51 protein-coding genes, 3 tRNA genes and 1 pseudogene (1 of these 55 running past the window's edge) are annotated in these 57,671 nt (G+C 70.4%); 34 read left to right on the plus strand and 21 right to left on the minus strand.

Annotation, left to right across the window (positions count from 1 at the left end; all coding sequences use genetic code 11):
- The first annotated feature begins 426 nt into the window (after window positions 1-426).
- From AB4039_RS09610 to AB4039_RS09620, 3 genes are all read left to right on the plus strand, one after another.
- Window positions 427-1,029, plus strand: a complete 603-nt coding sequence (locus AB4039_RS09610) for a PadR family transcriptional regulator (RefSeq protein ID WP_266840339.1) — start codon at window positions 427-429, stop codon at window positions 1,027-1,029.
- 50 nt (window positions 1,030-1,079) lie between these two features.
- Window positions 1,080-2,162 (plus strand): inositol-3-phosphate synthase, encoded by a 1,083-nt coding sequence (locus tag AB4039_RS09615; protein WP_266840337.1) that lies wholly within the window; start codon window positions 1,080-1,082, stop codon window positions 2,160-2,162.
- 106 nt (window positions 2,163-2,268) lie between these two features.
- Window positions 2,269-3,543 (plus strand): MFS transporter, encoded by a 1,275-nt coding sequence (locus tag AB4039_RS09620; protein WP_266840335.1) that lies wholly within the window; start codon window positions 2,269-2,271, stop codon window positions 3,541-3,543.
- Between the two features lie 96 nt (window positions 3,544-3,639).
- On the opposite strand, the gene AB4039_RS09625 is transcribed toward AB4039_RS09620, so the two are convergent.
- Entirely contained in the window at window positions 3,640-5,091 is a 1,452-nt protein-coding gene (locus AB4039_RS09625; protein ID WP_442270506.1) for a CCA tRNA nucleotidyltransferase, read from the minus strand.
- Between the two features lie 184 nt (window positions 5,092-5,275).
- Here AB4039_RS09625 and AB4039_RS09630 point away from each other — a divergent pair, with 184 nt between their 5' ends.
- The 7 genes from AB4039_RS09630 to trxA all read left to right on the plus strand — a co-directional run bounded on the left by AB4039_RS09630 (window position 5,276) and on the right by trxA (window position 14,814).
- Window positions 5,276-7,543 carry a DUF6049 family protein gene (locus AB4039_RS09630; protein ID WP_442270507.1) on the plus strand — a complete coding sequence of 756 codons (2,268 nt, stop codon included), beginning with the start codon at window positions 5,276-5,278 and terminating at the stop codon, window positions 7,541-7,543.
- Window positions 7,544-7,589: 46 nt separating this feature from the next.
- Window positions 7,590-9,764, plus strand: a complete 2,175-nt coding sequence (gene murJ / locus AB4039_RS09635) for a murein biosynthesis integral membrane protein MurJ (RefSeq protein WP_266840329.1) — start codon at window positions 7,590-7,592, stop codon at window positions 9,762-9,764.
- A gap of 126 nt (window positions 9,765-9,890) precedes the next feature.
- Window positions 9,891-11,609 carry a protein kinase family protein gene (locus tag AB4039_RS09640; RefSeq protein WP_266840327.1) on the plus strand — a complete coding sequence of 573 codons (1,719 nt, stop codon included), beginning with the start codon at window positions 9,891-9,893 and terminating at the stop codon, window positions 11,607-11,609.
- Between the two features lie 26 nt (window positions 11,610-11,635).
- On the plus strand, window positions 11,636-12,346 hold the full coding sequence (sigM, locus tag AB4039_RS09645; RefSeq protein ID WP_266840325.1) for an RNA polymerase sigma factor SigM: 711 nt from the start codon (window positions 11,636-11,638) through the stop codon (window positions 12,344-12,346).
- Window positions 12,343-13,323, plus strand: a complete 981-nt coding sequence (locus AB4039_RS09650) for a hypothetical protein (RefSeq protein ID WP_266840323.1) — start codon at window positions 12,343-12,345, stop codon at window positions 13,321-13,323. The genes sigM and AB4039_RS09650 overlap by 4 nt, the downstream gene beginning before the upstream one ends.
- A 146-nt stretch (window positions 13,324-13,469) precedes the next feature.
- The gene (gene trxB, locus AB4039_RS09655) at window positions 13,470-14,429 is read left to right on the plus strand and encodes a thioredoxin-disulfide reductase (RefSeq protein ID WP_371677633.1); all 960 of its coding nucleotides are present in this window, start codon (window positions 13,470-13,472) and stop codon (window positions 14,427-14,429) included.
- Window positions 14,430-14,478: 49 nt separating this feature from the next.
- Window positions 14,479-14,814: a thioredoxin gene (gene trxA, locus AB4039_RS09660; RefSeq protein ID WP_266840319.1), complete on the plus strand. Its 336-nt coding sequence runs from the start codon at window positions 14,479-14,481 to the stop codon at window positions 14,812-14,814.
- Between the two features lie 90 nt (window positions 14,815-14,904).
- Here the strand turns inward: trxA and AB4039_RS09665 are convergent, their stop codons facing one another.
- From AB4039_RS09665 to rpmH, 9 genes are all read right to left on the minus strand, one after another.
- Window positions 14,905-15,528, minus strand: coding sequence for a GNAT family N-acetyltransferase (locus AB4039_RS09665; protein WP_266840317.1), 624 nt, complete (start codon window positions 15,526-15,528; stop codon window positions 14,905-14,907).
- 78 nt (window positions 15,529-15,606) lie between these two features.
- Window positions 15,607-16,713, minus strand: coding sequence for a ParB/RepB/Spo0J family partition protein (locus AB4039_RS09670; protein ID WP_266840316.1), 1,107 nt, complete (start codon window positions 16,711-16,713; stop codon window positions 15,607-15,609).
- Window positions 16,710-17,837, minus strand: a complete 1,128-nt coding sequence (locus AB4039_RS09675; RefSeq protein ID WP_266840314.1) for a ParA family protein — start codon at window positions 17,835-17,837, stop codon at window positions 16,710-16,712. The genes AB4039_RS09670 and AB4039_RS09675 overlap by 4 nt, the downstream gene beginning before the upstream one ends.
- A gap of 243 nt (window positions 17,838-18,080) precedes the next feature.
- The gene (gene rsmG / locus AB4039_RS09680; protein ID WP_266840313.1) at window positions 18,081-18,797 is read right to left on the minus strand and encodes a 16S rRNA (guanine(527)-N(7))-methyltransferase RsmG; all 717 of its coding nucleotides are present in this window, start codon (window positions 18,795-18,797) and stop codon (window positions 18,081-18,083) included.
- Between the two features lie 115 nt (window positions 18,798-18,912).
- Window positions 18,913-19,425: a Jag family protein gene (locus AB4039_RS09685; protein ID WP_030225194.1), complete on the minus strand. Its 513-nt coding sequence runs from the start codon at window positions 19,423-19,425 to the stop codon at window positions 18,913-18,915.
- A gap of 15 nt (window positions 19,426-19,440) precedes the next feature.
- Window positions 19,441-20,547 carry a membrane protein insertase YidC gene (gene yidC, locus AB4039_RS09690; RefSeq protein WP_266840311.1) on the minus strand — a complete coding sequence of 369 codons (1,107 nt, stop codon included), beginning with the start codon at window positions 20,545-20,547 and terminating at the stop codon, window positions 19,441-19,443.
- 3 nt (window positions 20,548-20,550) lie between these two features.
- Window positions 20,551-20,832, minus strand: coding sequence for a membrane protein insertion efficiency factor YidD (gene yidD / locus AB4039_RS09695; protein ID WP_442270508.1), 282 nt, complete (start codon window positions 20,830-20,832; stop codon window positions 20,551-20,553).
- A complete protein-coding gene (gene rnpA, locus AB4039_RS09700) occupies window positions 20,829-21,203 on the minus strand; it encodes a ribonuclease P protein component (RefSeq protein WP_266840310.1) in 375 nt (124 codons plus the stop codon). The genes yidD and rnpA overlap by 4 nt, the downstream gene beginning before the upstream one ends.
- Window positions 21,204-21,224: 21 nt before the next feature.
- Window positions 21,225-21,362, minus strand: a complete 138-nt coding sequence (rpmH, locus tag AB4039_RS09705) for a 50S ribosomal protein L34 (RefSeq protein WP_018547628.1) — start codon at window positions 21,360-21,362, stop codon at window positions 21,225-21,227.
- A gap of 400 nt (window positions 21,363-21,762) precedes the next feature.
- Here rpmH and dnaA point away from each other — a divergent pair, with 400 nt between their 5' ends.
- The 11 genes from dnaA to AB4039_RS09760 all read left to right on the plus strand — a co-directional run bounded on the left by dnaA (window position 21,763) and on the right by AB4039_RS09760 (window position 36,115).
- Entirely contained in the window at window positions 21,763-23,511 is a 1,749-nt protein-coding gene (dnaA, locus tag AB4039_RS09710; protein ID WP_442270509.1) for a chromosomal replication initiator protein DnaA, read from the plus strand.
- An 876-nt stretch (window positions 23,512-24,387) separates the two neighbouring features.
- Window positions 24,388-25,518, plus strand: coding sequence for a DNA polymerase III subunit beta (dnaN, locus tag AB4039_RS09715; RefSeq protein WP_030225190.1), 1,131 nt, complete (start codon window positions 24,388-24,390; stop codon window positions 25,516-25,518).
- Window positions 25,519-25,694: 176 nt separating this feature from the next.
- Window positions 25,695-26,570, plus strand: a complete 876-nt coding sequence (gnd, locus tag AB4039_RS09720) for a phosphogluconate dehydrogenase (NAD(+)-dependent, decarboxylating) (RefSeq protein WP_266840306.1) — start codon at window positions 25,695-25,697, stop codon at window positions 26,568-26,570.
- Window positions 26,571-26,664: 94 nt separating this feature from the next.
- Window positions 26,665-27,801 carry a DNA replication/repair protein RecF gene (gene recF, locus AB4039_RS09725; RefSeq protein ID WP_266840304.1) on the plus strand — a complete coding sequence of 379 codons (1,137 nt, stop codon included), beginning with the start codon at window positions 26,665-26,667 and terminating at the stop codon, window positions 27,799-27,801.
- Window positions 27,798-28,331 (plus strand): DUF721 domain-containing protein, encoded by a 534-nt coding sequence (locus AB4039_RS09730; RefSeq protein WP_442270510.1) that lies wholly within the window; start codon window positions 27,798-27,800, stop codon window positions 28,329-28,331. Before recF ends, AB4039_RS09730 begins: the two co-directional genes overlap by 4 nt.
- Before the next feature lie 526 nt (window positions 28,332-28,857).
- Window positions 28,858-30,879 (plus strand): DNA topoisomerase (ATP-hydrolyzing) subunit B, encoded by a 2,022-nt coding sequence (gyrB, locus tag AB4039_RS09735; protein ID WP_266841758.1) that lies wholly within the window; start codon window positions 28,858-28,860, stop codon window positions 30,877-30,879.
- Between the two features lie 40 nt (window positions 30,880-30,919).
- Window positions 30,920-33,532, plus strand: coding sequence for a DNA gyrase subunit A (gene gyrA / locus AB4039_RS09740; protein ID WP_442270511.1), 2,613 nt, complete (start codon window positions 30,920-30,922; stop codon window positions 33,530-33,532).
- A gap of 2 nt (window positions 33,533-33,534) precedes the next feature.
- Window positions 33,535-34,203 carry a DUF3566 domain-containing protein gene (locus AB4039_RS09745; protein WP_266840300.1) on the plus strand — a complete coding sequence of 223 codons (669 nt, stop codon included), beginning with the start codon at window positions 33,535-33,537 and terminating at the stop codon, window positions 34,201-34,203.
- An 83-nt stretch (window positions 34,204-34,286) separates the two neighbouring features.
- Window positions 34,287-34,360: transfer RNA gene (locus tag AB4039_RS09750), tRNA-Ile, on the plus strand.
- A gap of 145 nt (window positions 34,361-34,505) precedes the next feature.
- Window positions 34,506-34,640 (plus strand): DLW-39 family protein, encoded by a 135-nt coding sequence (locus AB4039_RS09755; RefSeq protein WP_208809277.1) that lies wholly within the window; start codon window positions 34,506-34,508, stop codon window positions 34,638-34,640.
- A 122-nt stretch (window positions 34,641-34,762) separates the two neighbouring features.
- Window positions 34,763-36,115, plus strand: coding sequence for a hypothetical protein (locus AB4039_RS09760; protein WP_266840299.1), 1,353 nt, complete (start codon window positions 34,763-34,765; stop codon window positions 36,113-36,115).
- On the opposite strand, the gene AB4039_RS09765 is transcribed toward AB4039_RS09760, so the two are convergent.
- Window positions 36,112-37,356, minus strand: coding sequence for a serine/threonine-protein kinase (locus AB4039_RS09765; RefSeq protein ID WP_442270512.1), 1,245 nt, complete (start codon window positions 37,354-37,356; stop codon window positions 36,112-36,114). The genes AB4039_RS09760 and AB4039_RS09765 overlap by 4 nt on opposite strands.
- Before the next feature lie 38 nt (window positions 37,357-37,394).
- Window positions 37,395-37,943 (minus strand): helix-turn-helix domain-containing protein, encoded by a 549-nt coding sequence (locus tag AB4039_RS09770; RefSeq protein WP_266840297.1) that lies wholly within the window; start codon window positions 37,941-37,943, stop codon window positions 37,395-37,397.
- 161 nt (window positions 37,944-38,104) lie between these two features.
- Here AB4039_RS09770 and AB4039_RS09775 point away from each other — a divergent pair.
- Window positions 38,105-38,177, plus strand: a tRNA-Ala gene (locus AB4039_RS09775).
- Window positions 38,178-38,237: 60 nt separating this feature from the next.
- On the opposite strand, the gene AB4039_RS09780 is transcribed toward AB4039_RS09775, so the two are convergent.
- Window positions 38,238-39,689 (minus strand): MFS transporter, encoded by a 1,452-nt coding sequence (locus tag AB4039_RS09780; protein ID WP_442270513.1) that lies wholly within the window; start codon window positions 39,687-39,689, stop codon window positions 38,238-38,240.
- A gap of 115 nt (window positions 39,690-39,804) precedes the next feature.
- Between AB4039_RS09780 and AB4039_RS09785 the strand changes: the two genes are divergently transcribed.
- Both AB4039_RS09785 and AB4039_RS09790 read left to right on the plus strand, forming a co-directional pair.
- Window positions 39,805-40,287: a MarR family winged helix-turn-helix transcriptional regulator gene (locus tag AB4039_RS09785; protein ID WP_442270514.1), complete on the plus strand. Its 483-nt coding sequence runs from the start codon at window positions 39,805-39,807 to the stop codon at window positions 40,285-40,287.
- 160 nt (window positions 40,288-40,447) lie between these two features.
- Window positions 40,448-41,035 (plus strand): LysM peptidoglycan-binding domain-containing protein, encoded by a 588-nt coding sequence (locus AB4039_RS09790; RefSeq protein ID WP_266840295.1) that lies wholly within the window; start codon window positions 40,448-40,450, stop codon window positions 41,033-41,035.
- Window positions 41,036-41,121: 86 nt separating this feature from the next.
- Here the strand turns inward: AB4039_RS09790 and AB4039_RS09795 are convergent, their stop codons facing one another.
- On the minus strand, window positions 41,122-41,832 hold the full coding sequence (locus AB4039_RS09795) for a DUF5324 family protein (RefSeq protein ID WP_266841753.1): 711 nt from the start codon (window positions 41,830-41,832) through the stop codon (window positions 41,122-41,124).
- 171 nt (window positions 41,833-42,003) lie between these two features.
- Between AB4039_RS09795 and AB4039_RS09800 the strand changes: the two genes are divergently transcribed.
- Together AB4039_RS09800 and AB4039_RS09805 are read left to right on the plus strand one after the other, a co-directional pair.
- The gene (locus AB4039_RS09800; protein ID WP_442270527.1) at window positions 42,004-42,531 is read left to right on the plus strand and encodes a peptidylprolyl isomerase; all 528 of its coding nucleotides are present in this window, start codon (window positions 42,004-42,006) and stop codon (window positions 42,529-42,531) included.
- A 182-nt stretch (window positions 42,532-42,713) separates the two neighbouring features.
- Complete coding sequence (locus AB4039_RS09805) at window positions 42,714-43,589, plus strand: rhomboid family intramembrane serine protease (protein ID WP_266840292.1); 876 nt, start codon at window positions 42,714-42,716, stop codon at window positions 43,587-43,589.
- A 117-nt stretch (window positions 43,590-43,706) separates the two neighbouring features.
- Here the strand turns inward: AB4039_RS09805 and crgA are convergent, their stop codons facing one another.
- Window positions 43,707-43,961, minus strand: coding sequence for a cell division protein CrgA (crgA, locus tag AB4039_RS09810; RefSeq protein WP_030225155.1), 255 nt, complete (start codon window positions 43,959-43,961; stop codon window positions 43,707-43,709).
- Between the two features lie 91 nt (window positions 43,962-44,052).
- Here crgA and AB4039_RS09815 point away from each other — a divergent pair, with 91 nt between their 5' ends.
- The 6 genes and pseudogenes from AB4039_RS09815 to AB4039_RS09840 all read left to right on the plus strand — a co-directional run bounded on the left by AB4039_RS09815 (window position 44,053) and on the right by AB4039_RS09840 (window position 48,028).
- Complete coding sequence (locus AB4039_RS09815) at window positions 44,053-44,829, plus strand: DUF881 domain-containing protein (protein ID WP_266840291.1); 777 nt, start codon at window positions 44,053-44,055, stop codon at window positions 44,827-44,829.
- Window positions 44,798-45,547: a class E sortase gene (locus AB4039_RS09820; RefSeq protein WP_266840290.1), complete on the plus strand. Its 750-nt coding sequence runs from the start codon at window positions 44,798-44,800 to the stop codon at window positions 45,545-45,547. The genes AB4039_RS09815 and AB4039_RS09820 overlap by 32 nt, the downstream gene beginning before the upstream one ends.
- A 91-nt stretch (window positions 45,548-45,638) precedes the next feature.
- A complete protein-coding gene (locus tag AB4039_RS09825; protein WP_030225149.1) occupies window positions 45,639-45,815 on the plus strand; it encodes a hypothetical protein in 177 nt (58 codons plus the stop codon).
- The gene (locus tag AB4039_RS09830) at window positions 45,812-46,450 is read left to right on the plus strand and encodes an aminodeoxychorismate/anthranilate synthase component II (protein ID WP_030225147.1); all 639 of its coding nucleotides are present in this window, start codon (window positions 45,812-45,814) and stop codon (window positions 46,448-46,450) included. Before AB4039_RS09825 ends, AB4039_RS09830 begins: the two co-directional genes overlap by 4 nt.
- 29 nt (window positions 46,451-46,479) lie before the next feature.
- Window positions 46,480-47,280: pseudogene (locus AB4039_RS09835) on the plus strand (class E sortase); the annotation flags it as partial.
- A 13-nt stretch (window positions 47,281-47,293) separates the two neighbouring features.
- Window positions 47,294-48,028 carry a class E sortase gene (locus AB4039_RS09840; RefSeq protein WP_266840287.1) on the plus strand — a complete coding sequence of 245 codons (735 nt, stop codon included), beginning with the start codon at window positions 47,294-47,296 and terminating at the stop codon, window positions 48,026-48,028.
- An 81-nt stretch (window positions 48,029-48,109) separates the two neighbouring features.
- Here the strand turns inward: AB4039_RS09840 and pknB are convergent, their stop codons facing one another.
- From pknB to AB4039_RS09870, 6 genes are all read right to left on the minus strand, one after another.
- On the minus strand, window positions 48,110-50,146 hold the full coding sequence (pknB, locus tag AB4039_RS09845) for a Stk1 family PASTA domain-containing Ser/Thr kinase (protein ID WP_266840285.1): 2,037 nt from the start codon (window positions 50,144-50,146) through the stop codon (window positions 48,110-48,112).
- 157 nt (window positions 50,147-50,303) lie between these two features.
- A complete protein-coding gene (locus AB4039_RS09850; RefSeq protein WP_266840284.1) occupies window positions 50,304-51,767 on the minus strand; it encodes a peptidoglycan D,D-transpeptidase FtsI family protein in 1,464 nt (487 codons plus the stop codon).
- Window positions 51,764-53,188: an FtsW/RodA/SpoVE family cell cycle protein gene (locus tag AB4039_RS09855; protein ID WP_266840283.1), complete on the minus strand. Its 1,425-nt coding sequence runs from the start codon at window positions 53,186-53,188 to the stop codon at window positions 51,764-51,766. Before AB4039_RS09855 ends, AB4039_RS09850 begins: the two co-directional genes overlap by 4 nt.
- Before the next feature lie 31 nt (window positions 53,189-53,219).
- Entirely contained in the window at window positions 53,220-54,686 is a 1,467-nt protein-coding gene (locus tag AB4039_RS09860) for a PP2C family serine/threonine-protein phosphatase (RefSeq protein ID WP_266840281.1), read from the minus strand.
- 147 nt (window positions 54,687-54,833) lie between these two features.
- On the minus strand, window positions 54,834-55,331 hold the full coding sequence (locus AB4039_RS09865; protein ID WP_266840279.1) for an FHA domain-containing protein FhaB/FipA: 498 nt from the start codon (window positions 55,329-55,331) through the stop codon (window positions 54,834-54,836).
- A 10-nt stretch (window positions 55,332-55,341) separates the two neighbouring features.
- Window positions 55,342-56,151, minus strand: a complete 810-nt coding sequence (locus tag AB4039_RS09870) for a DUF3662 and FHA domain-containing protein (protein ID WP_266840278.1) — start codon at window positions 56,149-56,151, stop codon at window positions 55,342-55,344.
- A 294-nt stretch (window positions 56,152-56,445) separates the two neighbouring features.
- Here AB4039_RS09870 and AB4039_RS09875 point away from each other — a divergent pair.
- Together AB4039_RS09875 and AB4039_RS09880 are read left to right on the plus strand one after the other, a co-directional pair.
- Window positions 56,446-56,528, plus strand: a tRNA-Leu gene (locus AB4039_RS09875).
- 185 nt (window positions 56,529-56,713) lie between these two features.
- On the plus strand, window positions 56,714-57,671 hold the 5' portion of the coding sequence (locus AB4039_RS09880; protein WP_442270515.1) for a sensor histidine kinase. It continues 734 nt past the right edge of the window; the window shows 958 of its 1,692 coding nt (coding positions 1-958); it begins with the start codon at window positions 56,714-56,716; the stop codon falls past the right edge of the window.

A 57,671-nucleotide genomic window follows, 5' to 3' on the forward strand; every position in this document is an offset into this window, starting at 1 on the left:
GGGCGGGGTGTGTCCCGCGGCCGGGCCGGCGGACGAGGCGGTGGGCGCGTCCCGCCCGGGGCCGTAGCCCCGTCCGGGGTGCGGCTGGGCAGCCCGGCGGGGGGCGGCGCGGCCGCCACCTTGGGACTGCGGCGGTTTGCGGCGGTGCTCGCTCATCGAACGACTACTCCTCGGGCAGGCGAGTGGCCTGGAAGCGGCAAGTGATTCCGGTTCCCCCGGTGTCTTGCCGCACAGACTACGCACGGTCAAAACCCAACCAGTGCCGAAGTTCACCCCAAATCAGGCAACCTGCGTCGTACGAATTAGTGATGTGACGCCGGTCACCACGCCACCACTTGTCGCTGACGGCCGCCCGTTCTATCGTCTGGATGTATCGAGCCGATACATCAGCTCGGCATAAACTCAGAGGCAGAGAGGAACAGGCGGATGAGCAGGCGCTCAGGCATCCTCGAATTCGCCGTCCTCGGCCTGCTTCGCGAATCCCCCATGCACGGGTACGAGCTGCGCAAGCGGCTCAACACCTCGCTGGGGGTCTTCAGGGCGTTCAGCTATGGGACTCTCTATCCCTGCCTCAAGACGCTGGTCGCCAACGGCTGGTTGATCGAGGAGCCGGGCAGCGCCCCGGAAGACGCCGTCGCCGCTTCACTCGCAGGGCGCCGCGCCAAGATCGTCTACCGGTTGACGGCCGCGGGTAAGCAGCACTTCGAAGAGCTCCTCTCCCACACCGGCCCGGACACCTGGGAGGACGAGTCCTTCGCCGCCCGCTTCGCCTTCTTCGGCCAGACCGAACGAGAAGTGCGGATGCGCGTGCTGGAGGGCCGCCGCAGCCGGCTGGAGGAGCGCCTGGAGAAGATGCGCGCCTCCCTCGCCCGGACACGGGAGCGCCTCGACGACTACACGCTTGAGCTGCAGCGCCACGGAATGGAATCCGTGGAGCGTGAAGTGCGCTGGCTGAACGAGCTCATCGAGAGCGAGCGGGCGGGACGGGATCAGAGACGGCCCGGTCCGCCCGACGAAACTGCAAAGTGAGGCCTGCATCTCGCAGGCCTCGTTCCGAGAACAAACAGGGAGCAACCGGAATGGGTTCGGTTCGCGTAGCCATCGTCGGCGTGGGCAACTGCGCCGCCTCGCTGGTGCAGGGCGTCGAGTACTACAAGGACGCCGACCCGGCGGCCAAGGTCCCCGGTCTGATGCACGTCCAGTTCGGCGACTACCACGTGCGTGACATCGAGTTCGTCGCCGCGTTCGACGTCGACGCGAAGAAGGTCGGCCTCGACCTCTCGGACGCCATCGGCGCCAGCGAGAACAACACCATCAAGATCTGCGACGTCCCGAACGCGGGCGTGACCGTGCAGCGCGGCCACACCCTGGACGGCCTGGGCAAGTACTACCGCCTGACCATCGAGGAGTCCGCCGAGGCCCCGGTCGACGTGGTCCAGATCCTCAAGGACCGTCAGGTCGACGTCCTGATCTGCTACCTCCCCGTCGGTTCCGAGGACGCGGCGAAGTTCTACGCCCAGTGCGCCATCGACGCCAAGGTCGCCTTCGTCAACGCCCTCCCGGTCTTCATCGCCGGCACCAAGGAGTGGGCGGACAAGTTCACCGAGGCCGGTGTCCCGATCGTCGGCGACGACATCAAGTCGCAGGTCGGCGCCACCATCACGCACCGCGTGATGGCCAAGCTGTTCGAGGACCGCGGTGTCCGTCTTGAGCGCACCATGCAGCTCAACGTCGGCGGCAACATGGACTTCAAGAACATGCTGGAGCGCGACCGCCTGGAGTCGAAGAAGATCTCCAAGACGCAGGCCGTCACCTCGCAGATCCCCGACCGTGAGCTCGGCGAGAAGAACGTCCACATCGGCCCGTCCGACTACGTCGCGTGGCTCGACGACCGCAAGTGGGCCTACGTCCGCCTCGAAGGCCGTGCCTTCGGCGACGTCCCGCTGAACCTCGAGTACAAGCTCGAGGTGTGGGACTCCCCGAACTCCGCCGGTGTCATCATCGACGCCCTGCGCGCCGCGAAGATCGCCAAGGACCGTGGCGTCGGTGGCCCCATCCTGTCGGCCTCCAGCTACTTCATGAAGTCCCCGCCGGTGCAGTACTTCGACGACGAGGCCTACGCGAACGTCGAGAAGTTCATCAAGGGCGAGGTCGAGCGCTAGCCGAACCCCAGGGTCCTGACGGACATCTGGTCTTCGACTGTTCTTCCGCCGAGGGTCCCCGGGCAAATGTGCCCGGGGACCCTCGGCGTGTGTGACCCTTGCCCTCATGCCTGTCGTAGGTGATCTGCGCGTACTCCTGCGCCTGAGGGACTTCCGCAACCTGCTGGCCGTACGGCTGCTCTCCCAGGCCGCCGACGGGGTCTTCCAGGTGGCGCTCGCCACCTACGTGGTCTTCTCCCCGGAGAAGCAGACCTCGCCCGCGGCCATCGCCTCGGCCATGGCCGTACTGCTGCTGCCCTACTCCGTGATCGGCCCCTTCGCCGGCGTGCTGCTGGACCGGTGGCGCCGCAGGCAGGTGTTCCTCTACGGCAACCTGCTGCGGGCCCTCCTCGCCTGCGTGACCGGCCTGCTGATCGTGGTCCACGCACCCGACTGGCTGTTCTACGCCTCGGCGCTGTCGGTGACCGCCGTCAACCGCTTCGTCCTGGCCGGCCTCTCCGCCTCCCTGCCCAGGGTCGTCGGCCCCGGCCAGCTGGTCACCGCGAACGCCCTCTCTCCCACCGCCGGGACCCTGGCGGCGACCGCCGGCGGCGGCCTCGCCTTCCTCGTACGGCTGCTCGTCTCCGACTCGAACGCCCTCGTCGTCCTCCTCGGCGCCGCCCTCTACCTGTGCGCGGGCCTGGCCGCCCTGCGGCTGGCCGTCGGCCTCCTCGGACCCGACCACCCTCCGGGCAGGGTCCATCCCTCGGTCGTCGAGGGGGTCGCCCTCACGGCGCGGGGCATGGTCGAGGGGCTTCGGCACCTGGCCGCCCGGCGCGAGGCCGCCCAAGCGCTCACCGCGATGACCCTGATGCGGTTCTGCTACGGGGCCCTGTTCGTGATGCTGCTCATGCTCTGCCGCTACGCCTGGTCGGACAACGAGGCCGACGGCCTGGCCCTGCTGGGCATGGCCATCGGGTTCTCCGGCGCGGGCTTCTTCGCCGCCGCCGTCGTCACCCCCTGGTTCGTCGGCCGGCTCGGTACCCGCAGATGGATGGCCGTGTGCGCCGCCGGGGCGGCCGTCCTGGTCCCCGCCCTCGGGCTGGCCTTCGCCCCCGGGCCGATGCTCGTCGCCGCGTTCGTCCTCGGCCTGGCCACCCAGGGGGTCAAGATCTCCACCGACACGGTCGTCCAGTCCCAGGTGGAGGACGACTTCCGCGGGCGGGTCTTCTCCGTCTACGACGTCCTGGTCAACGTGGCCTTCGTCGGCGCGGCCGCCGTGGCCGCCCTGATGCTCCCGGCCGACGGCCGCTCCGCCGTCCTGGTCGTGAGCGTGGCCGTCCTCTACGCCCTCACGGCGCTGCTGCTCCGGCGGCGGGTTCATGTTTCACGTGAAACATGAACCCGGACCCCCGGACCCGAACCGACCCGCCGATGTTTCACGTGAAACATCGGCACCGGCCACCGCGGGAAACGTCTCCGGGTGGCGAACCGCACATCAGCCCTGGGCGGCCTGGGCGGCCCACCACTCCTTGAGGGCCACCACGGCGGCGTCGCGGCCCATCGGGCCGTTCTCCAGCCGCAGCTCCAGCAGGAACGCGTACGCCTTGCCCACCATCGGCCCCGGGCTGATCTCCAGCACCCGCTGGATCTCGTTGCCGTCCAGGTCCGGACGGATCGCGTCGAGCTGCTCCTGCTCCTGGAGCTGCGCGATCCGCTCCTCCAGGCCGTCGTAGGTCCGGGACAGCGCGTTGGCCTTGCGCTTGTTGCGCGTGGTGCAGTCCGACCGGGTCAGCTTGTGCAGCCGGTCCAGCAGCGGTCCCGCGTCGCGCACGTAGCGCCGCACCGCCGAGTCCGTCCACTCCCCGTCCCCGTAGCCGTGGAAGCGCAGGTGCAGCTCCACGAGCCGGGACACGTCCTTGATCATGTCGTTGGAGTACTTCAGCGCGGTCATGCGCTTCTTGGTCATCTTCGCGCCCACCACCTCGTGGTGGTGGAAGGAGACACGGCCGTCGCTCTCGAAGCGGCGGGTCCGGGGCTTGCCGATGTCGTGGAGCAGGGCCGCCAGCCGCAGGACGAGGTCCGGGCCGTCCTCCTCCAGCGCGATCGCCTGCTCCAGAACGATCAGCGAGTGGTCGTAGACGTCCTTGTGCCGGTGGTGCTCGTCCCTCTCCAGCCGCAGCGCGGGCAGCTCCGGGAGCACCCGGTCCGCGAGGCCGGTGTCCACGAGCAGGCCCAGGCCCTTGCGGGGGTTCGCGGACAGCAGCAGCTTGTTCAGCTCGCCCTGCACCCGTTCCGCCGAGACGATCTCGATCCGGTCGGACATCTCGCGCATGGCGGCCACCACCTCGGCGGCGACCTCGAAGTCCAGCTGCGCGGCGAACCGGGCAGCGCGCAGCATGCGCAGCGGATCGTCGGAGAAGGACTCCTCCGGGGTGCCCGGGGTCCGCAGCACGCCGGCGGCCAGGTCCTCCAGGCCTCCGTGCGGGTCGACGAACCGCTGCTCCGGCAGGGCCAGGGCCATGGCGTTGACGGTGAAGTCGCGCCGGACCAGGTCCTGCTCGATGGAGTCGCCGTAGGAGACCTCGGGCTTGCGCGAGGTGCGGTCGTACGCCTCGGAGCGGTACGTGGTCACCTCGATCTGGAAGCCGTCCTTCTGCGCGCCGACGGTGCCGAAGGCGATACCGACGTCCCATACCGAGTCGGCCCACGGCCGGACGATCTTCAGTACGTCCTGGGGGCGGGCGTCGGTGGTGAAGTCGAGATCATTGCCGAGACGCCCGAGCAGCGCGTCGCGGACGGACCCGCCGACCAGGGCGAGACGGAAGCCCGCCTCCTGGAAACGGCGGCCGAGCTCGTCGGCGACAGGGGCGACCCGCAGCAGTTCGCTGACCGCGCGGCGCTGCACCTGACTCAGGGCACTGGGGGTGTCTTCATTGGCGTTCGGCACAACAGAAAAGGGTACGTGGCCCGCCCGGCAGGGGCTCCCTCGTTTCCCGGCACCCCCCGTACCGGTACCCCCGGCCCGTGGCGATCATGTGGAGCAAGGCGCGGCACTCGCGCACAGCGCACCTCGTTACCATTCGTGGACGCAGAAACGACGACCACTGACACTTCGAGGGACGGGCGAGCGCGTGGCCGAGGCGGCAGACATCCAAGGGGCAGCTCCCGCCCCTGCCCGGCGCCGGTGGCTGCGGCGGGCGGTCGTCCTGCTGACCGGGACGCCGGTGCTGGCCGCCCTGATCTACGCCCCGGCCCCGCCGGCGCAGGCCGCAGACGGCTCCGTCGACGTCCAGCTGACCGAGGTGTCCCCCAGCGCACCCGTCAAGAGCGACACGCTCACCATCCAGGGCAGCGTGGTCAACAACGGCCGCGAGACGATCAAGGGTGCCCACGTCGGACTGCGGGTCGGCCCCATGCTCGGCGACCGCTCGTCCATCGGCGAGGTGGCCGACCGGAAGGGCTTCCGGCCCGGGGTGGACCCGGGCGAGATCGATTCCGCCTTCGCCGTGAAGATCGACTCCCTGCCTTCGAAGGTCGACCAGCAGTTCACGATCAAGGTCCCGGTCAACAAGCTCGACCTGGGCGCGGACGGCGTGTACCAGCTCGGCGTCTCCCTGTCCGGAATGACCGACAGCCGTCCGCACGAGCAGGTCCTGGGCATCCAGCGGACCTTCCTGCCCTGGCAGCCGGACCCCGCCGCGAAGCGCTCCTCCCTCACCTACGTGTGGCCGCTGGTCTCCACCACGCACGTCACCGCCGAGACCGGCTCGGACGAGGTGCAGACCCCCGTCTTCCTCGACGACTCCCTCGCCGACGAGCTGCGGCCCGGCGGCCGCCTGGAGCGGATGGTGTCGCTCGGCAAGGACCTCCCGGTCACCTGGGTCATCGACCCCGACCTGCTCACCACCGTCGACGCCATGGCCAAGGGGTACCGGGTCCGCAGCCCCGACCCCGACGGCAAGCCCGTGCAGGGCAGGAACAAGGCGCTGGCCGAGCAGTGGCTGAGCGCCCTGGAGACCGCCGTACAAGGCAAGAAGGTCGTCGCTCTGCCCTTCGCCGACCCCGACATCGCCTCGCTCGCCCACCACGGCAAGGACGTCTCCGGCACCCTGGGCCAGCTGCGGCCCGCCACCGACAAGGCGAAGCAGGCCGTAGAGACGGTGCTCCACGTCACACCGTCCACCGACTTCTCCTGGCCCGTGGACGGAGCCATCGACCCGTCGATCGTCAACGTCGCCACCTCGGCCGGCGCGCACAACGTCCTGACCCGCAGCGACAGCCTCCAGGAGACGGGCACCCTCGGCTACACCCCGAGCGCCGCCCGCCCGATCGGCGCGGGCACCACCGCGGTCGTCGCCGACGCCGACCTGTCCACCGCCTTCGACGGCGACATGGCCCGCGCCGGGAACTCCACGCTGGCCGTCCAGCAGTTCCTCGCCCACAGCCTGGCCCTCAACCTGCAGAACAGCGAAGAGCCCCGAAGCTACGTGGTCGCGCCCCCGCGCAGGCCCACCGCCAGCCAGGTGGAATCGATGGCGACCGCCCTGCGCGGTCTCCAGGCGGCCCGCTGGACCCAGCCGTCCGACCTGGAGGCGGCCGCCGCGGCGAAGCCCGACCCGGGGGCAGCGACCCAGGTCCCCGGCGCGGGCCAGTACTCCGAGGCACTGAGCAAGCAGGAACTCCCGGTGTCGGCGTTCGAGCAGATCCGTACGACGCAGAACACCCTCGACCACTTCAAGGTCATCCTCACCGCGCCGGACCGCGTCGAGATCCCCTTCGGGAACACCACCAACCGGGAGATGTCGACCTCCTGGCGCGGCCGCCCGGACGAGGGCCGCGTCTACCGGGACCAGGTCCAGGACTACCTGATCGGGCTCACGGACAAGGTCAAGGTCGTCCCCAAGTCGGACGCCACCCTGTCCGGGCACAGCGCGACCATCCCGGTCAGCGTCCAGAACAGCCTCGTCCAGGACGTCCACAACCTCGTACTGCGCGTGAAGTCCGCGAATCCCACCCGTCTGACGATCGGCGACGGTGGTGAGGACGAGCAGGAGGTCTCCGTCCAAGGGGGCCACAGCCAGACGGTAAAGTTCACCGCCAACGCCACGGCGAGCGGCCCGGTCGAGGTCACTGCGCGGCTCTTCACCAAGGACGGCGTGCCGTACGGCAAGGAACGCAGGTTCACCGTCGACGCCACCGAGGTCACCCCCACCGTCATGCTCGTCATCGCGGGCGGTGTGCTCCTCCTGGTTCTGGCGGGCATCAAGATGTACGCCAGCCGCAAGCGCGTCGCCGCGCGCGCGGTCGCCGAGGAGAGCACGCAGCCGAGTGACGTGTCCACGGACACCGGACCGCAAAGCACCGAGGGGTCCGGGACGAGTGAGACAGTGGACCGTTGAGCGATGCCGTGGCCGGTCGGCCTGGGGACGATGAGGTGGGGTTGCGATGAACGCGCCGTACGACGGTGACCGCGCGCAGGGCACTGGTGGGCCGACGCCCCCCCAGGGCACTGCTCCGGGCGCCCCGGTGCCCGGGCAGGTTCCCGCGCCCGCGCCCGCGCCGGACCACGACCCGTATGTCCAGGACGCCTACGCCTACGACCCCTACCGGGGGCAGGACCTGTCGGCCCAGGATCCCGTCGCCGAGGTCCTCTACGACCGGGCCTCGCACCCTCCGCCGCCGCCGGGCACCTACCAGGAGCCGGGTCCGCTCTACGCGGCCCCGCAGGCCCCCTCGCACGGGCCCGACCCGCGGGTGTGGGCCCAGACCCCGCCGCCCGAGCCCGACGGCCCCTCGCGCCACCTGCCGTACGGCGACCACGCGACGACGACGCAGTTCGTCGGGGTGGACTCGCTCGTGACGGAAGCCACCGAGGAGCAGCCGGAGGCCGACGCCTTCACCCACCTCTACCGCGACCAGCAGGCCGCCCCGGGTACCCCGGCCCAGGAGGCACCCGTCGCGGCCCCCGCGCCGACCAAGCCCGCCGGGCGGGCCTCCAGCCTGCTCAAGTCGAGCGCCCTCATGGCGGCCGGCACGATCGTCTCGCGCATCACCGGCTTCGCCCGCACCCTGGTCATCGCGGGCGCCATCGGCGTCGCCACCCTCAACGACTCCTACCAGGTCGCCAACACCCTGCCGACGATGATCTACGTCCTCGTCGGCGGCGGCGCCCTCAACGCCGTCTTCATCCCGCAGCTCGTGCGCGCCATGAAGAACGACGAGGACGGCGGCGAGGCCTACGCCAACCGCCTGCTCACCCTCGTCATCACGCTGCTCGGCGCGGTCACCACCGTCTGCGTCCTCGCAGCCCCGCTCTTCATCCGCATGATGTCGCCGACGATCGCCGGCGACCCGAAGCGCCTCGACGTCGCCGTGGCCTTCGCCCACTACTGCCTGCCCACTATGTTCTTCATGGGCGTCCACGTGGTGCTCGGTCAGATCCTCAACGCCCGGGGCCGGTTCGGCGCGATGATGTGGACCCCGGTCCTCAACAACATCGTCGTCATCGCCACCTTCGGCGCCTTCATCTGGGCCTTCGGCGGGTTCACCGCCTCCGGCGTCTCGGAGGCGACCATCACGGCCGAGGGCGTCCGCCTCCTCGGCATCGGCACCCTGCTCGGCCTCGCGGTCCAGTCCCTCGCGATGCTGCCCTACCTGCGCGACGCCGGGTTCAAGCCGCGCCTGCGCTTCGACTGGAAGGGCCACGGCCTCGGCAAGGCGGCCGGCCTGGCCAAGTGGACGTTCTTCTTCGTCCTCGCCAACCAGATCGGCCTCGTCGTCGTCACCCAGCTCGCCACCGCGGCCGGCACGGCCGCCGAGAAGCAGGGACACGGCGGCACCGGCATCACCGCCTACAACTACGCGCTGCTGCTGTGGCAGATGCCGCAGGCCATCATCACCGTCTCCGTCATGACGGCCGTCCTGCCGCGCATCTCCCGCTCCGCCCACGACGGCGACGCCGCCGCGGTCCGCGACGACATCTCCTACGGCCTGCGCACCTCGGCCGTCGCCATCGTGCCCTGCGCCTTCGCGTTCCTCGCGCTCGGCGTCCCGATGGCCACCCTGCTCTACGCGAGCGCCGGCAAGGACGCCATGAACATCGGCTACGTCCTGATGGCCTTCGGCCTCGGTCTGATCCCGTACTCCGTCCAGTACGTGGTCCTGCGCGGGTTCTACGCCTACGAGGACACCCGGACCCCCTTCTACAACACCGTCATCGTCGCGGCCGTCAACGCCGGTGTCTCCGTCCTGGCCTACTTCGTCCTGCCCGCCCGCTGGGCGGTCGTGGGCATGGCCGCCGCGTACGGCCTCGGCTACGTGGTCGGCGTCGGCGTGGCCTGGCGACGCCTCAAGACCCGGCTCGGCGGCGACCTCGACGGCGCCCACGTGATGCGGACCTACACCCGGCTGATCGGCGCCTGCGTGCCGGCCGCGGCGGTGGCGGGCGGCGTCGCCTACGGCATCACCCACTGGCTGGGCAGCGGAGCCACCGGTTCCCTCGTCTCCCTGATCGGCGGCGGCATCGCGCTCGGCGCGGTCTTCCTGATCGCCGCGAAGCGGATGAGGATCGAAGAGCTCAACTCCATGGTCGGAATGGTCCGCGGACGACTGGGCCGCTGATGCGAAGACCCGTTGACGGACCGGACCCCGATCGCGTGTCGTGCAGAGCGCCGGACTGTGGGCACAATTGGCATGGCTTCGCAGACTGGCCGACAGCGCGCAACGGATGGGGAGGCAGGGACGACGGTGGCGGAACGTAGCACGGCTGCCGTCGACGTGGCCGACAACAGCGGCGAAGAGCCGCTGACCGCACACGCGGGCAAGGCCACGGCCGACGGGGTGGACACCCAGAACGGACGAGCCGCGGACGGACCCATGCCCGAGAAGGACGGCGAACGCAGAAGTACGGCCCCCACGGCCGCACCCGAACTCCACAGCGGCCACAAACTGGCGAGGCGCTACCGGCTGGAGGAATGCGTCACCCGTCTGGACGGATTCAGCAGTTGGCGGGCGATGGACGAGAAGCTCCGCCGCGCGGTGGGCGTCCACCTGCTCCCCGCCGACCACCCCCGGGCCCGCACGGTACTCGCCGCCGCCCGCTCCTCCGCCCTGCTCGGCGACCCCCGGTTCGTCCAGGTCCTCGACGCCGTGGAGGAGAACGACCTCGTCTACGTCGTCCACGAGTGGCTGCCCGACGCCACCGAGCTCACCGCCCTCCTCGCGGCCGGCCCGCTGGAGCCCCACGACGCCTACCAGCTGGTCAGCCAGGTCTCCCAGGCCATGGCCGCCGCCCACCGCGAGGGCCTGGCCCACCTGCGCCTGACGCCCAGCGCGATACTGCGCACCTCCACCGGTCAGTACCGCATCCGGGGCCTCGCCGTGAACGCCGCCCTGCGCGGCATCACCAGCGAAACCCCGCAGCGGGCCGACACCGAGGCCATCGGCGCACTGCTGTACGCCGCCCTCACCCAGCGCTGGCCGTACGAGGACGACGCGTACGGCCTGCGCGGCCTGCCCAAGGGTGTCGGCCTGCTCGCCCCCGACCAGGTCCGGGCCGGTGTCCACCGGGGTCTCGGCGAGCTCGCCATGCGCGCCCTGGCCAACGACGGCGCCACCGCGTCCCGTCAGGAGCCCGCCTGCACCACGCCGGAGGAGCTCTCCAAGGCCGTCGCCGCGATGCCCCGCATCCGGCCGCCCGAGCCCGCCTTCACGGCCCCTCCGGAGTACCAGCACACCACCTACCAGCAGGGCAGCTACGGCCGCCCGGCGCCCATCGGCGCACCCACCACCCAGGTGGCCTCGGTCCCGCCGCCGCCCCCGCTGCAGAGCCGCACCGGCCGCGCCCTCAAGTGGAGCGTCGCCGCTCTCCTGATCGCCGCCCTAGGCCTGGGCAGTTGGCAGCTCGCGGACGCGCTCCTGGGCCACGGGAAGCAGGGCACCGGCGAGACCCCGCGCACCCAGCAGCAGAAGACGGACGACAGGCCGGAGAAGAAGGAGCCCGCGCCGCTCTCCGTCAAAAAGGCCGCGGAGTACTACCCGGACGGCACCCCGCAGAACGCCGACGGGGTCTCCAAGACCCTCGACGGGGACACCTCGACCTACTGGCGCACCAAGAGCTTCCTCGACGGCCCCGAGGTCAAGATCAAGTCCGGTGTCGGCATCATCTACGACCTCGGTTCCGAGCGAGAGGTCAGTGCCGCCTCGATAGGGCTGAGGTTCGCAGGGGACCACACCACGCTGGCGCTGTACGCGACCGACTCCATGCAACCGGCGAAGCCGGTCGGCGGCATGAAGAAGATCGCGGGCACGACGACCAACGACACCGCGGTCAACCTGACCACCGACAACCCGGTCAAGACGCGTTACGTGCTCCTGTGGATCACCGCCATGCCACAGGCGCCCTACGACGACTACAGCAGCGCCGGGTTCAAGCAGGGCATCACGGACGTGAAGTTCAAGGGCTGACGCACGCCAGGGGAGGGGGCTCACCGTTGGACGAAGCCGCGACCGGCGACCGCAGCGACCAGGAACTCCTGGCGTTGCACGTCGACGGTGACCCCCACGCCTTCGGTGAGCTCGTACGGCGCCACCGCGACCGGCTGTGGGCCGTCGCGCTGCGCACCCTCGGCGACCGGGAGGAGGCCGCCGACGCCGTCCAGGACGCGCTCGTCTCCGCCTACCGGGCCGCCCACACCTTCCGCGGCGACTCGGCCGTGACCACCTGGCTGCACCGGATCACCGTCAACGCCTGCCTCGACCGTGCGCGCAAGGCCGCCTCCCGCCGTACCTCGCCGCTCGACGACACGGACCGGCTGGAGCGCCTCCTGGAGCCCCACGAGTCCGCCGAGGCCCCCGCGGAGCGCCAGGACCTCCACCGCCAGCTCCTGGCCGCCCTCGGCACCCTCCCGGCCGATCAGCGGGCCGCGCTCGTCCTCGTCGACATGCAGGGATACCCCGTCGCGGAGGCCGCCCGGGTCCTCGGCGTGCCCTCCGGCACCGTGAAGAGCCGGTGCGCGCGGGGGCGGGCGAAACTCCTCCCGATGCTCACTCATCTGCGCACGAATGCCGGGGATAACACCGCCACCGAGCGGGGAAGGAACCGGACGCCGGGGACACCCGTCCCACCTGCGGCAGACTCCAGGGATTCCGGGCCGAGGAATCCGGACCCAGACGTTGTGAAGGGCGGAGGTGGACGACCGTGAGCCCGACGACCGGCACTGCCGGCACGATCCGGCACCCGGAGGTCTCCGAGATCTCCGACCTGACCGAAGGCCTGCTCTCCCCGTCCCGGACCGCCGAAGTGCGCCGACACCTCGGTGACTGCTCCCTGTGCGCCGACGTCCGTGCTTCCCTCGACGAGATCCGGTCCCTCCTCGGCACCCTCCCGGGGCCGCCCCGGATGCCTTCCGCCGTCGCCGGACGCATCGACGCCGCGCTGGCGGCCGAGGCGCTGCTGGACGCCACGGCCTCCCGCGCCGCCACTCCCGCGTCCGCCCCCGAACCCCGAGCCGATGTCGATGTCGATGTCGATGTCGAAGCCCAGGCTGATACGGACGCCCGTGGCGGTGTTTCACGTGAAACACCGCCACCCGCGTCCGGCCGGGCCGGGGCCCTGCGGCCCTCCGGTCACCCTTCCGGCCCAACCGGTCCCGGCCGGCGCCGCGCACGCCGCCGGATCGCCGTCCTCGCGGGCCTGACGGGGGCGGCCGCCTGCGTACTCGGCGTCTACCTGTTCGGCGGCCTCACCGGCACCGGCTCCCACGACAACGCCACCCATGCCACGGCCAGCTCCGCCGCCCGGTCCGCGGACACCGGCGGATACACCGCTCAGGGGCTCCGTGGGAACGTCCAGCGGCTCCTCGCCACGGCGACCGAGGGGCAGTCCAACAAGACCATGGGCCTGGACACGACCTCCCCGGAACAGGCCCCCTCCGACCGTCAGGCATCACCGGGGTCCGCGTCGGTCCCGCCGTGCGTCCAGCAGTCCACCGGCCGTGCCGAGGCCCCGCTCGCCTCCGAGCGCGGCAGCTACCAGGGCATGCCCGTCTACCTCCTCGTGCTTCCACATCCGGACGACCCGTCCCTGGCAGACGCCTACCTCGTGCCCGCGGGCTGCGCCGACGATCCGGCCCAGGCCCCCGGAAAGCCCCTTCTGACCAGCACCTATCCCCGGAGCTGACGGATTCGGGAGCCGAACCGGGCACGTTCCCGGCCGGAGGCGGATCTGAGGGGAATGCTCGCGCCGTAGGATCCGTTGGGTGGGGTGAGAGTCCGCACCGGCCCCCGGTAGGCACCCAGAAGTCCGCAGAGACGAGGAAAGAACCCGTGAGCGACGTACGAAACGTGATCATCATCGGCTCCGGGCCGGCCGGTTACACGGCCGCCCTGTACACCGCACGCGCTTCGCTCAACCCGCTGGTCTTCGAAGGCGCCGTCACCGCCGGTGGCGCGCTGATGAACACCACCGAGGTCGAGAACTTCCCCGGCTTCCAGGACGGGATCATGGGCCCGGACCTCATGGACAACATGCGTGGCCAGGCGGAGCGCTTCGGTGCCGAGCTCGTTCCGGACGACATCGTCTCCGTGGACCTCACCGGTGAGATCAAGACCGTCACCGACACCGCCGGCACGGTGCACCGCGCCAAGGCCGTCATCGTCACCACCGGTTCCCAGCACCGCAAGCTCGGTCTGCCCAACGAGGACACCCTCTCGGGCCGCGGTGTCTCCTGGTGCGCCACCTGCGACGGATTCTTCTTCAAGGACCAGGACATCGCCGTGGTCGGCGGCGGCGACACCGCGATGGAGGAGGCGACCTTCCTCTCGCGCTTCGCGAAGTCGGTCACCATCGTCCACCGCCGCGACAGCCTGCGCGCCTCCAAGGCCATGCAGGACCGCGCCTTCGCCGACCCGAAGATCTCGTTCGCCTGGGACAGCGAGGTCGCCGAGATCCACGGCGAGCAGAAGCTCTCCGGCCTGACGCTGCGGAACACCAAGACCGGTGAGACCTCCGAGCTGCCCGTGACCGGCCTCTTCATCGCCGTCGGCCACGACCCGCGCACCGAGCTCTTCACCGGCCAGCTCGACCTGGACGACGAGGGCTACCTCAAGGTGGACGCGCCCTCCACGCGCACCAACATCACCGGTGTCTTCGGCGCCGGCGACGTCGTGGACCACACCTACCGTCAGGCGATCACGGCGGCCGGCACCGGTTGCTCCGCCGCTCTCGACGCCGAGCGGTTCCTCGCCGCCCTCGCGGACGCCGAGCACGCGACCGCGACCGTCTGACACCCGCTTCATCCCCACACCCCACACCCCGTATCAAGAGGAGGCCGTTGTGGCTCTCAAGACCGTGACCGACGCCGACTTCGACGCTGAGGTCCTGGCCAGCGGCAAGCCCGTACTCGTGGACTTCTGGGCCGACTGGTGCGGCCCGTGCCGCCAGATCGCGCCGTCCCTGGAGGCCATCGCGGCCGAGTACGGCGAAGAGATCGAGATCGTCAAGCTCAACATCGACCAGAACCCGGAGACGGCCGCCCGCTACGGCGTGATGTCCATCCCGACCCTGAACGTCTACCAGGGCGGCGAGGTCGTCAAGACCATCGTCGGCGCCAAGCCGAAGGCCGCGATCCTGCGCGACCTCTCCGACTTCGTCACGGTCAAGAGCGTCTGACCCGTGCCGTGTTTCACGTGAAACGGGGCCGCCCCTCCAGGGGTGGCCCCGTTTCACGTATCCGGAGCCGTCCCGCCCCGCCGCTGCCGCTCACAGCGGACGCAGTACTGGTTCCTTCCGCGCCCGAGCGCCGCCGAGCAGCCGGTCAAGGGCCAGTTCCACGTCTTCCTTCCACGACAGCGTCGTGCGCAGCTCCAACCGCAACCGGGGATGGGCCGGATGGGGACGGACCGTCTTGAAGCCCACCGCCAGCAGGTGATCGGCCGGCAGCAGACACGCGGGCCTCTCCCAGCGCGCGTCACCGAAGGCCTCGATGGCCTTGAACCCCCGCCTCAACAGGTCCTTGGCGACCGTCTGGACCATCACCCGCCCCAGGCCCTGGCCCTGGTACCCGGGCATGATCCATGCCGTGATCAACTGGACCGCGTCCGAGGACACCGGGCTGGTCGGGAACGAGGCGGCACGCGGCACATAGGCCGGCGGTGCGTAGAGCACGAAGCCCACCGGGACCTCGTCCACATAGACCACCCGGCCGCAGGACCCCCAGTCCAGCAGGACGGCGGAGATCCACCCCTCTTTCTCCAGCTCGGGGGTGCCCGCCTTCACGGCGGCTTCCCCGCTGACGGGATCCAGCTCCCAGAACACGCAGCTCCGGCAACGCCGGGGAAGGTCCTGGAGGTTGTCGAGCGTGAGCGGTACCAACCGACGACCCATGACGGCATCGTAACCACTGCACCCTGCTTCTTCGAGTGTGGACATCGCCCGAAGGAGCAGGGTGCGGAGGCGGACGGACTACTCCCCGGAAAGGCCCTGCTCCAGCACCCGGCCTTCGCCCGGCGCCAGGGTGCCCAGGATCCGCTCCAGATCCTCCATCGAAGCGAACTCCACGGTGATCTTGCCCTTCTTCTGCCCCAGGTCCACCTTCACCCGGGTCTCGAACCGGTCCGAGAGGCGGGTCGCCAGCTCACTGAGTGCCGGGGCAACCCGGGCTCCCGCGCGCGGGCCCTTCGGCTTCACCGTGCTCGCCGGCTCGGAGCCCATCAGCGTCACGATCTCCTCGACCGCACGCACCGACAGGCCCTCGGCGACGATCCGGTGTGCGAGACGGTCCTGCTGCTCGGAGTCCTCCACCGACAGCAGCGCCCGTGCGTGCCCCGCCGACAGGACCCCCGCGGCCACCCGGCGCTGAACCGGTGCGGAAAGCCTCAGCAGACGCAGGGTGTTCGAGACCTGAGGGCGCGAACGACCGATCCGGTCCGCCAGCTGGTCGTGCGTGCACTTGAAGTCCTGGAGCAGCTGGTCGTACGCGGCCGCCTCCTCCAGGGGGTTCAGCTGCGCCCGGTGGAGGTTCTCCAGGAGAGCGTCCAGCAGCAGCTTGTCGTCGTCCGTGGCCCGGATGATCGCGGGGATCCGCTCCAGTCCCGCCTCACGACAGGCACGCCAGCGCCGTTCGCCCATGATCAGTTCATACCGGCCCTGGGCCGTCTGCCGAACGACCACCGGCTGGAGCAGACCCACCTCCTGGATGGAGGTCACCAGCTCCGCCAGAGCGTCCTCGTCGAAGACCTCACGCGGCTGACGCGGGTTCGGCTTGATCGTGTCCAGCGGAAGCTCCGCGAACGTCGCACCCGCCGCCGGGGCGGTCTCCGCCTCCGCCTTCGCCTGCTCCGGCACCCCGGCTACCGATGTTTCACGTGAAACATCGGCAGCGATCGCCGAGGGTGCCGCCTCCTGCGCCAGCACGGCGAGCTTCGCCGCGGCGATGCCCCGCTCGGACGCCAGCGTCGGCACCGCCGACGGGGACGTCGACCCGGCCCCGGCCATGGGCGTCGCTTCCTGGGGAGCCGCCGGAATCAGCGCGCCGAGCCCCCGTCCCAGACCCCTACGTCGCTCACTCACTGGATCCCCTCCGCCATGCTCTGCGTGCCGTTCATGCCCGCGCCCAGATGGGCGTCCTGGGCGTCGTAATGGATTCCGGCTCCCCGTAGGGCCATCTCCCGCGCCGCCTCCAGATAGGAGAGGGCACCGCTGGAGCCCGGATCGTACGTGAGGACCGTCTGCCCGTAGCTCGGCGCCTCCGAGATGCGCACCGACCTCGGAATGCTGGTGCGCAGCACCTCCTTGCCGAAGTGGGTGCGCACCTCCTCAGCCACCTGGGAAGCGAGCCGCGTCCTGCCGTCGTACATGGTCAGCAGGATCGTCGAGACGTGCAGGTTCGGGTTGAGATGGGCCCGCACCAGGTCGACGTTGCGCAGCAGCTGTCCCAGTCCCTCCAGTGCGTAGTACTCGCACTGGATCGGGATCAGTACCTCCGCGCCCGCGACCATGGCGTTCACGGTCAGCAGGCCCAGGGAGGGCGGGCAGTCGATCAGGATGTAGTCGAGCGGCTGCTCGTAGGCCTGGATGGCTCGCTGGAGGCGGCTTTCGCGGGCCACCAGGGACACCAGCTCGATCTCCGCTCCGGCCAGGTCGATCGTGGCCGGGGCGCAGAACAGCCCTTCCACGTCCACCACGGGCTGGACGACCTCCAGGAGGGGCCGGCTGTCCACGAGCACGTCGTAGATGGAGGGCACTTCCGCGTGATGGTCGATACCCAGGGCCGTCGAGGCGTTGCCTTGCGGGTCCAGGTCGATCACCAGGACCCTGGCGCCGTGCAGGGCCAGCGAGGCCGCCAGGTTCACGGTCGTCGTGGTCTTGCCCACGCCGCCCTTCTGGTTGGCCACCACCATGATCCGGGTCTGCGCGGGCCGCGGCAGAGCGGCGCCGGTCCGACCGATCGTCTCGACCGCGAGCTGGGCGGCCCGTTCGACGGGGGTGTCCTCGTGGTCGTCGTTGTCGACGAGGGGCGGAGGCAGGTGGCCCACCTCAGCAGTAGCCGGGGATGTTTCACGTGAAACATCCTCGCCCGGCGATTCAGAGCGGGGACCGGGGACCGGATCGGCCATCGGCCCCGCAAGGTTGGCGTCGGACCGCACGGTGTCACTCTCCTCGGCAGTGGGCTCGCGATGAACAGAGCCTGCCATGTCACCGGGGTCGCGAACCAGCGGGGCCCGTACTCCTGTGGATGAATCCACCGTTGTGGACAACTCCGTACCCCCCGCACCCTTGCGGGGGCGGGGGGCCGCAGCAGCACGGCCGCGGCTGATGATTCCGTGCAGCAGAGAGCGATGTTTCACGTGAAACACGATGCCCGGACGGAGTCTTCAGGCCGCTACGACACTCCGAAATCCATACCTATAGGGCCCAACAGCCCGAAAAGGGCAAGATCAACGGCGTCGGCGTACCCGCCCCACGCGGGCGGCCTTGGCCCGCTTGGCCGCGAACCGCACCCCACCGGGGCTTTCTCCGACCTCCACCCGGACCACCGTGGACAGGGGGTCCACGACGCCCTCACCCACCTGCAGCACCGAGGTCTTCACCACACCGAGCTTGCTCAGCGCGACCTTCGCCGCCACCAGCTCCTCCTCGGCGGTGTCGCCCTTGAGTGCCAACATCTCCCCGTACGGACGCAGCAGGGGAACGCCCCAGCCCGCCAGCCGGTCGAGCGGGGCCACGGCACGGGCCGTGACCACGTGCACCGGCTGAACCTTGCCGAGTACCTCTTCGGCACGGCCCCGCACCACGGTGACGTGGTCCAGACCCAGCAGCTCCACGGCTTCCTGGAGGAAGTTCGTACGGCGCAGCAGGGGCTCCAACAGGGTGATCTTCAGATCCCGCCGGACCAGTGCGAGCGGGATGCCGGGCAGACCGGCCCCGGAACCCACGTCGCAAACGGTGACGCCCTGGGGCACCACCTCGGAGAGCACCGCGCAATTCAGCAGGTGCCGCTCCCACAGGCGGGGAACCTCACGCGGCCCGATCAGACCGCGCTGGACCCCCGCATCCGCCAGCAGCTCCGCATACCGCACAGCTTCCGGGAAAAACTCACCGAACACCGCGCGCGCCTCTTCGGGCGCCGGGGGAAGCTCAGCTGCCTCCGTCACGGGGACCGTCCTTCCGTACAGAACCGCTCACGCCAATACCGTGCCGTTCACATGTCAGGCTTACAAACATCGGCCCCGCCTGCGACACAGACGGGGCCGACACACAACGTTCCGGTCAGGCCGGGAGCACAACGACGAAGCGCTGCGGCTCCTCGCCCTCCGACTCGCTCTTGAGACCGGCGGCCGCCACGGCATCGTGGACGACCTTGCGCTCGAAGGGGGTCATGGGAGCCAGCTTCAGCGGCTCGCCCGAGGACTTCACGTCTTCGGCGGCCTTGGCACCCAGCGCCGCGAGCTCCTCGCGCTTCTTGGCCCGGAAACCGGCGATGTCCAGCATCAGCCGGCTGCGGTCCCCGGTCTCGCGGTGCACGGCGAGGCGGGTCAGCTCCTGCAGAGCCTCCAGGACCTCACCGTCGCGGCCCACGAGCTTCTGCAGGTCGCGGCCGGCGGAGTCGCTCACGATCGACACCGCGGCACGGTCGGCCTCGACGTCCATGTCGATGTCGCCGTCCAGGTCCGCGATGTCCAGCAGACCCTCAAGGTAGTCGGCCGCGATCTCACCCTCCTGCTCCAGGCGGGTCAGGGTGTCGCCACTCTCAGCGGCGGCGGTGGTGGTGCCTTCCGTCACGGGAGGGACTCCTTCTTACTTCTTGGAGGGCTTGCTGGGGGGCGTCTGTCGCTTCGACTTCGTCTGCCGCTTCGGCTGCTGCCGCTTCGTGGCGACGCCGCCGCTCGCAGCGTCCGCATCGGCGGTGGCTTCAGAACTCTTCATCACGGAGCCGTCCGCCTGCGCGGCCATGCCCTGCTTCGTCAGCGCGGTGATGAACTTGCGCTCGTTGTCGTTGCGGTCCGGCCCCTTGGCCACGATCGCCGCGACGATCTTCTTCTTGCCCCGGCCCTTGACGTCCCCGTGGGCGGAGACGTGCTTCAGGAGACGGGTCAGGTACTCGTCCTGCGCCTTGCTGCCCGGCGTCGGGTTCTGGTTGATCACGTACATCTGCTGACCCATGGTCCACACGTTCGTGGTCAGCCAGTAGACGAGGACACCGACGGGGAAGTTGATGCCCATCACCGCGAAGATCAGCGGGAAGATGTACATCAGCATCTTCTGCTGCTGCATGAACGGCGTCTTGACCGAGAGGTCGACGTTCTTCGCCATCAGCTGGCGCTGGGTGTAGAACTGCGACAGCGACATCAAAACGATCATGACGGCGGTCACGATGCGCACGTCGGTGATCGAGGCGCCCAGGGAGGCGGCCTTCTCGGCGCTGTCCGTGAACTTCGCGGCCAGCGGGGCGCCGAAGATGTGCGCCTGGCGGGCGCTCTCCAGCAGCGACTGGTTGATCACGCCGATGGTCTGGCCGTTGGCGATGGCCGAGAGCACGTGGTACAGCGCGAAGAAGAACGGGGACTGCGCCAGGATGGGAAGGCACGAGGAGAGCGGGTTGGTACCCGTCTCCTTGTACAGCTTCATCATCTCTTCGGACTGACGCTGCTTGTCGTTCTTGTAGCGCTCCTGGATCGCCTTCATCTTCGGCTGGAGCGCCTGCATGCCCCGCGTCGCCTTGATCTGCTTCACGAAGAGCGGGATCAGGCAGATACGGATCAGTACCACCAGGGACACGATGGACAGGCCCCAGGCCCATCCACTGTCCGGGCCGAAGATCGCCCCGTACAGCGAGTGGAACTGGACGATGACCCATGACACGGGGGTGGTGATAAAGCTGAACAGACTGGCAATCGTGTCCACTAATCAGGCTCCTTGAGCATTGCGAGATCTACGCAACGCACTGCGCAGCTGCTCGTGCCAACGCGGGCGTTTCCGGGGTGGGACATGATCCACACCACCCGGGGACCACGGATTGCACCGCAGGATCCGCCAGGCGGTCAGAACCGTCCCCTTCACCGCACCATGCCGGTCGATGGCCGTGAACCCGTAGTGCGAGCACGACGGGTAATAGCGGCACACCGGCCCGAGCAGCGGACTGACCGTCCACTGGTACAGCTTGATCAAGGCGAGCAGCGGGTACTTCATCGAGCGACGCCTCCCAGTAGCCGCGCCAAGGCGGCATCCAGGTCACGAGCCAGCTCGTCAACGCCGGCATCACCCGCTCCGGGCAGGGCCCGCACCACCACCAGGCTACCTGCGGGCAACTGGGCCAGCCGGTCGCGGACGAGGTGACGCAGGCGACGCTTGACCCGGTTGCGGACGACCGCTATACCGACGGCCTTGCTGACGACGAAACCCGCACGCGGCGAGGGATCGATCTCCCCCGGCTCGTGCGGGTCCGTTGCACCGCTGGTACGTAGGTGGACGACGAGGAGCGGGCGTCCTGCCCGCCGACCCCGTCGTACCGCGCTCGCGAAGTCTTCACGCCGCCTCAGCCGATTTTCGGGAGACAGCACAACGTCACGACCTGCGTGTTGTTACGCGGAGAGGGCGGCGCGGCCCTTGCTGCGACGGTTCGCGAGGATCGCGCGACCGGCACGGGTACGCATCCGGAGACGGAAGCCGTGGGTCTTGGCACGACGGCGGTTGTTCGGCTGGAAGGTGCGCTTGCTCACTCGGGGGCTCCAGAGAATGAATCGTGTGTGGCGTTACATCGCCTGGCTGTCACCGTGCGCCCACGAGGAACTCGCGTGTTCGCCCGAGTGGACACCGCTAAACGATCACAATCAGTGATCTCGCCCATCGGTAGGCAGGCGGCAGCAGCCATCGACAACTCGACCTCGTTACGGTACGCGCGGCTACGCCATCCGGTCAAACCGAGCCCGCCCTGCCGCACACTGTGCACAGGCTGTGGACAACGACTTGAACCCTACCCACCGGCCTGACTACCGTTGACTGATCCCGGATTTTTGTCCCGACCGTCCCAAAGAACCACACATTCGTGGGACCGGGACCTGTGAGAGAGCGTGCTCTGTGGCTGACGTACCTGCCGATCTTGCCGCAGTGTGGCCACGCGTGCTCGAGAAGCTGCTCGGGGAGGGTCAGCAGGGCATCGAGCCCAAGGACAAGCAGTGGGTGGAACGATGCCAGCCACTGGCCCTCGTCGCCGACACCGCCCTGCTCGCCGTCCCCAACGAATGGGGCAAGCGGGTTCTCGAAGGCCGCCTGGCCCCGCTCATCAGCGATGCCCTCAGCCGTGAGTGCGGCCGGCCCATCCGGATCGCGATCACGGTGGACGACTCCGCGGGCGAGCCCGCGCCCCCGGCGCCGTCGGCCCCGGGGCAGCGCGAGGGCTACGAGCCGTACGGCGGCCAGCGCCCCGGCGGCCACACCGGCCCCGGCGGCGAGGACCAGCTCCCCACCGCCCGCCCGGCCTACCCGGAGTACCAGCAGCAGCGCCCCGAGCCCGGCGCCTGGCCGCGCGGCGGCCAGCAGGACGACTACGGCTGGCAGCAGCCGCGCCTGGGCGGCTTCCCCGAGCGCGATCCCTACGCCTCCCCGCAGCCCGGCTACCTCCAGCAGCCGGAGCCCGGCGGCTACGAGCAGAACTCCTACGACCAGGGTTCCTACGAACAGCAGCAGTACGAGCAGTCCCCGTACGAATCCCAGAAGTACGAACAACAGAAGTACGAGCAGCAGCAGTACGAGCAGCCCGCCCCGCGCCCGGCCCCCGGTCGGCCCGCGCCCCCGCCGGCCCCGTCCGGCGGTTCCACCTCGGGCCCGCTGGAGCCGACCGCCCGGCTGAACCCCAAGTACCTCTTCGACACCTTCGTCATCGGCGCCTCCAACCGCTTCGCGCACGCGGCCGCGGTGGCCGTCGCCGAGGCGCCGGCGAAGGCGTACAACCCCCTCTTCATCTACGGGGAGTCGGGCCTCGGCAAGACGCACCTGCTGCACGCCATCGGGCACTACGCGCGCAGCCTCTACCCCGGTACGCGGGTGCGGTACGTGAGCTCGGAGGAGTTCACCAACGAGTTCATCAACTCCATCCGCGACGGCAAGGGCGACGCCTTCCGCAAGCGCTACCGCGAGATGGACATCCTGCTGGTCGACGACATCCAGTTCCTCGCGAGCAAGGAGTCGACGCAGGAGGAGTTCTTCCACACCTTCAATACGCTCCACAACGCCAACAAGCAGATCGTGCTGTCCTCCGACCGACCGCCCAAGCAGCTCGTCACCCTGGAGGACAGGCTCCGCAACCGCTTCGAGTGGGGCCTGATCACCGACGTCCAGCCGCCCGAGCTGGAGACCCGTATCGCGATCCTGCGCAAAAAGGCCGTCCAGGAGCAGCTCAACGCCCCGCCGGAGGTACTGGAGTTCATCGCCTCCCGCATCTCGCGCAACATCCGCGAGCTGGAGGGGGCGCTGATCCGGGTGACCGCCTTCGCGAGCCTCAACCGGCAGCCGGTCGACCTGGGCCTGGCGGAGGACGTCCTCAAGAACCTGATCCCGGGCGGCGAGGACAGCGCGCCCGAGATCACCGCCTCCGACATCATGGCGGCCACCGCGGACTACTTCGGGCTGACCGTGGACGACCTGTGCGGCTCCTCGCGCAGCCGCGTCCTGGTCACCGCCCGGCAGATCGCCATGTACCTGTGCCGCGAGCTCACGGACCTGTCGCTGCCCAAGATCGGGGCCCAGTTCGGCGGGCGCGACCACACCACCGTCATGCACGCCGACCGCAAGATCCGCGCTCTCATGGCCGAACGGCGCTCCATCTACAACCAGGTCACGGAGCTCACCAACCGCATCAAGAACGGCTGACGCCGGCCCCCGGCAGCGGCGTCAGGGGACTCCGCGGCCCCGGGCAAACCCCCAGACAGGGCGCTCCCGGATTGAACCGGGGGCGCCCTTCTTCGTCCGTGCGCCCCCAGCTTGTTCGAATACGCCCCCCAGGGGGCAAGTCATCCACAGATTCCCCAACTTTCTTCCGTCCACAGCCTGAGGACAGTTTCCGTCGCCCACAATCCGTCCACAGGGGTGCTGGTTGAGGGCCCATCAGACCAGGTCAGGCGCCTGTGGAATTGTGCGCAAGGATCATCCACAGCCTGTGGACAGAAAATTCGTCCACAGGGTCATCCACTCCTCTGTCCACCGGAGACCCACAGGTTCCCGCGTCCTGTGCACAGGAGGCGAGGGGTTCTCCACACCGTTGTCCACTGTTCGGCAACGAGGCACCCCCGGTCACCGTGCCGAGTGAAAGCCGTCACACGGATGTCGACGTTTGGTGTGTGGACCGCTGGGGAAAAGCTGGGGACACAGCTGTGGAGTAGTACGGGTCACCTGGGGACGGCCTGTGCAGAAGTTTTCGTTCTCCACAGAGACACCGTGTTGTCCACCGGTGCCACCCACAGGGTGTGGGGATAAAAAACGCGGGTTGACCTGGGAAAACGGGCTTATCCACCGTTTCCACAGGCCCTACTACTACCCCCATGGAGAGTTAGGCCGGTTTCGGTTTTCAAGCAGGTCCTGTGCACAACTCGTCGATCGGCCGTCCCGACACCTCGCTCCCGACTTGACCGCCAGCCGCGACGACTGTCGGCGCCGTACGTCAGACTGGTCCCCGGCAACGGTCGAGGCATCGACGAGCCGACGACGAAGGCCGGCAGACGAGCGAGCAACAGCAGGAGGCGGTTTCCGGTGAAGATCCGGGTGGAACGCGACGTACTCGCGGAGGCGGTGGCCTGGGCTGCACGCAGCCTCCCGGCCCGGCCGCCGGTGCCCGTGCTCGCGGGCCTGCTGCTGAAGGCCGAAGAGGGCACCCTGTCGCTCTCCGGCTTCGACTACGAGGTCTCGGCCCGCGTCTCCGTCGAGGCGGACGTCGAGGAGGACGGCACCGTCCTCGTCTCCGGCCGGCTCCTCGCCGACATCTGCCGCGCCCTCCCCAACCGCCCGGTGGAGATTTCCACAGACGGTGTACGGGCGACCGTGGTCTGCGGCTCCTCCCGGTTCACACTCCACACCCTGCCTGTGGAGGAATACCCGGCGCTTCCCCAGATGCCGACCGCGACCGGCACCGTGCCCGGTGAGGTCTTCGCCTCCGCCGCCGCCCAGGTCGCCATCGCCGCCGGCCGCGACGACACGCTGCCCGTGCTGACCGGTGTCCGCATCGAGATCGAGGGCGACCGCGTCACCCTGGCCTCCACCGACCGCTACCGCTTCGCGGTCCGCGAGTTCCTGTGGAAGCCGGAGAACCCGGACGCCTCGGCCGTGGCCCTGGTGCCCGCCAAGACCCTCCTGGACACCGCCAAGTCCCTGACCAGCGGCGACACCGTCACCCTGGCGCTCTCCGGCTCCGGCCAGGGCGAGGGCCTCATCGGCTTCGAGGGCGCGGGCCGCCGCACCACCACCCGCCTGCTCGAAGGCGACCTGCCGAAGTACCGCACCCTCTTCCCGACGGAGTTCAACTCCATCGCCGTGATCGAGACCGCGCCCTTCGTCGAGGCCGTCAAGCGCGTCGCCCTCGTCGCCGAGCGCAACACGCCGGTCCGGCTCAGCTTCGAGCAGGGCGTCCTCATCCTGGAGGCCGGCTCCAGCGACGATGCACAGGCTGTGGAACGCGTCGACGCGAAGCTGGAGGGCGACGACATCTCCATCGCCTTCAACCCGACCTTCCTGCTCGACGGCCTCAGCGCGATCGACTCGCCCGCGGCCCAGCTCAGCTTCACCACGTCCACCAAGCCCGCGCTGCTCAGCGGCCGCCCGGCGGTCGACGCGGAAGCCGACGAGGCCTACAAGTACCTGATCATGCCGGTGCGCCTGTCCGGCTGACGCCCCCCGCACACCGACGTCGGGCCCGGTCTCGCAGCCTGCGGGACCGGGCCCGACGCCGTGCGGAGCGGGCCCCGCACCACGGCCCGGCGTAGGCTCGGATCCGGTGGGCCACCCCCGAACCCGGGGAGCCCCGGCACAGCCAAAGACGGCCACAACGCGTAAGGAAGCACCTGATGGAGCTCGGTCTCGTCGGTCTCGGCAAGATGGGCGGCAACATGCGCGAGCGCATCCGCCGCGCAGGCCACACCGTCATCGGATACGACCGCAACCCGGACCTCGCGGATGTCCACAGCCTGCGGGAACTTGTGGACAGCCTGCAGTCCCCCCGCGTGGTGTGGGTGATGGTCCCCGCCGGTGCGGCCACGCAGTCCACCGTCGACGAGCTCGCGGAGCTGCTCTCGCCCGGCGACATCGTCGTCGACGGCGGCAACTCGCGCTGGACCGACGACGAGAAGCACGCCGAGGAGCTGAAGGCCAAGGGCATCGGCTTCGTCGACTGCGGTGTCTCCGGCGGCGTCTGGGGCCTGGAGAACGGCTACGCGCTCATGTACGGCGGCGACGAGAAGCACGTCGCGACGGTCCAGCCGATCTTCGACGCCCTCAAGCCCGAGGGCGACTTCGGCGCCGTACACGCCGGCAAGGTCGGCGCGGGCCACTTCGCGAAGATGGTCCACAACGGCATCGAGTACGCCATGATGCAGGCCTACGCCGAGGGCTGGGAGCTCCTGGAGAAGGTGGACTCGGTCACCGACGTCCGCGAGGTGTTCCGCTCCTGGCAGGAGGGGACGGTCATCCGTTCCTGGCTGCTGGACCTCGCCGTGAACGCGCTGGACGAGGACGAGCACCTGGAGCAGCTGCGCGGCTTCGCGCAGGACTCCGGCGAGGGCCGCTGGACCGTCGAGGCCGCGATCGACAACGCGGTGCCGCTGCCGGCGATCACCGCCTCGCTGTTCGCCCGCTTCGCCTCGCGCCAGGACGACTCCCCGCAGATGAAGATGATCGCGGCGCTGCGCAACCAGTTCGGCGGCCACGCGGTCGAGAAGAAGTAGTTCCACGGGGCGACACCGCCCCACGGAACGACGGCACCACAGCACGACAGCACCACAGAGCAAGCAGCAGGAAGCCGGGGGAGGTCGGCGCCGCATGCACGTTTCGCATCTCTCGTTGGCCGACTTCCGCTCGTACGCCCGGGCCGAGGTTCCCCTCGCCCCGGGCGTCACCGCTTTCGTGGGCCCGAACGGCCAGGGCAAGACGAACCTCGTCGAGGCCATCGGCTACCTGGCGACCCTGGGCAGCCACCGGGTCTCCTCGGACGCCCCGCTCGTCCGGATGGGCGCGGACCGGGCCGTCGTCCGGGCCGCCGTCACCCAGGGCGAACGCCAGCAGCTCGTGGAGCTGGAACTCAACCCGGGCCGCGCCAACCGGGCCCGCATCAACCGGTCCTCGCAGGTCAGGCCACGGGACGTACTGGGGATCGTGCGCACCGTGCTGTTCGCCCCCGAGGACCTGGCGCTGGTCAAGGGCGACCCGGGGGAGCGCCGCCGCTTCCTGGACGAGCTCGTCACCGCCCGCTCCCCGCGCATGGCGGCCGTCCGCTCCGACTACGAACGCGTCCTCAAGCAGCGCAACACGCTGCTGAAGTCGGCGGCGATGGCCCGTCGGCACGGAGGCCGCTCCATGGACCTCTCCACCCTCGACGTGTGGGACCAGCACCTGGCCCGCGCGGGCGCCGAACTCCTCGCACAGCGCCTCGACCTGATCGCGACCCTGCTGCCGCTCGCCGACAAGGCCTACGAGCAGCTCGCACCCGGCGGCGGCCCGCTCGGGCTCGCCTACCGGTCCTCGGCCGGCGAACCGGTCGACAGCGGTGAGGCGCGCACCCGCGAGGCGCTCTACGAGGTCCTGCTGGCGGCCCTGTCCGAGGTGCGCAAGCAGGAGATCGAACGCGGCGTCACCCTCGTCGGACCGCACCGCGACGACGTCCTGCTGCGCCTGGGCGAACTGCCCGCGAAGGGGTACGCCAGCCACGGCGAGTCCTGGTCGTACGCACTGGCGCTGCGCCTGGCCTCGTACGAGCTGTTGCGCTCGGAGGGGACGGAGCCGGTGCTGATCCTGGACGACGTCTTCGCGGAACTCGACGCGCGCCGCCGGGAGCGGCTCGCGGAACTGGTGGCTCCGGGCGAGCAGGTCCTGGTGACGGCGGCGGTGGACGACGACGTCCCCGCAGTGCTGACCGGCACCCGGTTCGCGGTCTCCGGCGGCGAGGTGACCCGGCTGTGAGCGCGGGCGAGGGCGGGCAGGACAAGCCCAGGACCCCGGAACCGTCCGGGGTGGACCTGGCGCGGCAGGCGCTGGCCGCCGCGCGGGAGCAGGCCCGCGCCCGCGGGAACGCGGTGAGCGGACGCAAACGTCACCAGCAGCCGGGCCTGCGCTCCGGCGCCCGCGCCGACGGCCGGGATCCGATGCCGCTGATGGCGGCCCTGGACCGGCTGCGGACGGAACGCGGCTGGGAGATGCCGATCGCGGTGGCCGGGGTGATGGAGCGCTGGGCGGAGATCGTCGGCCCGGAGATCGCCGCGCACTGTGAACCGGAGCGCTACGAGGACCGTGAGCTCCTCGTACGGTGCGACTCCTCGGCCTGGGCCGCACAGCTGAAGCTGCTGGCCCCGCAGCTGGTGGCGCGGCTCAACGCGGACCTGGGCCAGGGCACGGTCCGGCTGATCAAGGTCCAGGGTCCCGGCGGCCGGCCCAAGCGCCACGGACCCTGGCGCGCCCCCGGCAGCAGCGGGCCCGGGGACACCTGGGGCTGACCGCCCCGGCGCCGCGCGGGCGGGTGCGTACGACCGCTGCTCCGGCCCGGTACCGCCCGTAGCGCGGGCCCGTACCGCCGGCCCGTGGCCCCGTACCGCCGGGCCCGGGCGGCCGCGGCCCCGTACCGGCCGGACGGCCGCCCGCGAGGGCCGGCCCCCAGGCGGTTTCCGGCCCTTTCCAGCCCGCCCGGGCCCCGTCATCGCGCCCCCGCGCCCCGCCCGCGCGCCCCCGGGCCCGCCCCCGTCGGGTGCGGTGTCCCTCACGGTAGCCGCGGGTTGACAGGCCGAAGCGCTGGATGCCCGCGTGAGCCTCTTGGAGCCCCACCCCGGATATGGGGAGTCGGAGAGAGGAGGTTCAGGGCGGCACATGCGGACTCAGGTACCGGCAAACCCCCATTCATGTCAGTGGTACCGGTAGACTGGAGGCAATCCCGCCCGTTCGCGGGGTGACAGTGACAAACGCAGACAACGCAGATCGACGCGGCCGCTCCCCCGGCGCACATGCTGGTCCGGAGTACGGGCTGCGCTGTGCCAGAAAGGGCGCTTCGTGGCCGATTCCGGCGACTCCAACGAGAAGAATTACGACGCCAGTGCGATCCAGGTCCTCGAGGGCCTGGACGCGGTCCGCAAGCGGCCGGGTATGTACATCGGCTCGACGGGTGAGCGTGGTCTGCACCACCTCGTCTACGAGGTCGTCGACAACTCGGTCGACGAGGCGCTGGCCGGGCACGCGGACACCATTGACGTGACGATCCTCGCCGACGGCGGGGTGCGCGTGGTCGACAACGGCCGCGGTATCCCGGTCGGCATCGTGCCGTCCGAAGGGAAGCCGGCCCTTGAGGTCGTGCTGACCGTCCTGCACGCGGGCGGCAAGTTCGGCGGCGGCGGCTACGCCGTCTCCGGCGGTCTGCACGGCGTCGGCGTGTCCGTCGTGAACGCCCTGTCGACCAAGGTCGCGGTCGAGGTCAAGACGGACGGCCACCGCTGGACCCAGGACTACAAGCTGGGCGTGCCGACGGCCCCGCTGGCCAAGAACGAGGAGACCGACGAGCACGGCACGTCGGTGACGTTCTGGGCCGACGGCGACATCTTCGAGACGACCGAGTACTCCTTCGAGACGCTGTCGCGGCGCTTCCAGGAGATGGCCTTCCTCAACAAGGGCCTGACCCTGACGCTGACCGACGAGCGCGAGTCGGCGAAGGCCACGGCGGGCGCGGACGACCCGGAAGCGGACGCGGCCGAGCCGCAGGCGCGCACGGTCCAGTACCACTACGAGGGCGGCATCGTCGACTTCGTGAAGTACCTCAACTCGCGCAAGGGCGAGCTGATCCACCCGACCGTCATCGACGTCGAGGCCGAGGACAAGGAGCGCATGCTCTCGGTCGAGATCGCGATGCAGTGGAACTCGCAGTACACGGAGGGGGTCTACTCCTTCGCGAACACGATCCACACGCACGAGGGCGGCACCCACGAGGAGGGCTTCCGCGCGGCGCTGACCGGCCTGGTCAACCGCTACGCGCGTGACAAGAAGCTGCTCCGCGAGAAGGACGACAACCTCGCCGGCGAGGACATCCGCGAGGGTCTGACGGCGATCATCTCGGTCAAGCTGGGCGAGCCCCAGTTCGAGGGCCAGACGAAGACCAAGCTGGGCAACACGGAGGCCAAGACCTTCGTGCAGAAGGTCGTCCACGAGCACCTGAACGACTGGTTCGACCGCAACCCGGTCGAGGCCGCGGACATCATCCGCAAGTCGATCCAGGCGGCCACGGCCCGCGTCGCGGCCCGCAAGGCCCGCGACCTGACCCGTCGCAAGGGTCTGCTGGAGAGCGCCTCGCTGCCGGGCAAGCTGTCCGACTGCCAGTCGAACGACCCGATCAAGTGCGAGATCTTCATCGTCGAGGGTGACTCCGCCGGCGGCTCGGCCAAGTCCGGCCGCAACCCGATGTACCAGGCCATCCTGCCCATCCGCGGCAAGATCCTGAACGTCGAGAAGGCGCGCATCGACAAGATCCTGCAGAACACCGAGGTCCAGGCGCTGATCAGCGCCTTCGGCACCGGTGTGCACGAGGACTTCGACATCGAGAAGCTCCGCTATCACAAGATCATCCTGATGGCGGACGCCGACGTGGACGGCCAGCACATCAACACCCTGCTGCTGACCTTCCTCTTCCGCTTCATGCGGCCGCTGGTCGAGGCCGGGCACGTCTACCTGTCCCGCCCGCCGCTCTACAAGATCAAGTGGGGTCGCGACGACTTCGAGTACGCGTACTCGGACCGCGAGCGCGACGCCCTGGTCGAACTGGGCAAGCAGAACGGCAAGCGGATCAAGGAAGACTCGATCCAGCGCTTCAAGGGTCTGGGCGAGATGAACGCCGAGGAGCTGCGCGTCACCACCATGGACGTGGACCACCGCGTGCTCGGCCAGGTCACCCTGGACGACGCCGCGCAGGCCGACGACCTGTTCTCGGTGCTGATGGGTGAGGACGTCGAAGCCCGGCGCTCCTTCATCCAGCGCAACGCCAAGGACGTTCGCTTCCTCGACATCTGAGTCGGCTCAGCTGACCGCCTGAAAGGACTTCTGACCAGCAATGGCCGACGAAACCACCCCCACCGCGGAGAACCCCGCGGAGGAGCAGCCCGTCATGCGCATCGAGCCCGTCGGGCTCGAGACCGAGATGCAGCGCTCCTATCTCGACTACGCGATGTCCGTCATCGTCTCCCGCGCGCTGCCCGACGTACGGGACGGCCTCAAGCCGGTCCACCGTCGTGTGCTGTACGCGATGTACGACGGCGGCTACCGGCCCGAGAAGGGCTTCTACAAGTGCGCCCGCGTCGTCGGCGACGTGATGGGCACCTACCACCCGCACGGTGACAGCTCCATCTACGACGCGCTGGTCCGCCTGGCCCAGCCGTGGTCGATGCGCATGCCGCTGGTGGACTCCAACGGCAACTTCGGCTCCCCGGGCAACGACCCGGCGGCCGCGATGCGCTACACCGAGTGCAAGCTGATGCCGCTGGCCATGGAGATGCTCCGGGACATCGACGAGGAGACCGTCGACTTCACGGACAACTACGACGGCCGCAACCAGGAGCCCACCGTCCTGCCGGCGCGGTTCCCGAACCTGCTCATCAACGGCTCCGCCGGCATCGCCGTCGGCATGGCCACCAACATCCCGCCGCACAACCTCCGCGAGGTCGCGGCGGGCGCGCAGTGGGCGCTGGAGCACCCGGACGCCTCGCACGAGGAGCTGCTCGACGCGCTCCTGGAGCGCATCAAGGGCCCCGACTTCCCGACCGGTGCCCTGGTCGTGGGCCGCAAGGGCATCGAGGAGGCGTACCGGACCGGGCGCGGCTCCATCACGATGCGCGCGGTGGTGGAGGTCGAGGAGATCCAGAACCGCCAGTGCCTGGTGGTCACGGAGCTCCCGTACCAGACCAACCCGGACAACCTGGCCCAGAAGATCGCCGACCTGGTCAAGGACGGCAAGGTCGGCGGCATCGCCGACGTCCGCGACGAGACCTCGTCCCGGACGGGCCAGCGCCTGGTGATCGTGCTCAAGCGCGACGCCGTGGCCAAGGTCGTGCTGAACAACCTCTACAAGCACACCGACCTGCAGACGAACTTCGGTGCGAACATGCTGGCGCTGGTGGACGGGGTGCCGCGCACCCTGTCGATCGACGCGTTCATCCGTCACTGGGTGCAGCACCAGATCGAGGTCATCGTCCGGCGTACGCGCTTCCGCCTGCGCAAGGCGGAGGAGCGCGCCCACATCCTGCGCGGTCTGCTCAAGGCGCTGGACGCGATCGACGAGGTCATCGCACTCATCCGGCGCAGCAACACGGTCGAGATCGCGCGCGAGGGCCTGATGGGCCTCCTGGAGATCGACGAGATCCAGGCGAACGCGATCCTGGAGATGCAGCTGCGCCGCCTGGCGGCCCTGGAGCGGCAGAAGATCGTCGCCGAGCACGACGAACTCCAGGCGAAGATCAACGAGTACAACGCGATCCTGGCCTCGCCGGCGAAGCAGCGTTCGATCGTCAGCGAGGAACTGGCGGCGATCGTCGAGAAGTTCGGCGACGACCGGCGTTCCAAGCTGGTGCCCTTCGACGGCGACATGTCCATGGAGGACCTGATCGCCGAAGAGGACATCGTCGTCACCATCACGCACGGCGGCTACGTCAAGCGCACCAAGACCGAGGACTACCGCTCGCAGAAGCGCGGCGGCAAGGGCGTGCGCGGCACGAAGCTGAAGCAGGACGACCTGGTCGACCACTTCTTCGTCTCCACCACGCACCACTGGCTGCTGTTCTTCACCAACAAGGGCCGCGTCTACCGGTCCAAGGCGTACGAGCTGCCGGACGCCGGCCGCGACGCGCGCGGGCAGCACGTGGCGAACCTGCTGGCCTTCCAGCCGGACGAGAAGATCGCCCAGATCCTCGCGATCCGCGACTACGAGGCCGCGCCCTACCTGATCCTGGCCACCAAGGGCGGCCTGGTGAAGAAGACGGCGCTCAAGGACTACGACTCGCCCCGTTCGGGTGGCGTCATCGCCATCAACCTCCGGGAGACCGAGGACGGGGGCGACGACGAGCTGATCGGCGCCGAGCTGGTGTCCGCCGAGGACGACCTGCTGCTCATCAGCAAGAAGGCGCAGTCGATCCGCTTCACGGCGACCGACGACGCGCTGCGCCCGATGGGACGCGCCACGTCCGGCGTGAAGGGCATGAGTTTCCGCGAGGGCGACGAGCTGCTGTCGATGAGCGTCGTGCGGCCCGGTACCTTCGTCTTCACCGCGACCGACGGCGGCTATGCCAAGCGGACGGCCGTGGACGAGTACCGCGTCCAGGGCCGTGGTGGTCTGGGCATCAAGGCCGCCAAGATCGTGGAAGACCGCGGTTCGCTCGTGGGCGCGCTGGTGGTCGACGAAACGGACGAGATTCTCGCCATCACGCTCGGCGGTGGTGTGATCCGTACGCGCGTCAACGAAGTCAGGGAGACGGGCCGTGACACCATGGGCGTCCAGCTGATCAACCTGGGCAAGCGCGATGCCGTGGTCGGCATCGCTCGGAACGCCGAGGCCGGTCAGGAAGCTGACGAGGTCGACGAGATCGAGACAGAGATCGAGGCCGGGGCAGCCGACGGACAGGCCGCCGAGGCGGCCGGGGGCAGTGAGTCTCCGGCAGGGGAGCACGAGGAGTAAGCGTGAGTGGAGCCACGGGCGCCGGACCGGCCAAGACTGGAGCGAACGGTGCCCGTGGCCCCGCCGCGGACTCCCAGGGGGGACAGGGGGCAACGGTGACGGACACCCGAGGACCGGAGCCGGCCGCGCAGGCGCAGGCGCAGCCGCAGCCGCAGGCGAAGTCGAAGGCGAACGGCAAGCAGAAGGCCGGCGCGGGCCAGGAGCGGGGCGCGCAGCCGTACCAGCCCCCGCAGGCCTACGCGGCCCCCAAGGGCCCCGGCGCGCAGCGGGGCCCGAGTCCGGTCGCCCGTACGACGCCGAGGACGCGCAAGGCGCGGCTGCGGGTGGCCAAGGCCGACCCGTGGTCGGTGATGAAGGTCAGCTTCCTGCTGTCGATCGCGCTGGGCGTCTGCACCGTCGTCGCGGCGGCGGTGCTGTGGATGGTCATGGACGCCATGGGCATCTTCTCGACCGTCGGCGGCACGATCAGCGAGGCGACCGGTTCCAACGAGAGCAACGGGTTCGACCTCCAGTCGTTCCTGTCGCTGCCTCGCGTGCTGATCTTCACCTCGGTGATCGCGGTGATCGACGTGGTGCTGATGACGGCTCTGGCGACGCTGGGTTCGTTCATCTACAACCTGTCGGCGGGCTTCGTGGGCGGCGTGGAGCTCACGCTCGCCGAGGACGAATGACCTGCGCGGACGCCCCGTAGAGCGCGATTTTGGCTCGACCGCGTCTGTGCGCTAATCTTCAGGAGTCAGCGCGCAGCGCGGATGGGGCTATAGCTCAGTTGGTTAGAGCGCATCCCTGATAAGGATGAGGCCACAGGTTCAAATCCTGTTAGCCCCACAGTGTCGAAGACCCCCAGGCCCATGGCCTGGGGGTCTTCTTCGTTGGGCCATGTGAGGGGTTGCCAGGTAACCGATCGGTATCGGCCGGTGTGTATTGTTGGCCGCCAGAAGTCCCCTACGTCAACGAAAGACGAGGTCGCGCGGTGAAGAAGCTGCTCCTGGTCGCACTGGCCGCCATCGGCGGGCTCCTCGTGTACCGCCAGATCCAGGCGGACCGCGCCGAGCAGGACCTGTGGACGGAGGCAACTGACTCCGTGCCCTCTGGTTCCGGCGTGTGAGACCCGCTTGATTCCATGAAGCCCCGGCTGCCGCTGCTGCCGGGGCTTCGTGCTGTTCTGTGCCGGGAAGTTCCGGTCTGCAACGATTTCGCTTGCACGGGCAAAAATCGGGATGGCGTGGGGTGGACGTGAGCGTGCGGGTGCGGGTGTCCCGGGGACGCGGGGCGGGCGCGGTCGTGCGCCTCGGGCTGGCCGCGGCACTGGTGGCGTTATGGCTGCCGGGGGCCGCCCGCGCGGAGGCCGGGCCCTCCCCGGCCCCGGCCCCGCCGCCGCGCTACCGGGCGGCCGAGGGAGCCCGGCAGGTGGAGGGCAGGCCCTCCACGGCGGACGCCCCGCTGCTGGAGACCGGCGTGGTCTACGAGGACACCGTGGCCCCGGGCGAACGGGTGTACCGGCTCGGTCTCGACGGCGCCTCCACCGTGTACGTCTCCGCGGTGCTGCGCCCGCCCGCCGGGAGCAGGGTCGGGTACTCCGACGGGGTCGAGGTCGAGGTCATGACCAACGCCGGCCGCGCCTGCCCGTACAACCCGGGCCGCGCCTCCTTCGGCAACGACCCGGTCCCGCTCGCGGCGGCGGGCCAGCGGCGGCTGGAGGAGGACTCCGAGTGCCAGGCCCCGGGGACGTACTACGCGAAGGTCACCCGGTCTGCGGCGAAGGACTCCGACCAGGCGGCCTGGCCGGTGGAGCTCCTCGTCCTGCGCGAACCGGCCCCGGCCGCGGGCGGCGCCCCGGTCTCCCCGCCCCCGGTGCTGCCCTCCCCCTCCCCGGCCCTGCCGGGCACGGACCCGGTCCCGCGGACCGGAGGGACCGGCTTCAACGACGCGCGGGCCCTGGGCTCCGGGGTGTGGCGCGACGACCTGAGGCCCGGTCAGACGCGGTTCTACCGGGTCCCGCTGGACTGGGGGCAGCGGCTGGCGGTCGGAGCCGAGATCGCGAAGGCCCGGATGACCCGGCCGTACGGCTCCGCCTCCGACGGGCTCACCGTCTCGCTGTACGCGCCCTACCGGGGACCCGTGGACTCCGGGGACACCTCCTACGACGGGAAGCAGGCCGCCGTGACCCTGCCGGGGACGGTGCCGGTGGCGTACGCCAACCGCTTCTCCGACACGGCGGAGGTCCGGCCGCTGCGGGTGGCCGGCTGGTACTACGTCGCCGTCACCCTGGGCGGGAAGGTGGGGGAGTTCACCGAGGACGCCTCGCCCGTGCCGCTGACCCTACGGGTGGACGTGGGCGGCGTCCGGGCCGCGGAGCCCGCGTACCGGGAGGGACTGGCGGCGGCGGGCTTCGGGGTCGGCGCCGCCGAGCGGGCCGCCGCGAAGGAGGGGCTCACGGTCCCCGAGGCGGCCGCGCGGGAGGAGGACCGCTCCCTGATGCGGACCGTGGCGGGCGCCGGCTTCGGGACGGGGGCGCTGCTGCTGCTCGGGCTCGGCGGCTGGCTCCTGCTGGCCCGGCGCCATTTCGACGAGACGGCTTAGACGCGGGTGAGCGCCCAGGTGCCGACCGCGAAGCAGAGGAGGGCCGCCGAGAGGATCGCGGCGGTGGCCTTGGCGGGGGGCGGGGGGATCCGGCGGCGCGCGGGCGCCACGGGCGCCGGGGCCGGTGTCGGCCCCGCGGGCGCGGGCGCGGGGGAGGACGGGGACGACGGGGGCGCGAGGTGGAAGCCGTCCGTCTCCTCGGGGCCGTAGCCGGGCGGCGGCGGCGGCCCGAAGGCACCGGCGGAGGCACCGGCGGAGGCACCGGCGGCGGGTGGCCCGTGCGAGGTGCTCGGGGAGGGTGTGGGAGCGGGCGTGGGAGCGGGCTCCCGGGAGGGCGCGGGCGCCGCCGCGGAGCGGGGGGCCGAGGGGCCTTCGGGGCCGAAACCGGCGGGGAGCGGACCGAGTTGGTCGAACACCTCCACCGGATCCTCGTCCGGGTCGGGTGACGGTAGCAACCGGGCGGCCTCGGCAAGGGCCTTGCGTGCCCCTGTGGCGGTCCGGAACCGCTTACGAGGGTCCGGGTGCAGGAGGTTCGCGATCACGTCCCACAGGGGCGCCGGGACGCCCTCGGGAGGCCCGGGGATGCCCTGGGCCGGGAACTGCCCCGCCAGCGCGAGGGAATCGGGCTTGCGGCCCTGCACCAGGAACAGCGCGACGAGTCCCGCAGCGAAGAGGTCGACGGGGAAGTCGGGCTCGGCGCCGGTCAGTTGCTCGGGGGCGAAGTAACCCGGGGTGCCGACGACCAGATCGGTCCCGGTGAGCCGCGGCTCGCCCTTGCGCATCGAGATGCCGAAGTCGGACAGCCGCAGGTGCGGCCGCCCGGTTCCGGTGGCCTCCAGCAGGATGTTGGCCGGTTTGACGTCGCGGTGGACGACGCTCTCCGCGTGCACCGCCGCCAGCCCCGCCAGGAGCTGGTCGAGCAGCGCGCACACGAACCGGGGCGGCAGGGCCCCGTAGTCACCGATCAGGTGGGCGAGGGAGCCGCCGGCGACGAGGTCCATGGTGAACAGGACCTTGTCGTCGTCCGCCGCCCAGCTGGCCGGGGCCAGCACGTGCGGGTGGTCGATGCGCAGGGCCTGCTCGCGCACGAAGCGCAGCAGGGTGTGGGCGTCGCCGTGCAGGAGGACCTTGGCGGCCACGTACCGGCGGCGGCGGTGGTCCCAGGCCCGCCAGACGGCGCCCGCGCCGCCGCGCCCGATCGGGTCGGCCAGTTCGTACCGGCCGGCGAAGACCTCACCCATCGCTGCGCCCGTCCCCCGTCCCCCGTCACGCGTGCGCGTCAGTTCTGATGGGCCTCGTAGTGGGCCACCGCCTCCGCGGTGCGGCCCGCGCCGTAGACCCTGAGGAACTCTGCCAGTTCCGGATGGCTGGGTGCGAGGGAATCCGCCGCGTCGATGATGTCCCCGGCGGCGGAGACCGATCGCAGCAGCGACTGGATCTCCCGGACGACCCGCTTGACCGTGGGCGCGCCGGAACCCGTCGTCGTCTGGCCGCTGTTGCTGAGGACGGAGCCTCCCTGGGTGTTCTTGATCTCGTCCATCCGGTCGGTGGCCTCGGCCGCGCTGACGCTTCCGTCCGCAACCTGTCCGGCCAGGTCCTGGAGGGCCTGGACCCGCTGGACCACGGCCGGATTGCCGATCTTGGCGCGCTGCCCGCTCATCAGCTGGGACAGCATCGGCGCCGACAGCCCGAGGACGGCAGCGAGGCGGGCCTGGTTCAGACCGAGGTCATCTATGAGCCGTCGGAACAGCGCGCCGAGCGGCTCCCCGTACCAACTGCGCTGCAGCTCCCTGGCTCTGGCCGTGGCCTCTTGCTGTACTGCGTCCACTCTGACTACTCCCCTTCGCTGGTGCGAACCTCGCGAGCATCTTACGGAGCGTGGTCGCGGGGCGGGAGTCCCTATCATTTTGCGGGATGCGGGGGTACACCGGGTACTCTGTGCTGCGGAACGGCCGCTGCCTCACGGGGTACGGTCGCGTCCGGTTGCTCGGGGCCTTAGCTCAGTTGGTAGAGCGCTGCCTTTGCAAGGCAGATGTCAGGAGTTCGAATCTCCTAGGCTCCACATCCAAAGACCCCCTGACCAGCGGAAACGCCGGTCAGGGGGTCTTTTGCGTTACGGGCCTCAGGCGGTGCTGGGACGGCGCAGGAGGGTGGCCGTCACGGCGCCGGCGGTCAGCAGGAGGGTGGCGCCGAGGGCGAAGGCGAGGTGGTAGCCGCCCGTGAGGGATGCGGCCGGGGTGCGGCCGGCCGCGGTCAGGGACCCGGTGCGGGAGGCGGCCAGGGTGGAGAGGACGGCGACGCCGAGGGCCATGCCGATCTGCTGGGTGGTGTTGAAGAGGCCCGACGCCAGGCCGGCGTCCCGCTCGTCGGCGCCGGACATCCCCAGGGCGGTGAGCGCCGGCAGGGCCAGGCCGAAGCCGGACGCCAGCAGCATGACGGGCAGCAGGTCGGCGACGTAGTCCGCGTGCACCGGCAGCCGGGTCAGCAGGCCGAGGCCGGCGGTCAGCAGCCCGAGCCCCGCGAGGAGTACGGCGCGCTCGCCGAAGCGGGCGTTCATGCGGGCCGAGACGCCGAGCGAGACCGCGCCGATGGAGAGGGCGGCGGGCAGCATCGCGAGACCGGTCTCCGCCGCCCCGTAGCCCTGGACCCGCTGGAGGTAGAGGGCGAGCAGAATCTGGAAGGAGAACAGCGCGGCCACCATCAGCATCTGGACCAGGTTCGCGCCGACCACGGTGCGGGAGCGCAGGATCCGGAGCGGCATCAGGGGGACGCGGGCCGTGGCCTGGCGCACGGTGAAGGCGGTGAGCAGGGCCAGGGAGAGGCCGCCGAGGCCGAGGGTGTGCGCGGAGGTCCAGCCGTACGTCTCGACGGTGACGACGGCGTAGATGCCGGTCATCAGTCCGGCGGTGACCAGGACCGCGCCGAGGGCGTCGGCTCCGGCGCGCAGGCCGAGGCCGCGGTCGGAGGGCAGCGCGGGGAGGGCGGCGAGCAGGGCGGCGATGCCGATGGGCAGGTTGATGAAGAAGATCCAGTGCCAGTCCAGGGCGTCGGTGAGGACCCCGCCCAGCACCTGGCCCAGGGAGGCTCCGGCGGCTCCGGTGAAGGAGAAGACGGCGATCGCCCGGGTGCGGTCGCGGGTTCCGGTGAAGAGGGTGACCAGGATCCCGAGGCTGACGGAGGAGGCCATCGCGCTGCCCACGCCTTGGAGGAAGCGGGCGGCGATCAGCAGGGCGGGCGATCCGGCGAGGCCGGCGAGGAGCGAGGCGGCCGTGAAGACCGCGGTGCCCGCCAGGAACATCCGCTTGCGGCCGATCAGGTCGCCGAGGCGGCCGGCGAGGAGCAGCAGGCTGCCGAAGGCGATCAGGTAGGCGTTGACCACCCAGCTGAGGCCGACGGGGGTGAAGCCGAGGTCGTTCTGGATGGCCGGCATGGCCACGGTGACGATGCTGCCGTCCAGGACGGTCATGAGCATGCCGGTGGAGAGCACGGCGAGGGCGGTCCAGCGGGAGCGGAGCCGGGGTGCCCGGGGTGCGGGGGCGGGGGCGGGCGCGGTGGCCTGGAGCGTGGCGGGCATCGGTTTCTCCGGTCGCGGTGAGGCGGCAGGTCGTCGTATCCGGCGACTGGTGTGACCGTAGCAGATGGTTTTGTTGCAGACTATATTTCTCGGATCGAATTGTTAGGCTGAGGTCATGACCGCCATGGCGCCCAACGCGCGGACCGAGCCCGACCTGTCCTTCCTTCTGGACCACACCAGCCACGTCCTGCGCACCCGCATGGCCGCGGCCCTCGGGGAGATCGGGCTGACGGCCCGTATGCACTGCGTCCTCGTGCACGCCCTGGAGGAGGAACGCACGCAGATCCAGCTCGCCGAGATCGGTGACATGGACAAGACGACGATGGTGGTGACCGTCGACGCCCTGGAGAAGGCCGGCCTGGCCGAGCGGCGGCCCTCCGGCACCGACCGCAGGGCCCGGATCATCGCCGTGACCCCGAAGGGCGCCGAGGTCGCCGTCGAGAGCACCCGGATCGTCGACCGGGTGCACGCCGAGGCCCTCGCCCCGCTCCCCCCGGCCGAGCGCGAAGCCCTGCTGCGCACGCTGGGACTGCTCGCCGAGGACGCCCTCGCGATCCCCTCGGGGACCCCCCGCCCCGCTCGCCGCGCCCGCCAGTAGCCGCCCCGGGGCGGCCCGCGCGGACGGCCCGCGGACGGCCCCCGGCCGCCGCCGGAGGTCCCCCGGACGGCTCCGTCACTGGGCCGTTCGGCCCCGGGTGGCGGACAGTGGGGAGAGGCACCGAGCCCAGGGGGCAACACCACGGCGGAGGCGTACGCACATGGGACTCTTCGACTTCCTGAAGTCCGGCAAGAACAAGGAACACGAGGCCGCCGCGAAGGCGAAGGAGCAGGCGGAGCAGCGGGCCGCGGCGGGATCGGCGCCCGCGCCCGGTGGCATGGGCGGCAAGTACACCGACGCCGCGGCGGCCACGAAGGCGGCCGCCGAGCGGATGGCCGCGGCCGCGCCGCCCAAGCCCCCGGCGTCCGGTCCGGCCATGCCCAGCCCGACGTCGGCCGCGCACAAGGCGGTACCGGTGGCACCGAAGCCGCCCATGGCGGGCCCGCCCGGGCCGCCCGTGGCCGCCGCGCCCCGGACGCCCGCGGCGCCGCCGCCCCCGGCGTCCGGTCCGGCCATGCCCAGCCCCACGTCGGCCGCGCACAAGGCGGTGCCCGTCTCGCCCAAGCCGTCGCCGACCGCCAAGAAGCGCATGTACACGGTCAAGCCGGGCGACTCGCTCTCGGCGATCGCCCGCCGCGAGCTCGGCAACGAGGCCCGGTGGCGGGAGCTCTACGCCATGAACAGGACCGTCGTCGGCCCGAACCCCGACATGATCCTGCCGGGCATGGTGCTCACCCTCCCCCAGTAGCCGGACGGCCGTGGCGGCAGGACGCGGAMGGGGCCCGGATCCAGGTGGKGGATCCGGGCCCCTTCCGCGTGCCGGGCCGGGTGCCGTCAGTGCCGCTGGTCCCCGTCGGAGCCGTTCGAGCCGTTCGCGTCCGCCTGGCCCTCGCGCTGCTTCTCCGCCAGTTCGTCGTCGAAGCTGGCAGGTTCGGTGGGGCGGGAGAGCTCGGTGGCCGCGGGGGGCTCCACGAGCCAGTCCGGGTTCGACTGCCGGTCCCACCACTTCCACACCACGAAGGCGGCGCCCGCCACGAGGCCGACGAGCGCGACCCCACGCAGCGTCCGGTGGCAGCGTGCCCGGCGCTGGTGGCGCCGGACCAGCCGGTGCACCTCCTTGGCCGACACCTGGCCGCGCAGGGCGGCCAGCGCCGCCGTCGAGCGGGCCGCGGCCTCCTCGGCGACCGGCGTGGCCGCCGCCACGGCGCTCTCGATGCGGGGCTGCGTGTAGTCGGCGGCCTGCCGCGCCGCACGGCGCGTCTGCTCGATCGCCTGGACCGCCGCCCGGTCGACGGGGGGTGGTACGTGGGCGCGCGCCGCCACCATGCGGGGATGCAGATGGGTGTCGTAGGCCGTGCGCGCGTGGAGCGAGGCCTGGCCGGCCGCGTACGACACCTTCGGCGCCAGCCGCTCGTTCGCCTCGTTCGCGTAGTGCACGGCGGCGTCCCTCGCGGTCTCCGCGTACGGCGCCACCACTTCCGCTGCGTGCCTCATGGTGTCCTTGGCGCTCTCGGCGGCCAGGCGCACGCTGTCCTTGCGGGTCACGGGATCCTCCTCCTCGGTGGCGGACACGGTTCACCTTTCCACCCTTTGTCGGATCATGCCTGCCATAGCGCCGCCGGGCATGCGTGACAGGGCATACGGGTGGAGGATTTCTGCGCGCTGCCCTCCGTGGGAGGATCGGGACCGACAGTGATGACTATGGAAGGCAGACCCGTGGCCGAGAAGCTCTACGCCACCCTGAAGACCAACCACGGCGACATCGAGATCGAGCTGCTGGAGAACTTCGCGCCCAAGACCGTCCGCAACTTCGTGGAGCTGGCCACGGGCGCCCGTGAGTGGACCCGTCCCACCGACGGCCAGAAGACCACCGCTCCGCTCTACGACGGCACCGTCTTCCACCGCGTCATCAGCGGTTTCATGATCCAGGGCGGCGACCCGCTCGGCAACGGCACCGGCGGGCCGGGCTACCGGTTCGCCGACGAGTTCCACCCCGACCTGGCCTTCACCAAGCCCTACCTGCTCGCGATGGCCAACGCCGGCCCGGGCACCAACGGCTCGCAGTTCTTCATCACGGTCGCGCCCACCGCCTGGCTGACCCGCAAGCACACCATCTTCGGCGAGGTGACCGACCCCGCCAGCCAGAAGGTCGTGGACAAGATCGCGGCGGGCGCCACCAACCCGCGCACCGAGCGCCCCCTGGACGACGTGATCATCCAGTCGGTCTCCGTGGAGAAGCGCTGACGACGGGGAAGCGCTGACGACGGAGGAGCGCTGACGACGGAGGAGCGCTGACCGCGTCCCGTCGGCCGGCGCGCCGCCCGCGCGGCCCCGGGAACCTTTGCGCCCCGCCCGTCCGTCCTGGTTGTGTACCCGGACCGGCGGGGCACCTCCCGCGCCGGCCGCGCCGCCGATCGAGGGGACCGATGGACACCGACCGTCTGCCGGGCTGCTACCGCCACCCGGACCGCGACACGGGCATCACCTGCACCCGCTGCGACCGCCCGGTCTGCCCCGAGTGCAGGGTGAGCGCCGCGGTCGGCTTCCAGTGCGTGGAATGCGTCCGCGGGGGTTCCGGCACCGGGCACGCCCCCGCGGCGAATGCCCCGCGCACCCTCGCGGGCGGCCGGGTCGCGGCCGATCCCCAGCTCGTCACCAAGATCCTGATCGGGATCAACGTGGCCGTCCTCCTCGCCACGTACGCCGTACCGGGACTGGCCGTCCAGCTGGAGCTGCTCGGCCGCTACGTCGAGTACTACGGGGCCCCGCTGGAAGGGGTCTCCACCGGTCAGTACCACCGGCTGCTGACCTCGGTGTTCCTGCACGTCGAGTGGTGGCACATCTTCAGCAACATGCTGGCCCTGTGGGTGATCGGCGGCCCGCTGGAGGCCGCCCTGGGGCGGGCCCGCTACCTCGCCCTCTACCTGCTGTCGGGGCTGGGCGGCAGCGCCCTCGTCTACCTGCTGACCGCCCCGAACACGCCGACCCTCGGCGCCTCGGGCGCCATCTGCGGGCTCCTCGGCGCCACCGTGGTCCTCGCCCGCCGGCTGCGCTACGAGATGCGGCCGGTGCTGATCACGCTCGGGCTGATGCTGCTGATCACCTTCGTGCCGCTGGGCGGCAGCCTGTCGGTGTCCTGGCAGGCGCACATCGGGGGCCTGGTGACCGGCGCACTGGTGGCGCTCGCCATGCTGGCTCCCGCCACCGGCAGGAAGCGCATACTGGTACAGGCGGGTGCCTGCGCGGCCGTGTTCCTGGTGGCCGTAGTGCTGATCATGGTCCGGACGGCCGAACTCACCTGATCACACCGGCGTCAACTCTCCACAGAGTTATCCACAGATCTTCTGTCTTTTCCTCAGGTGTGGATGACGCTGTGGATAACTCCTGGGGAGAGCTTGCGCCGCGGCGCTATCCGCGCATTACTTCCACTGCGTGGAGACGCCGAATCCGGCAGCGATAAATCCGAAACCGACCACGATGTTCCAATTGCCCAGGGCCTCGACGGGCAGCTGGGTGTCGGTCACGTAGAAGACGACGATCCACGCGAGACCGATGAGGAAGAACGCCAGCATGACCGGGGCGACCCAGCTGCGGTTCGTCAGCCTGATCGTCTGCGCCTGCTTCGCCGGCGGCGGCGTGTAGTCGTCCTTCTTGCGGATACGTGACTTCGGCACGAGGGGCTCTCCTGTCGATGCGCTGGGGACCTGGCCTGCCCCGGGCGTCCGTTAGCGTAGTGGACCTGTGGCGTTGAAGGAGAAGGGTACGTTGAGCGAATCCGACGACTCCTCCGCGGGTCCCCGTCGCCGGACCTGGGTGGTCCGGCTGCTGACGGCCGCCGTCTTCGCCCTGGCAGGCCTGATCTTCGTCACCAGTTTCAACACGTCCAAGGGTACGAACATCCGGACGGACGCATCGCTCCTGAAGCTGTCCGACCTCATCCACGAGCGCAGCGCCAACAACGCCGAGCTGGAGAAGACCGCCGCGGTCGCGCGCGACCGGGTGGACGCCCTCGCCGAACGCGACGACGGCAGCACCAAGGCCGAGGACGCCAAGCTGGCCGCCCTGCGCACGGCCGCGGGCACCGAGGAGCTCTCCGGCAAGGGTCTGAGCGTCACCCTCAACGACGCGCCGCCGAACGCCACCGCGCGTGTCCCGGGCGTCCCCGAGCCCCAGCCCAACGACCTGGTCATCCACCAGCAGGACCTCCAGGCCGTGGTGAACGCCCTGTGGCAGGGCGGCGCCGAGGGCATCGAGGTCATGGGCCAGCGGCTGATCTCCACCAGCGCGGTGCGTTGCGTGGGCAACACCCTGATCCTCCAGGGCCGGGTCTACTCGCCCCCGTACAAGGTGTCGGCCGTCGGCGACCCGGGCGCGTTGCGCAAGGCCCTCGCGGCCTCCCCCGCCCTGCAGAACTACCAGCTGTACGTCAACGCGTACGGGCTCGGCTGGAAAGTGGACGAGGACAAGAGGCTGACACTGCCGGGGTACTCCGGCACAGTGGACCTCCACTATGCGAAGCCGCTGGAGTCCGCCGCGCCCTGACGTCGTACTGCGCCTGGTGGTACGGACGTTCAGCGAGGTGTGCCTGACGGCGGGGACGCTGATCGTGCTGTTCGTGGCCTACGTGCTGCTGTGGACCGGGGTCAAGGCCGACCGGGCCATGGAGGGCGAACGGGACCGGCTGCGCGAGCGCTGGGCGGCCGGGGCCCCCGCGGCCGCCCCGGCCCCGCGGCCCTCCGAGGCACCCCCGCAGCAGGCCGCGCAGCAGGCCGCGAAGCCGCAGCCCCGCACCGCCGGTGAGGCCTTCGCCGAGATGTACGTGCCCCGCTTCGGCCCGGACTGGAGCAAGCCGGTGCTGGAGGGCACGGACCCCGGCGTGCTGAAGAAGGGTCTCGGCCACTACCCGGGCACGGCCGGCCCCGGGGACGACGGCAACTTCGCCGTGGCCGGGCACCGGCGCACCTACGGAGACCCCTTCAAGGACGTCCCGGAGCTCCGCCCGGGGGACGAGGTGATCGTCCGCGACGCCACCCACCGGTACACGTACACCGTCCGCTCCGAACCGCTGCGCACCCTGCCCACCGAGGTCGCGGTCGTCGACCCGGTGCCCGCGCGGTCCCCCTTCACCGCCGCGGGCAAATACCTGACGCTGACCACCTGCGATCCCGAATGGGGCCACAGCCACCGGCTGGTCGTCTGGGCGGAACTCACCGGAACCGGGCCCGCCGCGCCCGGGGGAACGGAGGGATTGCCCAGGTGACCCCCAACGGCGGGGTCCTGGCCTTTAGGCTGTTGCGGTACCGCCCCCGCGGTGCGTGGAACGATCGTGGACGACGAAGGAAACAGACGGAATGTACGGCTGGATCTGGCGGCACCTGCCGGGCAACGCGTGGGTTCGCGCGCTGATCTCTCTCGTACTGATCCTGGCGGTGGTTTTCGTACTGTTCCAGTACGTATTCCCGTGGGCCGAGCCGCTGCTTCCGTTCAACGACGTGACGGTGGACGAGGGATCGGGAGCGACTCCGTGAGCGCGCGCATTCTGGTTGTCGACAATTACGACAGCTTTGTCTTCAATCTGGTCCAGTACCTCTATCAGCTCGGCGCCGAATGCGAGGTGCTGCGCAACGACGAGGTCGAGCTCGCACACGCGCAGGACGGCTTCGACGGCGTGCTGCTCTCGCCGGGGCCGGGCACGCCGGAGGAGGCGGGCGTCTGCGTCGACATGGTCCGGCACTGCGCGGACACGGGCGTCCCGGTCTTCGGCGTCTGCCTCGGCATGCAGTCCATGGCCGTCGCCTACGGCGGCGTGGTGGGCCGGGCCCCCGAGCTGCTGCACGGCAAGACCTCGCCGGTGGTCCACGAGGGCCTCGGCGTCTTCGCCGGACTGCCCTCGCCCTTCACCGCCACCCGTTACCACTCGCTGGCCGCCGAACCGCTGACCCTGCCGGACGCGCTGGAGGTCACCGCGCGGACCGAGGACGGGATCATCATGGGCCTGCGGCACCGGGAGCACGACGTCGAGGGCGTGCAGTTCCACCCCGAGTCGGTACTGACCGAGTGGGGGCACCGGATGCTCGCGAACTGGCTCGTACGCTGCGGAGACGCCGGAGCGGTCGAGCGGTCGGTGGGACTGGCCCCGGTGGTGGGCAAGGCCGTCGCGTGACGACGGTCGCGCCGTCCGCGCCCACCGAGGGCCGGGCCGCGCGGCGCAAGGCGGACCGGGAGGCCGCGAAGCGCTCGCACGCGCGGGCACGCAAACGGGGAGGGCGGGGACGGCGGCGCGCCCGCCCCCGCTCCGGCGGCCCGGTGGTGGTGCTGAGCCGGGCGGCCGGCGAGCTGTTCATCACGGTGGGCCTGGTGATGCTGTTGTTCGTGACCTACCAGCTCTGGTACACCAACCTGCTCGCCGAACGCACGGCCAACGGGGCCGCCGGCTCGCTGCGGCAGACCTGGGAGCAGGCGCCCGGAGCGGGGACCCCCTCGGCGCCGCCGGCGGCCGCCTTCGAGCCGGGACAGGGCTTCGCGATCCTCCACATCCCCAAGCTGGACCTCAAGGTCCCGGTGGCGGAGGGGATCAGCAAGGCGAAGGTGCTGGACCGGGGCATGGTCGGCCACTACGGCGAGGGCGTGCTCAAGACCGCCATGCCGGCCGACAAGCAGGGCAACTTCGCCGTCGCCGGCCACCGCAACACCCACGGCGAACCGTTCCGCTACATCAACAAGCTCGTGCCGGGCGACCCGATCGTGGTGGAGACGAGGGACGCGTACTACACGTACGAGATGACCTCGGTGCTCCCGCAGACCTCCCCGGCGAACGTCTCGGTGATCAAGCCGGTTCCGGAGGGATCCGGATTCACCGCACCGGGCCGGTACATCACGCTGACGACCTGCACCCCCGAGTTCACGAGCACCTACCGGATGATCGTATGGGGCAGGATGATCGACGAACGCCCGCGCAGCCAGGGCGTTCCGCCCGCGCTGACCAGCCCGTAAGGACGAACCCGCAGTGTCTCGTGCCCGCCGCCGCTCCGCACAGCCGCCTGCCGACCGCAGTGTGATCGCAGGGTTCCTGAGCCTGCTGGGAGAGCTCCTGATCACGGTGGGCCTGGTCCTGGGCCTGTTCGTGGCCTACTCGCTGTGGTGGACCAACGTCCTCGCGGACCGGCAGGCCTCGGCCCGGGGCGACCAGGTCCGCCGGCAGTGGCAGTCGGTCCCCGCGCAGGCCCCGAACGCCCCCGCCCAGCCGGGCGCCCTCGACACCGGGGACGGCATCGGCTTCCTGCACGTGCCGTCGATGAACAACGGCGAGGTGCTGGTCAAGCCGGGCACCGCCCCCGACGTGCTCAACGACGGCGTCGCCGGCTACTACACGGATCCGGTGAAGTCGGCCCTGCCCTGGGACGCCAAGGGCAACTTCGCGCTCGCCGCGCACCGTGACGGGCACGGGGCGAAGTTCCACAACATCGACAAGGTGAAGGACGGCGACGCGGTCGTCTTCGAGACCCGGGACACCTGGTACGTCTACAAGGTCTTCGCCGAGCTGCGCCAGACCTCGAAGTACAACGTGGACGTGATCAACCCGGTCCCGAAGGAATCGGGGAAGACGGCTCCGGGCCGGTACATCACGCTGACGACCTGCACCCCGGTCTACACCTCGAAGTACCGCTACATCGTCTGGGGCGAGCTGGTGCGCACGGAGAAGGTGGACGAGAAGCGCACGCCGCCGGCGGAGCTGCGCTGACCCCGGGGATCCGCGTCCCCGCCGCGAAACGGGAACAGGCCCGGCCCCCCTCGGGGGCCGGGCCCGTTCGCATTCGCTCCGCTAGCGGCGGCCGCCGGTGAGGCCGCCGAAGAAGCCTCCGCCGTCGTTGGTGCCGTCCTGGGGCTTCGGGGCGGTACGGACGTTGATCACGGTGCCGCCCGGCACCTGGGTGCCGACGGGCGGGTTGGAGTCGATGATCACCGCGTTGTCGTCGGTCGCGCCCGCCAGCACCGCGCCGAAGACCAGGTTGCTCGCCTGGAGCGTCAGCTTGGCCTGGGCCACCGTCTGACCCGCCAGCGCGGGCACCACCGTCGGCGTCGCGGAGGCGGCCTTGGAGATGCTGACGTTGACCGGGGTGTCCTTCGCCAGCTCCGTGCCCGGCGCGTACTGCTGCTGGACGACCGTCTTCGGCGGGGCTCCCGGGGAGTCGACCTCCGTGGTGCTGCCCAGCTTGAGCTTCACGGCCTGGAGGGCCTTGGCGGCCTCCTCCTTCGTCTTGCCGGAGAGGTCGGGCACGAGGCCCTTCGCGACCTCCTTGGCGACGGTGAGGGTGATCACCGAGCCCTGCTCGGCCTGGCTGCCGCTCTTCGGGTTCTGGTCCGTCACGGTGCCGGGGGTGGCGGCGTCGGACTCGACGAGCTTCTTCTCGACCTGGAACTTCTTGCCCTTGAGGGCCGAATCGGCGTCCTCGAACTTCAGTCGCAGGACATCGGGGACCGCCACCTTGGGCGCGCCCGAGGAGACCTTGACCTTGACCGCGGAGCCCTTCTCGACCTTGGTGTCGGCGGCCGGGCTCTGCGAGCAGACGGTGCCCTTGGGCTGGTCCTCGCAGGGTTCCTCGGCCTCCTTCTCCACCGTGAGGCCCATGTTCTTGCCGCTCTGCTGCGCCGCTTCGAAGGTCTGGCCGACGAGCTTGGGCACGGCGGGGCGGTTGTCCGCGCTGGTGTCGAAGAGGGTCCGGCCGATCAGGATCGCGCCGACCAGCACGAGGACGCCGGCGAGGACCAGCAGGATCGTCGAGGCCCGGCTCTTCTTCTGCTGGCGCCGGCCGTGCCCCTGGTCGTAGCCGCCGTGGCCCTGGTCCCCGTACGCGTAGCCGCCGTCGCCCCCGGGGGGCATCGGCGGGAGCATCGAGGTCTGGCCCGCGTCGGGGGAGCGCAGCGCAGTGGTGGCCTGGTCCTGGCCCTGGTGTCCGTAGCCGCCCTGGTCGGGGTAGCCGTAGCCGGCCGCTCCCATGGAGGCGGTGGCGGCCACGGGCTGGCCTTCGAGGCAGGCCTCGATGTCGGCCCGCATCTCGTCGGCGGACTGGTAGCGGTAGTCGGGGTCCTTGACCAGGGCCTTGAGGACGATGGCGTCCATCACGGGCGTGATCTCGGGGTCGAAGTTCGACGGCGGCTGGGGCTCTTCGCGCACGTGCTGGTACGCGACGGCCACCGGCGAGTCGCCGACGAACGGCGGTCGGACGCAGAGCAGCTCGTAGAGCAGGCAGCCGGCGGAGTACAGGTCGGACCGCGCGTCGACCTGCTCGCCCTTGGCCTGCTCCGGGGAGAGGTACTGGGCGGTGCCGATCACGGCGGCCGTCTGCGTCATCGTCATGCCGGAGTCGCCCATGGCGCGGGCGATGCCGAAGTCCATGACCTTGACCTGGCCGGTGCGGGTCAGCATCACGTTGGCGGGCTTGATGTCCCGGTGGACGATGCCGGCGCGGTGCGAGTACTCCAGCGCCTGCAGGATGCCGATGCACATTTCGAGGGTGCGCTCGGGCAGCAGCTTGCGGCCCGAGTGCAGCAGCTCGCGCAGGGTCGAGCCGTCGACGTACTCCATCACGATGTACGGGATGGAGATGTTGTCGACGTAGTCCTCGCCGGTGTCGTACACGGCGACGATCGCCGGGTGGTTCAGCGACGCCGCCGACTGGGCCTCGCGGCGGAACCGGGCCTGGAAGGACGGGTCGCGGGCGAGGTCGGCGCGCAGGGTCTTGACGGCGACGGTACGGCCGAGCCGGGTGTCGTGACCGAGGTAGACCTCGGCCATGCCACCACGGCCGAGCACGTGGCTCAGCTCGTACCGGCCGCCGAGGCGACGCGGCTCTTCCATAACGTTTGCAGCCCTCTCCGTCAGTCCCGACCGCACCCGTGTGTGGTCCGGCGGTGTGCTGTTCGCGGCAAGGCTACCGGCCGATCGTCGGTGATCGGTTCGTGACCACAGGCTGATATCGGACCGGTACCGAGCGCTCGGATCCTGTCTCCGCTTCTCATCCCTTGTTCTTCAGCACGGCTTCCATGACCGCCTTGGCGACCGGGGCGGCCAGGCCGCCACCGGTGATGTCCTCGCGGTCGGCGGCGCTGTCCTCGATGACGACGGCCACGGCGACCGGGGAGGTTCCGTCGGGGTTCTCGGCGTAGGAGATGAACCAGGCGTAGGGGCGCTTGGCGTTCTTCTCGCCGTGCTGGGCGGTGCCGGTCTTGCCGCCGACGGTGACGCCCTTGATCTTGGCGGTGGTGCCGGTGCCGTTCTCGACGACGTTGACCATCATCTGCTGGATCTTCTGCGCGTTCGCGGGGGAGACCGGGCGGCTCATCTCCTGCGGCTCGTGCTTCTCGATCGTGTCGAGGTTCGGCGCGGTCAGCTGCTCGACCATGTACGGCTTCATCAGCTTGCCGTCGTTGGCGATGGCCGCGGTGACCATGGCCATCTGGAGCGGGGTGGCGGCGGTGTTGAACTGGCCGATGGAGCTCTGGGCGTTGCCGTCCTTGCCCATGGTCTTGTCGTAGACGCTCGCGAAGGCGCGGACCGGGATGTCGATCTTGTCGTTGTTGAAGCCGAACTTCTGGGCGGTCTCGACCATCTTGTCGCGGCCGACCTTGTCGCCCATGTTCGCGAAGACGGAGTTGCAGGAGACCTGGAGCGCGAAGTTCAGCGTCGCCTTCTCGCAGCCGCTCGCGTGGTTGACCATCGGGGTCTTCGTGCCCGGCAGGATGTACGGCTCGGGGGTGTCCGTGGGGGCGTTGATGTCGCTCACCACGCCGTTCTCCAGCGCGGCCGCGGCCGTGACCACCTTGAAGGTGGAGCCCGGCGGGTAGGTCTCGCGCAGGGCGCGGTTGACGAGGTTCTTGTCCTCGCTGTCCTTCAGCGCGACCCAGGCCTTCTCGTCGGTCTTGGAGTTGCCGGCGAAGGTGGACGGGTCGTACGAGGGGGTGCTGACCAGGGCCAGGATGGCGCCGGTGCGCGGGTCGATCGCGGCGACGGCGCCCTTCTTGGTGCCCAGCTTCTCGTAGGCGGCCTTCTGGGCGGCGGCGTTCAGGGTGGTGACGACGTTGCCGCCCTGCTTCTTCTCGCCGGTGAACATGCCGATGGTGCGGTCGAAGAAGAGCCGGTCGTCGTTGCCGGTGAGGATGCCGTCGTCGAGGGACTCCAGCTGCGTGGAGCCGAAGGCCTGCGAGGCGTAGCCGGTGACGGGCGCCCACAGGGGTCCGTCGAGGTACGTCCGCTTGAACTTGTAGTCGCTGCCGTCGGTGACGGCGGAGCCGGTGATGGGCTGGCCCTGGACGATGATGTTGCCGCGCTCGGTGGCGTACTGGGCGATCTGGACCCGGCGGTTCTCCTTGCGGGTGCTGAGGTCCTCGGCCTGGACGTACTGCAGCCAGTTGGTCCGGATCAGCAGGGCGAGGACGAGCAGCCCGCAGAACAGCGAGATGCGGCGCAGGGGCTTGTTCATGACGGGCGGACCACCTGGGTCATCTCGGAGTCGGGGGACGGGGCGGGGGCCGGGGCAGGTCGGCGTGCGGTGTCGCTGATCCGGATGAGGATGGCGATGAGTACCCAGTTCGCGAGGACGGAGGAACCGCCGGAGGCGAGGAAGGGCATGGTCATGCCGGTGAGGGGGATGAGGCCCATGACTCCGCCGGCGACGACGAAGATCTGCAGGGCGAAGGCGCCGGAGAGCCCGACGGCGAAGAGCTTGCCGAAGGGGTCGCGGGCGGCGAGGGCGGTGCGGACGCCCCGCTCGATGATCAGCCCGTAGAGCAGGAGGAACGCCATGACGCCGGTGAGGCCGAGTTCCTCGCCGACGGTGGAGAAGATGAAGTCGGAGTTGGCGGCGAACCCGATGAGGTCGGAGTTGCCCTGTCCCCAGCCGGTGCCGAGGACCCCGCCGGAACCGAAGCTCATGATCGACTGGCCGACCTGCTCGCAGGCACCRGAGGTGCTGTAGCAGGCGAAGGGGTCCAGCCAGGCGGTGACGCGGACCTTGACGTGGCTGGCGAAGGTGCCGACGACCACGGCGCCGCCGACCGACATCAGCAGGCCGATGACGATCCAGCTGGTCCGCTCGGTGGCCACGTACAGCATGATCACGAACATGCCGAAGAAGAGCAGCGAGGTGCCGAGGTCGTTCTCGAAGACGAGGACGAGCAGGCTCACCGCCCAGATCATCAGGATCGGGCCGAGGTCACGGCCGCGCGGCAGGTAGAGGCCCATGAAGCGGCGGCTGGCCAGGGCCAGGGCGTCGCGCTTCACCATCAGGTAGCCGGCGAAGAAGATGGCGATGACGATCTTCGCGAACTCACCGGGCTGGATCGAGAAGCCACCGACGCTGATCCAGATCTTGGCGCCGAAGACGTCCGCTCCCAGACCCGGGACGACGGGCAGGATCAGCAGGATCAGCGCGCCCGCCATGGAGATGTACGTGAACCGCTGGAGCACGCGGTGGTCCTTGAGGACCAGCAGCACCACCGCGAACAGGGCGAGGGCCAGCCCCGTGTACATCATCTGCCGCGGCGCCGACTCCGAGAAGGTGCCGAAGCTGCGCTTGGCGAGGGTCCGCAGGCGCTCGGACTGGTCGAGCCGCCAGATCAGGACGACGCCCAGGCCGTTGAGCAGGGTGGCGATCGGCAGCAGCAGCGGGTCGGCGTACTTGGCGTAGCGCCGTACGACGAGGTGGCCGATGCCGGCGAGGACGGCGAAGCCGAGCCCGTAGAGGAACATGCCCGGGGGCAGCTCGCCGTGGATCGCCAGGCCCACGTTGGCGTAGGCGAAGATCGGGATGACCACGGCGAAGGCGAGCAGCAGGAGCTCGGTGTTCCGCCGGCTCGGCGCCTCGATGGCGCCGATGGTGGTCGTGTTGGTGACAACGCTCATGGTGTGGCAGGCCCCCTGTGCCCGCGTATGTCTACTGCTTTTCGCACTGGCCGACGAGAGCTTGCTCCGCGGGAGTCAGGCTGGGGCCGGGCGTCTGGTTGTTCTGCGCTTCCGCGGCGCGGCGGGCTTCGTCCTTCTTGCAGGCGGACACCTGGGTGCCGAGATCGTCGATCTTCTTGCGGGCCCCGTCGATGCTGCCTTCGCTGATGGTGGCCTCGACCTGCTTGCGCTTGAAGGACGGCAGGTACTTCAGTTCGATCTCGGGGTGATCCGTCTCCACCTGAGAGAGGTGGATCCAGGCCAGGTTCTGGCTGATGCCACGGTAGAGCGCGACGTGGTCACCCTTGACGCCGACGTAGTACTGGGTCTGCGTCCAGCGGTGCGCGGCGTAGAGGCCGCCGCCCACGACACCGGCCACCAGCAGCAGGATCAGCGTGCGTGTGGTCCACTTGCGCCCTTTGCTGCGCCGCCTGCGGGGGTGGTCGTACGTGTCCTCGTACGGGGCCTCGGCGTCGTAGCCCTCGGGTTCGCCGAAGCTGCCGTATCCGCCGCCGCCCTGGCCCTGGCCCTGGTCGGGGTAGCCGTAGCCGGGGGCCTCGCCGCTGCCGGGCGGGCCGAAGGAGCCCGCCTGCGGCGGGGCCTGGCGGCCGAGGCCCGAGGCCCGGCCGGCCGGGGTCTGCATGGCGTTGCCGTCGAAGAGCTGGTGCTGGTTCTCGGCGACCGCGCCGATGACGACAGGGGTGTCGCTCAGCTGGGCGGCGAGGGTGTCGCCGCTGTCGGTGTCGAGGACGTCCGCGACGATGCAGGTGATGTTGTCCGGGCCACCGCCGCGCAGGGCGAGCTGGATCAGCGTCTGCACGGTCTCGTGCGGGCCGTGGTAGTCGGCGAGGGTCTCTTCCAGGGTCTGGTGGGAGACCACGCCGGAGAGGCCGTCGGAGCAGATCAGGTAGCGGTCGCCGGCCCGGACCTCGCGGATGGAGAGGTCGGGTTCCACGACGTCACCGCTGCCGAGCGCCCGCATCAGCAGGGAGCGCTGCGGGTGCGTGGTGGCTTCCTCTTCGGTGATCCGGCCCTCGTCGACGAGGCGCTGTACCCAGGTGTGGTCCTGCGTGATCTGGGTGAGGACGCCGTCGCGCAGGAGGTAGGCGCGGGAGTCACCGACGTGGACGAGGCCGAGCCGGCGGCCCGTCCACAGGAGGGCGGTGAGCGTGGTGCCCATGCCTTCGAGCTGGGGGTCCTCCTCGACCATGACGCGCAGCTGGTCGTTGGCCCGCTGCACGGCGCTGCCGAGGGCGGTGAGGATGTCGGAGCCCGGGACGTCGTCGTCGAGCTGCACGAGGGAGGAGATGACCTCGGAGCTGGCGACCTCGCCGGCTGCCTGGCCGCCCATGCCGTCGGCGACGGCGAGGAGCCGGGGGCCGGCGTAGCCGGAGTCCTCGTTGCCCTCGCGGATCATCCCCTTGTGCGATCCGGCGGCGAACCGCAGGGACAGACTCATGCGCACCTGCCCTGTCGACGATGCCTCGGGGTACAACCGGTCTCGACGAGCCACACTGCCCACCCTCCGGTCGGGAGCGCGCGCGGGTCCGGGTCCCCGGTGGGACGGACCGCCGCGGCTCGCTCGCTCCGCTCGCTCATTCTCGTACTACTTCCGCAGCTCGATGACGGTCTTGCCGATGCGGATCGGGGCGCCCGGCGGAATGGGCGTCGGGGTGGTCAGCCTGGTCCGGTCGAGATAGGTGCCGTTCGTGGACCCGAGGTCCTCGACGATCCACTGGCCGTCACGGTCCGGGTAGATCCTGGCATGCCGGCTGGAGGCGTAGTCGTCGTCCAGCACGATCGTCGAGTCGTGGGCGCGGCCCAGCGTGATCGTCTGGCCGGCGAGCGCCACCGTGGTTCCCGTGAGGGTGCCCTCGGAGACGACCAGCTTGGTCGGCGCACCGCGGCGCTGGCGCTGCTGCGGTGGCGCGGACTGCCGCCCCGGCTGCGGCGGAGCGGCGCTCGCGCCGCTGCGGCGGGAGCCGCGTTGCGTGACTCTCGTACCGAAGAGATCACTGCGGATGACCTGAACGGCCACGATGACGAACAGCCACAGAACGGCCAGGAAACCCAACCGCATGACCGTCAGGGTCAGCTCTGACATTGCCCCCGCTTCACCCTTCGGCTTGCCGGTAAATGATGGTGGTGCTGCCCACGACGATCCGCGAGCCGTCGCGGAGCGTAGCGCGGGTGGTGTGCTGCCCGTCCACCACGATGCCGTTGGTGGACCCGAGATCCTGGATCGTCGGGGGTGTTCCGGTCCGGATCTCACAGTGCCGGCGCGAGACGCCGGGGTCGTCGATCCGCACATCGGCCTCGGTGCTGCGGCCGAGTACGAGCGTGGGGCGCGAGATCTGGTGGCGGGTGCCGTTGATCTCGATCCAACGCCGGGTGGTGCCCGGTGCGCCGGAGGGTACGGGACCCCCGCCGGCACGAGCGCCCGGTCCGCCCGGAGGCGGTCCGGACGGCATGGGCGGGGCGGCGACCGGCGGGTAGCCGTAACCGCCCTGCTGCTGGCCCTGGGGGGCCTGCGGCGCGTCCTGGGAGGTGCTGGAGGCGAGGGTGCGACTGCGGACACGGTACAGACCGGTGTCGAGGTCGTCCGCCTTCTCCAGGTGGACCTTGATGGGGCCCATGAAGCTGTACCGCTGCTGCTTGGCGTAGTCGCGGACGAGGCCCGCGAGCTCGTCGCCGAGCTGGCCGGAGTACGGGCTCAGGCGCTCGTAGTCGCCCGTGCTGAGCTCCACGATGAAGTCGTTGGGCACGACGGTCCGCTCGCGGTTCCAGATGGTGGCGTTGTTGTCGCACTCCCGCTGGAGGGCTCCGGCGATCTCCACCGGCTGGACCTCGGACTTGAACACCTTGGCGAAGGTGCCGTTCACCAGACCTTCGAGTCGCTGCTCGAACCGCTTCAGAACTCCCATGGGGCACCTCCTCCGTCGCTGTCGCCCTGTACTGCTTACTGATCGTATCCACGCGTGGCGGATTCGGCTGGTTCCCCTCCGGTCCCGTGTACAGGAGTGTTGGTACTCACAAGGGATCGTAGGGGCGCTCCAGGGACAGTGTCCCGCACCCGGAGGGGACTCCGGGAGGGGCCGGGCCCGGAGGGTGCGACGGGGGTCCGGGAAAGGGATGTGAATCCACCCCGGATGACGTGCTAATCTTTCGTTCGTCGCCAGGGGAACGGCCCGAAAGGGAAGTCCACTGGGGAGCTGCTCGGGCGAGTGGCGGAACGGCAGACGCGCTGGCTTCAGGTGCCAGTGTCCTTCGGGACGTGGGGGTTCAAATCCCCCCTCGCCCACATCGGGAGAACCCCCGCTTCGGAGAAATCCGGAGCGGGGGTTCTTCGTTGTGCCCGCGGCCGGTGCCGTCGGCACCCGAGGACGTGACGGGCATCGCCGCGCACCGCGGCGGCCGACTTTCGTCGGGAGCGGGGCGACGAAAGTGGACGGACGGGTGCGCGGATCGGTGTCTAGGGTCGGTCGGGTGGATGCCAAGGCGGGAGTGCGGGCGGGACGGGACTGGCTGAAGGGGGCCGAGCCCTGGTCGGGTCGCGCCTTCGCGGGGGACCTGACGATCGCCGCCGTACTGTCCCTGCTCGGTCTGGGCGTCGACGAACTCAGCAACAGCTCCGGTCCGAAGATGGTCCTCGGCGTGCTGGCCGTCGTGGCGCTGGTGCTGCTGCGGCGCAGGCTGCCGGCGGCCACCCTGGTGCTGGGGGCGGCGGCGAGCGCCTTCCTGCCCGGTGTGTTCCTCGTGACGATCGTGCTGGGCTGGTCGGCGGGCCGGCGGATCGTCGGCGTGGGGCGGGCCCTGACGGCCTTCGTGCTGGCCTTCCTCGCCGAGGTCGGCCTCGGCCTGTACGACCAGTGGTCCCAGACGCGGCCGCTGCTGATCGTCGTCTTCTCCACCCTGCTGTTCCTGGCGGCGACCGTCATGCCCGGTCTGGCCAGCCGGTACTGGTACCAGCGCCGGACGCTGCTCAGCGCGCTCCAGGAACGCAACGACCAACTGCTGCGCGAGCGGACGATGGTGGCCGGGCAGGCCCGGCTGCGGGAGCGCCAGCGGATCGCCCAGGACATGCACGACAGCCTGGGCCACCAGCTGGCGCTGATCTCGGTGCACACCGGGGCGCTGGAGGTGGACCCCGCGCTGACCGACCGCCAGCGCGAGGCCGTCGGGGTGCTGCGGCAGGCCTCCGTCGCGGCGATGCACGAGCTGCGCGAGGTCGTCGGGATCCTGCGGGACGGGGTGGAAGCGCCGCCCGTGGTGGAGGAGGCCCAGCCGGCGGCGCGGGGGGTGGCCGGGATCGCGGGCATCGTGGAGGCGGCGCGGGCCGCGGGAACCGACGTACGGCTCGCCACCGCGGGCCGGCCCCGGCCGCTGGTCGCGGCCTGCGACCACGCGGCCTACCGGATCGTGCAGGAGGCGCTGACCAACGCCT

Source organism: Streptomyces sp. M-16 (genome assembly GCF_052114405.1).
In the GTDB taxonomy this organism is placed as follows: Bacteria; Actinomycetota; Actinomycetes; order Streptomycetales; family Streptomycetaceae; genus Streptomyces.

What these genes read in the sequence shown, in the direction of transcription:
- AB4039_RS09825 (WP_030225149.1), top strand. Translation starts at nt 45,639, where the DNA reads ATGTACGGCTGGATCTGGCGGCACCTGCCGGGCAACGCGTGGGTTCGC.
- AB4039_RS09665 (WP_266840317.1), bottom strand. Translation starts at nt 15,528, where the DNA reads ATGGGTCGTCGGTTGGTACCGCTCACGCTCGACAACCTCCAGGACCTT.
- recF (WP_266840304.1), top strand. Translation starts at nt 26,665, where the DNA reads ATGCACGTTTCGCATCTCTCGTTGGCCGACTTCCGCTCGTACGCCCGG.
- AB4039_RS09820 (WP_266840290.1), top strand. Translation starts at nt 44,798, where the DNA reads ATGCGAAGCCGCTGGAGTCCGCCGCGCCCTGACGTCGTACTGCGCCTG.
- gnd (WP_266840306.1), top strand. Translation starts at nt 25,695, where the DNA reads ATGGAGCTCGGTCTCGTCGGTCTCGGCAAGATGGGCGGCAACATGCGC.
- AB4039_RS09860 (WP_266840281.1), bottom strand. Translation starts at nt 54,686, where the DNA reads ATGAGTCTGTCCCTGCGGTTCGCCGCCGGATCGCACAAGGGGATGATC.
- AB4039_RS09610 (WP_266840339.1), top strand. Translation starts at nt 427, where the DNA reads ATGAGCAGGCGCTCAGGCATCCTCGAATTCGCCGTCCTCGGCCTGCTT.
- AB4039_RS09790 (WP_266840295.1), top strand. Translation starts at nt 40,448, where the DNA reads ATGGGACTCTTCGACTTCCTGAAGTCCGGCAAGAACAAGGAACACGAG.
- AB4039_RS09865 (WP_266840279.1), bottom strand. Translation starts at nt 55,331, where the DNA reads ATGTCAGAGCTGACCCTGACGGTCATGCGGTTGGGTTTCCTGGCCGTT.
- AB4039_RS09620 (WP_266840335.1), top strand. Translation starts at nt 2,269, where the DNA reads ATGCCTGTCGTAGGTGATCTGCGCGTACTCCTGCGCCTGAGGGACTTC.
- AB4039_RS09675 (WP_266840314.1), bottom strand. Translation starts at nt 17,837, where the DNA reads ATGGCAGGCTCTGTTCATCGCGAGCCCACTGCCGAGGAGAGTGACACC.
- AB4039_RS09780 (WP_442270513.1), bottom strand. Translation starts at nt 39,689, where the DNA reads ATGCCCGCCACGCTCCAGGCCACCGCGCCCGCCCCCGCCCCCGCACCC.
- yidD (WP_442270508.1), bottom strand. Translation starts at nt 20,832, where the DNA reads ATGAAGTACCCGCTGCTCGCCTTGATCAAGCTGTACCAGTGGACGGTC.
- pknB (WP_266840285.1), bottom strand. Translation starts at nt 50,146, where the DNA reads ATGGAAGAGCCGCGTCGCCTCGGCGGCCGGTACGAGCTGAGCCACGTG.
- murJ (WP_266840329.1), top strand. Translation starts at nt 7,590, where the DNA reads ATGAACGCGCCGTACGACGGTGACCGCGCGCAGGGCACTGGTGGGCCG.
- gyrA (WP_442270511.1), top strand. Translation starts at nt 30,920, where the DNA reads ATGGCCGACGAAACCACCCCCACCGCGGAGAACCCCGCGGAGGAGCAG.
- AB4039_RS09805 (WP_266840292.1), top strand. Translation starts at nt 42,714, where the DNA reads ATGGACACCGACCGTCTGCCGGGCTGCTACCGCCACCCGGACCGCGAC.
- AB4039_RS09615 (WP_266840337.1), top strand. Translation starts at nt 1,080, where the DNA reads ATGGGTTCGGTTCGCGTAGCCATCGTCGGCGTGGGCAACTGCGCCGCC.
- AB4039_RS09850 (WP_266840284.1), bottom strand. Translation starts at nt 51,767, where the DNA reads ATGAACAAGCCCCTGCGCCGCATCTCGCTGTTCTGCGGGCTGCTCGTC.
- AB4039_RS09870 (WP_266840278.1), bottom strand. Translation starts at nt 56,151, where the DNA reads ATGGGAGTTCTGAAGCGGTTCGAGCAGCGACTCGAAGGTCTGGTGAAC.
- AB4039_RS09785 (WP_442270514.1), top strand. Translation starts at nt 39,805, where the DNA reads ATGACCGCCATGGCGCCCAACGCGCGGACCGAGCCCGACCTGTCCTTC.
- AB4039_RS09765 (WP_442270512.1), bottom strand. Translation starts at nt 37,356, where the DNA reads ATGGGTGAGGTCTTCGCCGGCCGGTACGAACTGGCCGACCCGATCGGG.